Source organism: Bacillus cereus group sp. N6, from assembly GCF_016483705.1.
Classification (GTDB): domain Bacteria; phylum Bacillota; class Bacilli; order Bacillales; family Bacillaceae_G; genus Bacillus_A; species Bacillus_A wiedmannii.
In genome coordinates this window covers 1-50,201 of record NZ_JAEHBI010000040.1, presented here as the reverse complement: position 1 = coordinate 50,201, position 50,201 = coordinate 1, and the positions used below count along the sequence as shown (strand labels likewise).

Here is a 50,201-nt window from a genome sequence, read left to right as displayed (position 1 = left end):
CGTCGGCAGCGTCAGATGTGTATAAGAGACAGTTTTAAATCAATATTTATTTCATAATAAATTGGTGAAATTATAGATATAGGTAAATACAGAAGAATATGGGATTATTACTTATTAATCAGCATTTAAATCGGAATATAATTTACTATATTCCGATAAATTTATAGTAGTAATGAAATATAATTTTCCAATCAATCTTAAACTAGAAAAGTGTACTTTTTAAACGGTTGTTAGTTTTCAAGGAACTTATTATAGTTATTCTTTTAATCATTTATAGAAAGATATTTTTAAGCATATATTTTATATAATAATGAAGATACCATGGATGAAATGTTACTAAGAGTATTTTTGAACTGTATAAGTGGACAGGCTCTGCTAAAAGTAATGAAATAAGATTGCAAAAAGAAGAGAGTTATAAAATTAAATAAAAATTTTATATTTGCCCTACTTTTTATTTAATTAATTTTCTCTATGCTATATATGTGTTGGAATTGATATAACAACTTTCTGTTAACGAAGGATTTGTACTTAACTAAACATTAAATAAAAAAGTGATGATGAAAGGTAAATGTATAATGAAGAAAATCAAAATATTAATCTTTCCAATTAGTTTTAGTGTATTACTAATTGGATGTAGTAATAAAGAATTGAATGGGAATTGGAGATTAGCGGATAATGACAATAATTGTCCGGTTTCTTACCAGTTTGATAAGAAAATCGAAGTTAATCTAGAAACCAAAAAAAGAAAACTATATGGTTAATAGAGATGCATACTCAAAAAATATCAAAAGAATATAAAAATTCAGGGACATACATTTGGCTTGATAATGAGTGGATAAACATTGATTATGGAAACAATTTTAATCAAAAACAAAAAATGGTACAAGATAAAGACAAATTAACGGCTTATTTTCCAGTGGTAGAAAAAGTATGCACTTATAAAAGATAAAATTAAGGTAGCCTGGTGCAACGTACATATCCATTCAAAAAATACTAAAAGAATTTGTCTCTTTAGGGGAATAAAAGGAATTTAAACTATCTCCAAAAAGAATGAATTACACATTAGTACTTTTACAGATGGCATAAATACAGCAATCATGTTTTAAATTGGAGCATATGAAAGTGAAAGGAGATGAGGAATAAAATGAATCCGATTCCAGTTTTAATAGCTGATGATGAAGTGGAAATTACTGAGTTAATTGGGATACATTTAAAAAAAGAAGGATACCAGGTTGTGAAAGCAACTGATGGAGAAGAGGCAATTCGAATTATTCAATCGCAGCCAATCGATTTAGTCGTGTTAGACATCATGATGCCGAAAATGGATGGTTATGAGGTGACGCGTCAAATCCGTGCCAAACATCATATACCGATCATTTTCTTAAGCGCAAAAACATCTGATTTTGATAAAGTGACAGGTCTTGTAATAGGTGCAGATGATTATATGACGAAACATTTTACGCCAATTGAATTAGTTGCACGTGTGAATGCCCAACTTCGCCGATTTCTTACGTTAAATCAATCGAAAGTAGAAGAGGAGAATAAATCTGTTTTAGAGGTAGGCGGCGTTGTTATTGATTTTGAGAAACGAACGGTACATGTATATGGAGAGCAAATAGAATTAACTCCAAAAGAGTTCGATATTTTATATTTATTGGCGAGTCATCCAAAGAAAGTATATAGTCTTGAAAATATTTTTCAGCAAGTATGGACAAATGACTATTATGATGATAACAATAATACAGTTACGGTACATATTCGTACTTTACGAAAGAAACTTGGAGAAGATAGAAGAAAGAACAAGTTAATAAAAACGATATGGGGAGTAGGTTATACTTTCAATGGCTAAAATAATGAAAAGTTTTCGATCTAAAATGATTACTTTGTTTGCGCTAAGTATGGTATTAGCAGGTGGCGCTACATATATACTTGTTAAAATAGTAGGTTTCTGTTTAAGAATGATGTTTAGTCATGAAGAGTATGGAAGAATTTTGTATCTGGTTGGAGGAGGTAATTATCTTTCTTTTATTTCCGCCACCGCCACCCTACTAGCTACTTTGTTTTTTTTCTTTTTGACAAAACCATACTTAAAGTATTTTGATGAAATTTCCAATGGTATTCATCATCTTGCAAAAGGAGATTTTACAAATAAAGTCCATATCTCATCAAATGATGAATTTAGCGATATTGCACGCGAAATTAATATTGCGAGTGAAAAATTAAAAGAGGCGGTTGAAAGAGGAGACTTTGCTGAAAGTAGTAAAGATCAGCTTATTGTTAACCTAGCTCATGATTTAAGAACACCATTAACATCTGTACTAGGTTATTTAGATTTAATTCTCAAAGAGGAGAATTTAACGAAGGAACAGATTAACTATTTTTCTACAATTGCATTTGCAAAATCAAAGCGACTTGAGAGTTTAATTGATGAGTTGTTTGAAATTACACGAATGAATTATGGTGTACAAAAATTGGATAAAAAATCCATTAATATAAGTGAATTGCTCATACAGCTAGATGAGCAATTATACCCATTGCTGGAGAAAAATCAATTAGAAGTGAGATTAAATCTTAAACCTCATTTATATATTAACGGTGATGGGAATTTGTTAGCTCGAGTATTTGAAAATCTTGTAACAAATGCGGTTCGATACGGAAATAAAGGACAATTTGTTGATATGAACGGATACAGTGAAGATGGAGACGTTGTTGTACAGATTGTTAATTATGGAGATAGCATTCCAGAAGAAGAGTTGCCCTATCTTTTCGATATGTTTTATACAGGTGATAAAGCAAGAACAGTGCAGAAAAACAGTACAGGTCTTGGATTATTTATTGCTAAAAATATTGTTGAGCAACATAATGGGAAGATTTCTGCTGAAAGTAATGTAATGAGAACAATATTTGAAGTGAGATTGCCAAAAGAAGAGAATTCAAAAGTTTAATAAATATTTAATTTTCACCCCACTTTTTATTTAATTAATTTCTTCTATCCTATACATAGGTTAGGTCAAGGAGGAATTAGAAATAAAAAGTGGTTTTTTTATTGCGCACAGCATGCGCCGGGTTTTTATAACACGATGATTTTAAAAACTTCTTAAGCTAAATCAGCCGAAAGTAGAGGAGAATAAATCCGTTTTAGAGGCAAGCCGCGTTGTGATTGATTTTGAGAGGCGAACGGTACATGTATACGGAGAGCAAATGGAATTAACTCCAAAAGAGTTCGATATTTTATATTTATTGGCGAGTCATCCAAAGCAAGTATATAGTCTTGAAAATATTTTTCAGCAAGTATGGACAAATGATTATTATAACTATAATACAGTTGCGGTACATATTCGCACTTTACGAAAGAAACTTGGAGAAGATAAAAGAAAGAACAAGTTAATAAAAACGATATGGGGAGTAGGTTATACTTTCAATGATTAAAATAATGAGAAGTTTTCGATTGAAAATGATTGCCTTGTTTGTGCTAAGCGTGGTACTAGCAGCTGTCGTCACATATATGATGTATAAAGGGGTATTTTATTTTAAAACAATGGTACTTCATGAAAATCTTTTAGAACAATTTAGGAAAACTGGAATGGCATTTGGAGAATTTACGTTATTTTATTTTTTAATTCCCTTTATTTTATTATGTGTTTTGTTTTTTTTCTTTTTAACAAAACCATACTTAAAGTATTTTGATGAAATTTCTAATGGTATTCATCATCTCTCTAAAGGTGATTTTACAAATAAAGTTTATATTCCATCAAATGATGAATTTGGCGATATTGCACGCGAAATTAATATCGCGAGTGAGAAATTAAAAGAGGCGGTTGAAAGAGGAGAATTTGCTGAAAATAGTAAAAATCAGCTTGTTGTAAACTTAGCACATGATTTAAGAACGCCATTGACATCTGTACTTGGTTATTTAGATTTAATTCTCAAAGAGGAGAATTTAACGAAGGAACAGATTAACTATTATTCTACAATTGCATTTGCAAAATCACAGCGACTTGAGAGTTTAATTGATGAGTTGTTTGAAATTACACGAATGAATTATGGCGTGCAAAAATTAGATAAAAAATCCATTAATGTAAGTGAATTGTTCATACAGCTAGATGAGGAATTATACCCATTATTTGAGAAGAATCAATTAGAAACTAGATTACATGTTGAGCCTCATTTAACTATCAACGGTGACGGGAATTTGTTAGCTCGAGTATTTGAAAATCTTGTAACAAATGCCGTTCGATACGGAAATAAAGGACAATTTGTTGATATGAATGGATACAGTGAAGATGGAGACGTTGTTGTACAGATTGTTAATTATGGAGATAGCATTCCAGAAGAAGAGTTGCCCTATCTTTTCGATATGTTTTATACAGGTGATAAAGCAAGAACAGTACAGAAAAACAGTACGGGTCTTGGATTATTTATTGCTAAAAATATTGTTGAGCAACATAATGGGAAGATTTCTGCACAAAGTGATGAAATCAGAACAATATTTGAAGTGCGATTGCCAAAAGAAGAGAATTCAAACATTTAATAAATATTTAATATTTACCCCACTTTTTATTTAATAAATTTCTTCTATCCTATACATAGGTTAGGTCAAGAAGAAATTAGAAATAAAAAGTGTTTTTTTGTAACACGATGATTTTAGAAAGGAGATGTTTATAATTTTAAGTTTAATTTATATTGTAAAATAATAAAATTTTCATTTTGGGTGCAATTCAAAATGTTAGCTTGATGGGTATGTATGGTGCCCCCTATTAGATGGTCATATAGAAATTGATAACAACAGAGGTATACGTCTAACGCTTAAATCCAGATGCTCCTCATTATTTTTCATCTACATTTCTCCTTTTAGTAGCTTAATTATACAACTACTGAAAATTGATTCTTACCTTTTACTAGCTATCTAGCTCTGTGTATAATATTGTAAGTAATTCTTTGTATTAAAATATATTAAACATAAAAAAGTAGGTGAAAAATCAATAAATGAATATTACAACCACAAGTTCTACAAATAGCAAAAGTAGTGAGGTGTTATATGATACATATTAATAAAGAAAAATGGTCTGTGCTCCAAATTTTATTTTCATTTAGTCTACTTTTAAGTACCGTCTTTACACCAATGCTTTTTTACATTGTATATGGATTGCAACTAGCAAATGGATTTGAAGGGTATTGGCCATCTATCTTGTACTACACTACATATATGACAGGAGTTTTTATTTGGATACCTATAGTTAGTAAGATCGGTATTCAACGCTCTTTATATTGGTCTGTTTTTATTACGATTGTATCGATAATTAGTGTTGCTTTTGGGGGAGGTTATTCCTCATGGCTTGCAGGAAGCGCCTTAGTTTCTGGATTTTCAATTAGTGCGATTCCTTCAATGACAACCACTTTATTATTTCGATTTTCAGAACGTAGCGGGAAAGGATCCAACAAAAATCCTCAAGCAATAATTATTTTTATTGTTTTTATCTTGCTAATTGCAACTCTTTTGGCAATTCGCTTCGTAAACTTGCCACTACTAACTTTTATATACGGAGTTTGCTTAATTTGCATACTTTTTACTTTAAAAAAAATGCCCGCAATTGAGAAAGTCAAAGAAATGTCTTTCATTCCAATCATGTGGGCAGTCGGAAGATTTCTCTTATTTTCTTTGTTCGTTATCTTGCTACGAACAAGTCGTGATATAAATAATGAACAAATTATATTCTTTATCTTTCTTATAGTTATAGCACTTATTTGTTTTATGCTTTTGAGTCTGTTAAGAGGTAACTTTTTTCACAAACTTTCATCATCTTTACCAATTAAACTAAAAGCACTATCGTTTTTACTTGGATTAGGAAATGGTTATTTATTTCTGATAGGAATATTCTATAGTTTTACATTTTATAACATTTTGACTGTTATTTTCATTCTGGTTGGTCCTTATTTATTAGGGATTTTAATGTCTCCATTATTAAACAATAATAAAATTACTAAGAAGCTAAATCCAGTATATATTTTTATATTAAGCACATTTTTAATGTTATTCGGATTCTATTCGCCAATATTTATTATCCTTAGTGTAACAATTGGTAGCGCTACAATTAATTTGCTTTCTTCTCAAAGTAATTTGAAAGCATATACCCTTAGTCCTTCACACAGAGAGCTTTCCTTACTCTTTTACACAACATGGAAAAACATTGGGAATATATGCATGCAATTCTTTGTATTGGTTGTAATTGTGATGGTTGGAATTTACTACAATGTCGAGTGGTCTCAACTTTTCCAAACAATTGTTGGGAAGCATAAGTTGCAGATTCCGGAGCTATCAGTACCATCATTAATGTTTATTTTAGCATTTAGTTGTTGGCTGGGAATGGTAAGCTTAGCGGTTTGGGTTAGTAAAGGAACTAAGCCGAAGTATGATTAGAATAATGTAAAATGATACAAATATATCATTAGAGGCAATGTCCAGTGAAGTGTCGGTTTCAAATGAAACTTTACGACAAGCTTGGGCTGAGGGAGCCTATGTTCTTTCTCTGTCTAAACAAGACCCTTTACCTATGATCACAGTTAGTGAACAAATTTTAAAATTACTTACTAAAAATGATTAACAGAGAAATAGGAGTAATTTTATGACACAAATAAAAAAAGATAAGTAGCCAAAATAAGTTAATACTTATGATTTTAGTGTTAGGAAACTTTATATGTTTAATTAGTGAGACGGTCATGAATGTGGCTTTACCAAGTATTATTTCAGAATTTGGCGTGAACGCAAGTACAGCTCAATGGTTAACTTCCGGTATATGCTTGTCAAGAGTGATGAACCATTCCCTTTGATTCCATTGGTGCCGTGCTGAACTTTATCACAGGGGCGTTAATGTACTCACTGAATAACCCATTTAAAATCTTTCTTCATTACATTCAACACCCGAACAGATTGCAAATCTTGCGGTCAACTTCGTGTTAAATAGTCTTCAAACAAAAAATAATAAAGAAGGTAATCGCAATGAAAGCAGCAAAATTTTATGGCATAAAAGATATTCGAGTAGAGGAAGCACAATTGCCAGCATTAGAGCAAGGAATGGTGAAAGTGAAAGTAGCTTTTACAGGTATATGTGGCAGTGATTTACATGAGTATGTTGGAGGTGCTTATGCGTTCCGTACACACCCTGTATTAGGACATGAATTTGCCGGAGTGGTTGTGGAAGTCGCAGAAGGTGTAACACATAGAAAAGTAGGAGATCGTGTTGTAATTGAGCCACCAGTTACTTGTGGCAAATGTGATAACTGTAATCGCGGCTATTCAAACTTATGTAAACGCAAGCAATCTTATGGTTATACGATTTCAGGGGGATTTGCTGAATACGCAGTGGTGCGAGAAGATAATATCTACCAACTTCCTGATCAAATGAGTTTAGAGCTAGGAGCACTTGTCGAACCGACAGCTGTAGCGGTCCACGCTGTTCGTCAGAGTCAATTGAAGCTTGGTGATACAGCTGCCATTTTTGGAGCAGGTCCAATTGGCTTATTAGTCCTGCAAGCTGTGAAAGCTGCAGGGGCAAGTGAAATCTTTGTAGTGGAGGTTTCCGATGAACGGCGCCAAAAAGCGCTTGAATTGGGCGCAACGTATGTCATCAATCCAATGGACACAGACGCTGTAGCATTTATTCATGAAAAAACAAATGGTGGGGTTGATGTTGCTTATGATGCAGCAGGTGTTCAAGCAACCTTTACAAGTGGCGTAAGTGCTGTTCATCCAGGCGGTGAATTTAAAATCGTTAGCGTATGGGAAAGACCAGTTGAATTCAACCCAAATGCGGTGGTTTCTCCTGAAGTGAAAATTAGTGGATCATTCGCTTATGTAAACATTTTCCCTGAAGTGATTCGATTACTTGCACGTGGTGTGATTGATGGACAAGCCGTCATTACAAGTCAAATTGCTTTAGAAGATATCGTAGAAAAAGGCTTTGAAGCATTAACGAAAGATCGAAGTCAATGTAAAATTCTTGTCAATATGAGTCTATAATTCCTATCCATAACGCATCCAAACACGATTAACTCAAGTTGGAGTGTGTCTAAAATTTTGACGTAGATTCAATAAAGTATAATATAGGAGGTACAGAGAAGATGAATCAGACAAAAATAAATTTAACTTGGCGCCCTAGAGGTTACCTTCAGTGGCTGCTTACAATTCTGTCTGTGATAGTATGTATTTTTTCCATTATACTGGCATACTATCTTTTTAATCCAAGTAATGTTGATAAAATAATGAGTCAACTTGCAATGTTGAGTTCGATACGTCCGTTGTTCAATCCTACAAATATTCTAGTAGATACAACATTAATAATAATAGTTTTATTAGCCCTTTCTTTTTGGAAGCGTGCCTTAATTGCTCGTACGATTTTAATTCCTATTCTTGTATTACAAATTTTTTTAATAGTGCAGCCCATTAGTAGTATGAAAAACTATGCTAAAAACGAGAATGTACCAGTTTCTCTTAGTTCTCATTTTTTCTATAAGAAAAATATATCAACAAAGCCTAGTGTAGATGTAGTGTATGGGAAAACTAAGGATGGCTTAGAATTAAAGCTTGATGTGTGGCCAGCAAAGACAAAATCAGATGATGTTTTAACACCTGCCATTGTTCAAATACATGGGGGTGGTTGGGTAGGAGGAGATAAAGGTCAGGTTATAGACTGGAATCAGTGGATGAATGATCAAGGGTACACTGTTTTTGATGTCCGATATCGTATGCCTCCTGAAGCAAATTGGAAAGATGAAGTAGGTGATGTGAAATCAGCAATAGGATGGGTAGTAGAACATGCGGATACTTACAAAATCGATCCTAAAAAAATAAATTTAATGGGTCAATCAGCAGGTGGAAATCTAGCTATGCTTGCCGCGTATAGTATGGGAGATAAACATTTGCCACCAACAACGAATGTTCCTGATGTACCAATTAATGGAGTAATTAATCTCTATGGACCATCAGATATGACAAAGATTTATCAGAATAACCCTAGTCCAGGCTATGTCCAAGAGGTTATGAAAGAGTATAAAGGGGGGACACCTTCTGAATATCCTGAGCGTTATAAGACACTTTCACCAATAAGCCATATCCAGGAAAAAACGCCACCAACTATTACGTTTTTAGGATCGGGGGATCGTATTGTTCCTGTAGAGCAAGCTACTATATTGGACGAGAAACTGGCTAAGAGCGGTGTAGAGCATGAATTTTATCTTTTTCCAAAAATCGATCACGGCTATGATGCAAATCCAGGTAGTTTGAGTGTTCAGTTTGCCAAGGAGAAAGTAAAAGCATTTCTTCAAAAGTACAATTAAATAATCATTACGCGTAGCTCCTGAAATGGAAATAGAAAAGCGTTTGAAGGCATTAACCCTTCAAACGCTTTTTTAATGTGCGCCCGGCATGTGTATGAACTATAGGGTGCAAGGGTGTCTGTGGCGACGCGGAATCTGAAGGAAGCTGGAGGTAAAACACCGGTCCGAGGAACACGAATCTCATATAAGGCTAGGTATGAAAGGAGAAAGTAAAAGTATTTCTTCAAAAGTATAATACATGACAAGAACAATTCAATAGGGAATGTCCTAATTATTCCTAAAAACAAATCTCGAATCTGTCATGCGACTCATTTCTCCTTTACTATAAATTTTTAAAAAGCAATCAATTTAAATTTGATTGCTTTTTTCTTTTATAAAGGATGTATTTCTTCCTTTTATGTCCTTCAACTTCTACTATGTTTAAAATGAGGGAACTCTTGTTACGTAAGAAACAGAAAGAACTAAGTGAATATAAAGTGATATACATGATTAAAGATTATTTCTTACTTTTTCATCAAGCATTACATAAGAACAGCTAAGAATTATCAAAGATTTTCCTTCGTCTGTTTAACCTTCTACAGTGCAACGGACGAAAATCTCGCAGATATGAGAAAAAAACGGTCTTTGATATTTTGAGTGTCGTTTATGAGTATATAACTTCTATTGATCAGGTAGCATAGTTATAGTGAAAAAATTGAAACCCAATTGGGGTTATTTGATATGCCTACTTTGATGATATATATATAATAATAAAAAAACTACATGGAAATATCAGTCTTTGTATAAACATATGTTTTAAGTTGTTGGATGTATGGCGTTACCCCGTTAAGGCTACAAAGATTTTATCATTGCCATACTTTCGGGATACTCAGATTGGTGTTTTTTTACTGTAATTGAAGAATAATGTACTATATTAATCATATATTTTACATGCTATAAAATTGTATTCACCTCGATTTGAGGATTAGCATAAACAGTATGTAAAGAAAACCTCATTGAAAAGAAAAACCTCTTTACAATATCAAAAGAGGTTATATTGCTATTTATGCATTGAACGTTCTTTTGTATCGATGCATTTATGCGGTAAATGCGATTCATGTAGATAGTCTCCACTTAAAATAATGAACTAAGAGCAAGGTTTGAAATAAGATTGCAAAATGGAAGGAGATTAAAAAATTAATAAAAATTTAATATTTTCCCTACTTTTTATTTAATTACTTATCTATATCCTATATATAAGTATTGAATCAAGGGAGAATAGAAATGAAAACAGTATTAGAAGCAAAAAAGATAAAAAAAGTATACGACACAGGTGGAAATAAATTTGAGGCTTTAAAAGGGATTAACTTACAAGTGCAAGAAGGTGATTTCGTTGGCATTATGGGACCTTCTGGATCCGGTAAGACGACGCTACTAAACGTTCTTTCAACAATTGATAATGTGACGAATGGTGAGATTTTCATTGATGGAGAAGACATCGGGAAGATGAATGATGATAAGCTGGCGTTATTTCGCCGGAATCATTTAGGTTTCATTTTCCAAGATTTTAATTTATTAGATACGCTAACGGTGAAAGAGAATATTGCGCTTCCACTTGCGCTATCAAAAGTGGAAGCGAGAGAAATTGATCCACGCGTTTTGGAAATTGCGAAGAAGTTTGGGATTGATCATATTTTAAATCAATTCCCATACCAAGTATCTGGAGGACAGAAGCAGCGTTGCGCAGCATCTCGTGCAATGATTACAAATCCAGGTATGATTTTTGGAGACGAGCCAACAGGAGCACTTGATTCTAAGTCAGCAACAGATTTATTAGAAAGTATGAAGTCATTAAATGAACAGGATAACTCAACCATTTTAATGGTAACGCATGACTCGTTTGCGGCAAGTTACTGTAAACGAGTGGTTTTCATTAAAGATGGTGAGTTGTGTAAAGAGTTACATCGCGGGGAATTAACACGTAAACAGTTCTTCCAACAAGTAGTTGACGTAATGTCCGTCATTTCTGGAGGTGCAATTGATGACGTTATTTGATATCATTCAACGGAATATACGACGTAATCTTAAAGAGTATATACTCTATTTTGCATCCCTAACTGCAAGTATAGTTATCTATTTTATGTTTGCATCACTTCGCTATAATACACAATTAAATGCAGCATTGACTAATAGCGTGGAGACTAAGAACCTTCTTCAATCTGCAAAAGTAGTTCTTATTGTTTTTATTGCCATATTTATTATTTACTCTACCAATTTCTTTATAAAGAAGCGTAAAAAAGAAGTAGGGTTATACTCTTTACTAGGTATAACTAAAAAACAAATCGGTACAATGTTATTTTGTGAAACCATAATAATGGGGAGCGTAGCTTTAGTAATTGGAGTAATAATTGGCAGTTGGAGTTCAAAGTTAGCTTTTGAAATACTAATGAGTTTAATGAAATTAAAGGTGCCCGTTCATTTTGAGTTTTCTATAAAGGCGCTGATAGACACATCCGTAGTCTTTTTAGCTATTTTATTATATACGGCTTGGAAAAACTCTCGCGTAATTTATCAATTTTCTTTAATTGAGATGTTTCAAGCTAATCATCAAGGGGAAAGTATGCCAAAAGTATCTAGGATCATTGCATACATGAGCATTATTTTAATAGGATTAGGTTATTTGTCTGCCTTTTTTATTCATGAAATCATAAAATTTTTACAGATCCCTACGTATCAGAAACCTATGTATATCCCGGCTATTATTTTGATTGCAATTGTTCTTGGGACATATTTATTATTCACGTCTTATACAGTTGTTATATTAAAGAAAATGAGAAGTAAAAGGACAATGTTTTATAATGGTATGAGCATACTGAACATTTCACAGTCATTATATCGAGTAAAAGGAAATGCAAAGTTACTTGCGACAATTGCTATATTAAGTGCCGTAGCTTTAACAGCAATTGGGACTGTTACATCGGCATATTTTTATGGACAAGCTGAAGCAAAAAACAAGGCACCGTACAGTTTTTCATATGAAAAACAAGATGATGCAATTGAAAAGCGCATACAGGGTGTTTTCGAAGAGAACAAGAAAACAAATTCAATTATCCGTGATTTTGAAGTTGAAATGGTATCAGTTAAGGGAGGGGCTTTTGAGGAAGAAGGAAATACAAGTCTACCCAACCCTCCTTATAAAATAGCATATGATTTTCAGCTTATGTCCCAATCTATTTTGAATAAGAATGCTAAAAATTTAGGAGTGAAGAAGGTCAAATTAAATCCAGGAGAAGTAGTTATATATAATCTACAGCCTGATAAGAATTTTGAAAAGGGAAATAGACTTCAATTACCCCTTGAAGTTGAGCCGAAAATATCTGTCATTCAGGGTATGGAAATGCGTAAACTAACAAATTTAGGAGATTTGGTTGTCATTGTACCTGATCAGCTCTATGAAAGGGTTAAGCTAACACATCAGACCTATATTGTGAAAAATATTGATGTAACGCAACAAAAGGAAAGTAAAGAGTTGACAGAAGGTTTATTAAAGATAGTACCTGCTGATGATGATATTAAAATCAATACTTTCTATAAAACAAATTTAGATGTTATGGAGACGTATGGGACTATGTTATTTATTGGAGGTTTTTTAGGGGTTGTATTTGTACTGGCAACAGGTTCTATTATCTATTACAAACAATTATCTGAAGCGCATGCTAATCAGAGATATTATGAGACTCTTCGTAAGATTGGTGTTACGAAAAAAGAGGTAAGAAAGTCAATTTCAAAACAAGTTCGTTTTAGTTTTATTTTACCCGTGATAATCGGACTTGTTCATAGCTTATTTGCTTTACCAGTAATAAGCAACATGCCTATATTTAATATCATAATTCCTATTTTAATTAGTAGCGGTGTATATTGCATAATTTATTTCGGATATTATGTGTTAACTGTTTATTCGTATTTTAGAATTGTTTATAAATAATAAATTTTTTGATATTAAGTCAATAAAATAGGAACTAAAACCTACTAATTTTTTAAATAGTAAATAATAGTTATTTTCAACTTTTATATTAACTAAGTTTAATATTTAATAAATAAATAATTAATCTAGTGAAATAAAAACCTAACATATATAAGGGGGAGTTTTACTTGAGAACGATGCGACAATTATTACAAAAAAGAGCAATGCAATCACCAAATTTGGAAGCACTTGTAGGAGGAGGGAAAAGGTATAGGTTTCAGCAATATAATGAACGAGTAAATCAGCTTGCACATTATTTGTTACATAATGGTGTGCAAAGAGGCGATCGTATAGGAATACTATGCAAAAATAATCACCCGTTTCCAAGCATTATAATAGCAAGCTTAAAAATTGGAGCGGTATTCATTCCGCTAAACCATCAGCTTACTATTTACGAATTGGAAACGATTGTAAAAGATGCGAAATTAAAAATATTAGTTATTGATGAAGAATTTAGTGAAGTTGTATTAAAGATTGATGCAGTTAAAGAAATTCCCTATGTAATTGAAACGACAAAAGAAGGCTTTGGTTCAGTTGAATTAAAATTACAAGAACAGCCAATTGTAGAACCAAACGTAGAAATTCATGAAGATGATGATGCCATTTACTTATTTACTTCAGGAACGACTGGGCAGGCAAAAGCATGTGTGATTGGACATAAAAACTTACATCATTATTTTACTGAGGTTGCGGGGAAAGAAGAAATTCCAGCAGGTGAACGCTTTTTATCGGTGCACCCATTGTTTCATATGAGTGGTGTGCTTGCTATTTTAAATTGTATTTATTATGGTGTTACGATGATCTTTTTAGCTGATTCGAATCCTACTCTTATTTGGGATAAGATTGAAGAAGAGAACATTACTACGATGCTTGCGTTCCCAACTGTTTATAGTTACATGCTTGATGAATTAGATAAAAAAGAGCGCAATATTTCAACCTTTAAAGTAGCGCAAAGTGGTGGTACAAAAGTGCCAGAAACACTTATTCAAAAATATATGGAAAAAGGAATATACATGGTGCAAGGTTATGGTAGTACAGAAGGCTGGGTAGTAACTTTTTGGCATCCAATGATGGGGAAAGAAAAAATGTCTTCTGTAGGGAAAACTTTGAAGCATGTAGAGTTGAAAATTGTTCATCCAGAAACAGGTGATGAACTAACAACAAATGAAGTTGGAGAGATTCATGTAAGCAGTCCATACATGTTTAAAGGATATTGGAATAATGAAATGGCGACAAAAAAGGTAGTAAAAGATAATTGGTTTAACATGGGTGATGCCGGCATGATAGATGAGGATGGATTCCTACATATTATGGGAAGATATAAAGACGTTATAGTACGCGGTGGTGACAACGTATATCCAGATCAAGTGGAGGATGTTATTCATGAAATAGATGGGATTTTAGAAGTAGCAGTAGTTGGAATTTTGGATGATTTTTGGGGAGAGATTCCAAGAGCGTATATTGTGAAGGATATTAAAACAACATTAACAGAAGAAAGTATTGTGCAATATTGTAAGGGGAAATTAGCAAGTTACAAAATACCTGAAGTTGTATTCATAGAAGAGTTACCGAAAAATGCTTTAGGAAAAGTGTTGAAGAGAGAATTACGGGATGTAGTTCTTGTGAAGTAAAAAGGTTACTGAGCGGTGAAGAACCCAGTTATGTATAAGGTATGACTGGGTTTTTGTGTATCAAACACATAATAATTTACTAGGTTTATAGTGGGAGCATCCACATCCATCACCTTAAGGATCTGGACTATTTTTGAAGCTAAAAGCACGTTACTATTCTCTGATGTTAATGAGAAAGGGTGACAGACTTTAATACCTTTATTCGCTCAGAAAGTAATTGTATTACTTCTGATCTTACTTCAACTTTATTATTTAATATTTTAGGGGTAGCGGCTCAAATAATCGTGGTGATACGTATTGAATTTAGGAAATAAAGGGAGAAAATCTATGTAGTAAAGAAGAAGCTTTGCTACATAGAAAAAGGGCTAATCCCTTTTATTCGTACTAAATCAAGTTAAATAATATTTAGGGATGAGGAAAGTAGTGTAATTGTATAGAAAAGGTTTCTGGGTTGAGAATTTGTTTTTCTCGTTAATGAAGCTAAGAAAAGCAATTAACACAAAAACGAAAAGTCTGTATTTTTTATATCCCTGCATTCTCGATTTGTAATAATATTACCGCAACAATCGTAATTATTATTCCGAAAATTAAAGATATAATTCTGATTCTAAGGGTATTTCGGGTTGTTTAATTGAAATTTGAGAAAAAGTATAAATACTTTTCAATAAATATAAAACGAAAATTAGGTATCTTTATGCATGGTAAATTAGCGTAAATAAGAATAGACAGGGAGTTTCAACTCGTTTGAGTTTAAAGTGTTTTTAACTCCGAAGAAACATTAATAATTTTAATTATTGGCAAAATTATAATGTAAGATTCAGGCGGAAGGGGTAATGTGAAAGAAACAATTAGTAGCTATGAAGATTTATTAGATATGTTAGACTCATTAATTAAGTCCGTTAAAATATGAGTAACCCTGAGTTTTCCTCCTCTTATCTAAAGGAGGAACTATTTTGGGATATGGTGGTAGTTACGGTAAAGGCTGTGGTTTTGCAGGAGGATTTGCTTTATTAGTTATATTATTTATTCTATTAATCATTATCGGATGCAGTTGCTTCTGCTAAAAAACTATTAGAAAAGGTACCTATATATGGGTACCTTTTCTTTATCTGTATTATTCAATATCTGGTTACAGACTTTTATCACGATTGGAATCGGGTTTACCATTTTTAGAATTTGCCATGCCTCAAATATGAATTGATTTGAGACATGAGTTTTTAACTTAAAGACTTCTGAACCATTTTTTTATAAGAGAAATACCTATCACTCTTGTTGGTAAAGTGCACAGCATTATATGCGATGTTTCTATAAATGCGAAAAGTTAACAAAACGATATTTTTGATGAGTGGCAAATGTTTGTATAATTTTTTTGTTTTTTATACCATCTTTTTAGGAACTTGGGGTACTGCCGAGATATATGTAATTTCGAGTTATAGACTTACTTTTATTTTAAATCCGACTTAAAATTGCGGTTTGCTCAATTATTTTTGAATTGTATAAGTGAACAATCTCTGTTGAAAGTAATGAACTAAGATCTAGATTTGAAATAAGATTGCAACAAAGAAAATTTAATAAAAATTTTATATATGCCCTACATTTTATTTAATTAATTTTCTCTATCCTATATATGTGTTGGATTAAGGAGGGGATAGAGATGTAGAAACGTGAAACTGTATAGCCTGGCGCAACACATAGCATTCAAAAAATACTAAAATAATTTGTCTTCTCAAAGGAATAATAGGAATTTAAACTATCTCCCAAAAGAATGAATTCGACTTTAGTACTTTTACAGGTGGCATAAATAGAGTAATTAAGTTTTAAATTGTATGAAAGTGAAAGGTGATGGAGAATAAAATGAAACCCATTACAATTTTAATAGCTGATGATGAAGTGGAAATTACGGAGTTAATTGGGATACATTTAGAAAAAGAAGGTTATCATGTTGTGAAAGCTACTGATGGGGAAGAAGCAATTCGTATTGTGCAATCAAAGCCTATCGATTTAATTATATTAGATATTATGATGCCCAAAATAGATGGTTACGGAGTAGTACGAAAAGTCCGTGAAAAGTATAATGTACCTATTATCTTTTTAAGTGCAAAAACATCTGATTTTGATAAAGTAACAGGTCTGGTACTAGGCGCAGATGATTATATGACTAAGCCTTTTACACCAACTGAATTAGTTGCACGTGTCAATGCACAACTTCGAAGATTTTACACGTTAAATCAACCAATAGTAGAGAATAATAATCCTGTTTTAGAAGTAAGTGGTGTTGTTATTGATTTCGAGCGACGAACGGTACATGTATACGGAGAGCAAATTGAATTAACTCCAAAAGAATTTGATATTTTATATTTATTAGTGAGTCAACCGAAGAAAGTATTTAGTGTTGAAAATATATTTCAGCAAGTATGGGCAGATGATTATTACGATGGAGGAACTACAGTTACGGTGCATATTCGTACTTTACGAAAAAAAATGGGGGAAGATAAAAGAAAGAACAAGTTAATAAAAACGGTATGGGGAGTAGGCTATACTTTCAATGGCTAAAATAATGAATAGTTTTCGATTTAAAATGATTGCTTTGTTTGCGCTAAGCATGGTACTAGCAGCTGGCGCTACATATATGCTTGTAAAAATAGTAGGTTTCTGTTTAAGAATGATGTTTAGTCGTGAAGATTATATACACATTTTACTTCTGGTTAGAGGAGATATTTATCTTTCTTTTATTTCCGTCGCCCTACTATCTACTTTGTTTTTTTTCTTTTTAACAAAACAATATTTAAAGTATTTTGATAAAATTTCTAATGGCATTCATCATCTAGCTAAAGGAGATTTTACAAATAAGGTTTCTATTTCATCAAATGATGAATTTGGCGATATTGCACGTGAAATTAATATCGCGAGTGAGAAATTAAAAAAGGCGGTTGAAAGAGGAGAATTTGCTGAAAATAGTAAAAATCAGCTTGTTGTAAACTTAGCACATGATTTAAGAACGCCATTGACATCTGTGCTTGGTTATTTAGATTTAATTCTCAAAGAGGAGAATTTAACGAAGGAACAGATTAACTATTATTCTACAATTGCATTTGCAAAATCACAGCGACTTGAGAGTTTAATTGATGAGTTGTTTGAAATTACACGAATGAATTATGGCGTGCAAAAATTAGATGAAAAATCCATTAATGTAAGTGAATTGTTCATACAGCTAGATGAGGAATTATACCCATTATTTGAGAAGAATCAATTAGAAACTAGATTACATGTTGAGCCTCATTTAACTATCAACGGTGACGGGAATTTGTTAGCTCGAGTATTTGAAAATCTTGTAACAAATGCCGTTCGATACGGAAATAAAGGACAATTTGTTGATATGAATGGATACAGTGAAGAGGGAGACGTTGTTGTACAAATTGTTAATTACGGAGATATGATCCCTGAAGAAGCGTTACCCTATCTTTTCGATATGTTTTATACAGGTGATAAAGCGAGAACAGTGCAGAAAAACAGTACGGGTCTTGGGTTATTTATTGCAAAAAATATTGTAGAACAACATAATGGGAAGATTTCTGCACAAAGTGATGAAATCAGAACAATATTTGAAGTGAGATTGCCAAAAGACGAGAATTCAAACATTTAATAAATATTTAATTTTTACCCCACTTTTTATTTAATTAATTTCTTCTATCCTATACATAGGTTAGGGCAAGGAGAAATTAGAAATAAAAAGTGTTTTTTTGTAACACGATGATTTTAAAAAAGGAGATGTTTATATTTTTAAATTTAATTTATATAGAATTCCCCAAAAAATTAACTAATTACCCAAAAAGAAATAATGGTTTCCAAAAATAAAATATAGGAAAAAGTGAGGATAATATGAAGAAAGTAACTAAAGTAGTCATCGTTGGTGTGGTAACAATTGGTATAGGATTTGGAGCGTATATGACGTTTGCTGGGGGATCTGAACCGGTTATATCCTCTAAAGTATATCAAGTAACAGAAAAACAAATAGAGAATCAGCAAAAATTTGCTGGTGAAGTGATTCCAAATGGAATGGAAACCATTCCATTTGATCCAACAAAAGGTACGTATGAATTAGCTGTTCAAAAAGGGGCTGAAGTAAAGAAAGGGCAGCTTCTGTTTAAATACAGTGATCCAACTGTTAAACAAGGCGTAACAGAAGCAGAAATGCAAAAGAGAATTGCACAAAAAGAGGTAACATTACAACAAAAACAAATTGATGTAGCAAAACAAAAACTACAAAAAGATAAAAATGCTGGTCTTCCTGCGGAAGCAGTAAAAGCATCACAAATTGAAATTCAACAATTAGAATCACAACTTGAAATGAAGAAGTTTGAAGTAGAAAAAGCTGATGAAATGATTAAAGTAGCAAAAGAGAAGTTAAACACACTTTCTGTAACGAGCCCTGCCGATGGTGTCATTGATGATATTGTTACAACTTCAAATGAAAAAAACGGTATGAGCGGTATTACACTCTGTCACGATGGCCTGTTTAAAGTGAAAGGTCAACTAACTGAATACGAGCTTGCTAGCGTGAAAGTGGGACAAGAAGTAACGGTTTCCTCAAAAACTGTTGCTGGCAAGACTTGGACAGGAAAAGTAACAGAAATCGGTTCTACCCCACTAAAAAGTATGGATGAAAACAAGACAGTTTCTAACTATCCATTCACTGTTATATTAGATAATAATGAAGAATTACAAAACGGATTCCATGTATATGTAATGCGTAAATCTGGTGAAGCAACTGGTACAATTGTTCCGAAAAGCAGTATCTTGAAAAAAGGGGATAAAAATGTTGTCTTTGTTGTAAAAGACGGAAAAGCAAAAGAACAAGCTGTTAAGGTTGAATTCGAAACAAATAGCGAAGCAAAAGTTTCTGGAGTGAAAAAAGGGGAACAGATTATCTCTAATCCTCCTGTAGATCTAAAAGATGGTATGGAGGTTGCCACGCAATGATTAACTTACAAGGAATTACCAAATCTTTTCAAAATGGTACAGAATCTATTCAAATTTTACATGGAATTGATGTGACTCTGAATCAAGGAGATTTTACCTCTATCATGGGACCGTCTGGTTCTGGTAAATCTACATTAATGAATATCATCGGTTGCTTGGATAAGCCCACGACGGGTACGTATGAATTAGCTGGTCAAAACATTTCAAACATGTCTGAAACAGAACTCGCACATGTTCGCAATAAAGAGATTGGATTCGTATTCCAAAACTTCATGTTATTACCGAGACTTACAGCACTTCAAAACGTTGAATTACCGCTTATTTACGCTGGAGTTGATAAAAAAGAAAGGCAAGAGCGTTCATTTGCGGCTTTAACGAAAGTTGGTTTAGCTAATCACGCTACCCACATGCCAAATGAATTGTCAGGTGGTCAAAAACAGCGTGTTGCAGTCGCACGAGCAATTGTAAATAACCCGAAATTTATTTTGGCAGATGAACCAACAGGTGCACTAGATACGAAAACAGGTGAACAAATTGTAAATCTATTTTACGAATTAAACAAACAGGGCTCAACAATTATTATGATTACCCACGATCGTGAAATCGGGGAAGCCGCAGCACGTCGAATTGTTATTCGTGACGGAAACATTGTTCAGGATTGGAGAGAATAAATTTGAATATACATGAAAATATACGTATGGCTATATCTTCTATCTTTGCACATAAAATGCGATCCATTTTAACGATGCTGGGACTTATTGTTGGAATCGTTGCGATTATTACGATTCTTGCAATGGGTGATGGGCAAACTGCAAAGATGAAAAAAGAGTTTGAGAAGAACAACCATATGGATGAAATTAATATAGAGTATAACAATCCGGATTTCCCATTAGAGAAGGCGAAAATTACATCAGATATGGTAAAGCAATTACAAGTGATCCCAGGTGTAAGGGATGTGTATCCATTTGTGAGCATGAACGTAAAAGCATATACGGGGTCACAAGATGTTACTTTTAATTTGTTTGCGGGAACAGGTAACTTTATGCAGGATAGTAAAATAAAAATGGTACATGGACGTGAGTTAACAGAGGATGAGCTAAAAAAAACAATTCCTATTGTAATTATCCATGAAGATTTATTTACAAAGGTATTTGATACTTGGAAAGATGATTTATATATAGACATAAAAGGGAAACCATATAAAATTGTCGGGGTTTACAAACATGAGGATGGTTTGAACCGGAAATTTAAATCGTATGCAGGATATACACCTATTGATAATGTCCCGCTGATTTCAGGGGTTGAGGAGTATGATACAGTGAAAATTAAGTTATCTTCTCCTAGTGAGAGAGAAACTGTAGAGAAACAAGCTGTATCTGTATTAAATGATTTGAAATCACCGGAATTCGAGCATCCATTTACAGCGGTGGATACGGGAGCAAATAGTCAAGGGCAAGAAAAAGCAGACCGAGAGTTGAAAATGGTGTTCGCTTGTATCGCTGGGATGTCTTTAATGGTAGGTGGTGCTGGTGTGATGAATATCATGCTTATATCCGTTACAGAGCGTACGCGTGAAATTGGTGTTCGAAAAGCACTTGGTGCAACAAGAGGGGAAATATTAATGCAATTTCTCATTGAAGCTTGTATTTTAACAGCATTGGGCGGAGCGATTGGTATTGGATTAGGTATTATCTTTTCCTGGATAGCTGCACTAATAGGTAGCTGGCCACTTATTATTTCTGTAAAACTCGGTCTACTATCTGTTGGAATATCAATATCAATTGGGATTGCCGCTGGTATACTTCCGGCTAATAAAGCATCTAAATTGGATCCAGTTGATTGCCTACGATATGAATAAGAATAGTTAAATGGATAAGTTTGATGGGAAGATATTTTCGCAAAATATAGAAGGGGAGAGGAATATAGAGATGAAAAGAGTATTAGAAGTGAAAAATATAAAAAAAGTATATGCCACAGGTGGAAATGAATGTGAAGCTTTAAAAGAGATTAACTTACTAGTGCAAGAAGGTGAGTTCATTGGAAGTATGGGACCTTCTGGGTCTGGTAAGAAGGTGCTATTAAACGTCTTTTCTACAATTTATAATGTGACTAATGCCGAGATTTTAATTACTGGAGAAGACATCGTGCAGATGAATGATGATAAGTTAGCTTTATTCCGCCGTATTCATTTAGGTTTCATTTTCCAAGATTATAATCTATTAGATACGCGAAATTTGGAAATGTGAGACAATAAAATGGTGATTATATGAAATTTAAATCATATTTCATAGCTTTATCATAAATAAAAAGGGGAGGAATTCTTATGTATGTGAGGGTACGAGAACGTCTTACAGCAGAAGAACGAAAGCATTATATGCAAATCCCCTCTGATATTAGCAAATGGAGAATAGGCACATACTTTACCTTCAGTCAGCATGACAAAAAATCATTAATCGCCATCGAAGGAACTATAACCAACTGGGTTTTGCTATGCAATTAAGCGTTTTAAGATATTTAGATTGGACTTTATCAGATATTGAGCACATTCCTAACGAATTTTTAGAATTTGTAGCGAGATAAATTGGTACAGGTACAAAAGAATGGAGACTTTATGCCCAGCTGGAAGCTACAAGGTATGAACATGTAGAAGAAATTCGAAAAGAATATGGTTTGCAAAATTTCACAACTATAGATTATCTAAATTTCTTCAATCTCATGCATTAAATAATGGGAATACTACATATCTCATTGCGGCAGCATGGCAAGAATTACGCACTTAGCAAGTTATACTTCCTTCAATGGCAGTCATAGAAATAGCAATATACACGTGAAAGAGCTGAAGTAACCGTATTTAAAACGCTTACAAATTCTTTATCTCTTGTACAAAAAGAAAAAATAAGTAGTTTACTTCAACTTATGCCTAACTCTTCAAAAACATATTTAACTTGGTTAAAAGAAATATCTGGCTAATTTTCACCAGAATCCTTTTTAAAGGTAATTGAGCGTTTAGAGTATATAAAAGGTTTATAGTTAAATATTGATACAAAAGGTATACATCCAAATTGTTTACGACAATTATCTCGGATTGGGGCACGCTATGAAGCTTATTCATTTCGAAGGTTTAAAGATGTATACCAAATAGTTACTAATTACGTTATATAGAATTTCCTTATTTGAGGGGAATTAATTTTGAGCAAAATAATCTTTTTGTATACCTAGAAAATTTATAAGAAGAGTGCTAGTAATTATGATGATAAGTGGAATTTATTGAGCACTTTAGGAGAGTTTCATGAATAAAATAATAGAATTATTAAGGAATTTAGATAAAAAACTACTTTCGATTTTATGCATGTTTTGTATTATTAGTATCACTGCAATTTATAGTAGTCAACAAACTGGTCAGTATGGAAGCACAAACTTTGCATTGCAGCAAGGTAGGAACTATATAATTGGTTTTGTACTGTTAATAATTGTTGCAAGTATTGATTGGGATCAATGGCAAAAGTTATCTTGGCCACTGTATATTGTTGGTTTTGCATCAATTGTTATATTAAAAATATTACCGGAATCAACGTTTACTCCCGTTAAATTAGGTGCAAAAAGATGGTTTCAATTTCCTGTCATCGGTCAAATTCAACCATCGGAGTTTTTCAAAATTGCACTAATTATATTTATCGCAAATTTAGTAGTAAAGCATAACGCCCAATATATGATTCGGACATTTAAAACTGATGTATTATTGGTAGGGAAAATTATGTTAGTTTCAATCCCTCCTATTGTTCTAGTATATAAACAGCCAGATACAGGTATGGTGTTCTTATATGCAGCAGCTATTGCAAGTATTTTATTTATGTCAGGGATTCAAAAGAAATTAATTGCAGTTCTTGCAGCCATTCCGGTAACTATATTATCTACGTTAATATTTATATACGTAAAATATCCAGATTTTTTCTTTAAAGAATTAGTTACTAAGTTAAAAGATCACCAACAATCACGTATTATAGGTTGGCTAAATCCAGCTGAAAATGTAGACCAAGGGTACCAAACGCAACAATCTCTTTTAGCGGTTGGAAGTGGTGAATTACATGGAAAAGGATTCGGCCAAGGAAGTGTATATATTCCTGAAAAGCATACTGATTTTATTTTTGCTACTATCGCTGAAGAGGGCGGATTTATAATTGCATCTCTCGTTATATTGGTCTTGTTACTTCTTATATATCGAATAACTATAATTGCTCATTCAGCAGAGAGTCTGTTTGGTACATTATTATGTGCTGGGGCAATTAGTGTTTTAACACTACAAATCTTCCAAAATATTGGTATGATTGTTGGGATGATGCCGGTAAAAGGAATTGCACTTCCTTTTTTATCATATGGAGGGAGTTCACTATTTTCAAATATGATAATGATGGGACTTATCTTATCGGTGCATAAAAGTTATAAAAAATATATGTTTCAAGTTAATTAAAAGTTAAGAATGTATTTAGGGGTATTTTGGTAAACATTAATATCTAAAAACGAAAAGAAATGAGATATAGTCCAACTAGAAAACTAGAGGATACCAATTCATTAAGGGGTAGCGCCACACATCCATCAACTTAAGGTATGTGTTTATACAAAGGCGGATCTTCCCATGTAGTTTCTCATTATTTTTTATAGACATCCTAAAAGTAGGCATATCAAATAACCCCTGACGGGTTACAATTTTTTCACTATAATACTACTTCACGGTCCGATGGTTTTGTATATAAGAAATGTAGTTTATTTATAAACAACTAGGAGAACAAAACATGAAAATAGTAATCAAATTATGTATGGTAGGAATCGTCTTTATGTCGTTATTAGGGGCATGTTCTTTTGGTAAGACCCAAGACCCAAGGAATGGGGCTATAATTATTGGAGAAGAACAAAGATTAAAAGAGATAGTAAATCAACATAAAAGTGAAATTAAATCAAATGATTTGTATATGGTAAAAAGAGCAGAAAGCGACGGGAAGCAAGTATTAATTATAGATCAAAAAACAGCAGAAGGTGTTATGAAGAAAGGGGTATTAAGAAAGACTGATCATCGAGGGGTTACTAGTGACAGCCCAATCACCTCTTTACCAGCCATTCCAAAAGGGAAAGTTTTGATGTTTACCACCAATAAAGATAAAGAGATAAAAGAAATTAAAGTAAATGATAAAAAAATCAAAGTACAATACGAGGATGATATCTCATTAGGACGTGTACGTATTCCAACTTATGAAGAAATAATTTTGATTGTAGACGCTACAACATTTAAGGATTTACCGGGAACAGAAACTTATATGGTAGTATTACACTTCAATAAGTCTTATGGAGAAAATACAGAGTTTAATTCAGATAATCTAGAAGAATTACAAATATGGTATGAATGGAAAAATTTAACTAAAGATATGAGGGAACAAGTAAATACATTCAATACAGTTTCAATCATAGAAAAGTAGCAGCTATCATGTAATCCTGTTTTTTTCATCTTTGTCTAAACGTACAAAGTTTTAGGCAAGCGCTTAAAAGGGTTCTGGTGCAAAAACTTCAAGGTAATTACAAGAAATCTCTAAAACTTGGACATACTGATACTATTACTCTAAAAAGGTGTGTGATCGGTATGGAAAAGAAAAATTAGTTCAAATGGAAGCACTATCAGCCTGATATTATTTTATTAACGGTACAACCTAAGTTTTCTTGATTTAGTGGAAATGATGGAGGAACGTGGTTTATCCATTTCTCATACAACGATTATGCGTTAGGTTCATCAGTATGGTCCTGAATTCGACAAACGGATCCGACGTTACCTCAAACAAATAAATGACTCTTGAAGAGTCGATGAAACATATATCAAAGTAAAAGGTCAATGGATGTACCTGTATCGTGCTGTTGATTCGAACGGAAACACAATCGATTTTTGCCTAAGTAAAACAAGAGATCATAAGGCTGCAAGGCGCTTTTTCAAGAAAGCTTTGCGGTCTTTTCATGTTTCAAAGCCACGTGTGATAACAGTCGATAAGAATCCAGCTTATCCCATAGCAATTGAACAGTTAAAAAAAGAAAAAAGCATACCTAGCGGTATGCGACTTAGACAACAAAAGTACTTGAATAACATAGTAGAACAAGATCGTCGCTTTATAAAGAAGCGAATCCGTTCTATGCTAGGTCTTAAATCTCTTGACACAGCCACATCCATTCTTTCTGGAGTAGAAGCCATGCATATGATTAAAAAAGAACAGATTACTTTACGGAACCAGTCTGTCCAAAATCAAAAAGAATTCATCCATTAATTGTTTGGACTTGCAATATAAGATACGATTCCGTTAGGAATATATGTGCTTTATTCTCTTTTGTTTTATTTTTGCACCAGAACCGGAAATCTCACGTAAAATACTGTTCTTTCCAAACTATACAAAAAAACACCAAAGGGCTATCAAAGGTGTTACTTCGCCTGTTCAATCACCTACACTTGCCCTTTAGAAAAAAGAAACAATCTCGCCTAAAATTGACTTTGCATAAGCTTAGCTTAATAGCGATGTTGCGGTACCCAATACCTATCAATTTTAGAAATCAATGGTTTCTAAAAACAAAAAATAATCTAAATTCTCATGAATAATTGTTGCAGTGATATAAAATTTTTGTTTTAGAAATATCTCAAATATTAGCTTGATGGGAATGGGTACGAACCTTCCTTAACAATATTTGATGAATTTTAATTGAATTTGTCAGTTATATTTTTGAGAATTATAGAGTTTATGCAATTAAATGGTTTACAAATTCAAATTAAATATTGACAACAGAATAAATGAAGTGCTGAAGCATGCGGAGAAATTAGCTTTGCAGTATGGAATGTTAACAGAAGAAGATGATTATTCCATTTTAGACAGTGATACATGTAGAGAGTTTTTTGCAAAATACTCAATTGCGGTAGGTTCTACAGGTAATTTAGGACTAAGCATTGGGATTATGAGTGCAAAACTAGGTTTTAACGTAACTGTTCATATGTCAGCAGACGCAAAAGAATGGAAAAAAGATTTATTAAGAAGTAAAGGTGTAAACGTTATTGAATATGAAGCTGATTATAGTAAAGCAGTAGAAGAGGGGCGTCAGCAAGCGGATGCAGATCCTAGCTGTTATTTTGTAGATGATGAAAACTCACATGATTTATTTTTAGGATACGCAGTAGCAGCATCGCGATTACAAAAGCAATTAGAAGAGTTAGAGATTGTAGTAGATGAAGAGCACCCTTTATTCGTTTACCTTCCTTGCGGAGTAGGTGGCGGACCTGGCGGAGTCGCATTTGGTTTAAAGTTATTGTATAAAGACAACGTACACTGTTTCTTTGGGGAGCCAACGCACTCTCCATGTATGTTACTCGGTTTAATGACAGGACTTCATGATAAAATTGCCGTTCAAGATATCGGGATTGATAATGTAACAGACGCGGACGGACTAGCGGTAGGAAGACCGTCTGGATTTGTCGGTAAAACGATGGAACCATTTTTGAGTGGAAATTACACAGTAAGTGATGAAGAGTTATATAGATTGTTAAAAGAACTAGCTGATACGGAAAATATTTATTTAGAGCCTTCTGCGCTAGCGGGAATGATAGGGCCAGTGAAAGTATGCAAAGAAGATGAGTATTTACAAAAACAACAGTTAACAGAGAAGATGAAGAAAGGTACTCATATTGTGTGGGGAACTGGCGGTAGTATGGTTCCAGAAGATGTGATGAGTGGATATTATAAAACAGGTGAGTCATTAATAATATTAGAAAAATGAGGCTAATTGTGGCCTCATTTTTTATTTATATGACATATGTATTATTATAAATTCTTTGTTATTTTCGCATTAGTTCATTATAGTATAGATATAAAGAACGAATAGCAAATAAACATAACAAAAAAGCTTTATTTTACATAATAAGAGGATGTGTATACGATGTCATTACAGACTAAATATATAGCGGGTATTTCGCTTGGGGTTATGGGAGTAGGTTTTGCGGCTTCTATCCCTTTTCAAGGAACGGTAGCTGGAGAGATTATACAAGGGGGATTTGAAGCTGGATTAGTTGGTGGACTTGCGGATTGGTTCGCAGTTACAGCATTATTCCGTCATCCGATGGGAATTCCAATTCCTCATACAGCGTTATTACCTAAAAATCGTAAACGAGTAACGAAAGGGCTCATTCATACGTTAGAAAATGAGTGGCTGACGAAAGAAAGTATTACGAATAAAGTAAAAGAAATGCAGCTAGCGCAAATGGTACTGCAAATCGCTGAGAGAGAAATGCAGTCTGACGCTGTGAAAAAGGGAATTGTAAAAATTGCTGAGAAGGCGATTGTTACAATAGATACGGAAAAGTTAGCAGTTATTATTGAAAAAGAATTAAAAACGTATTTGCATACAATTAATACAAGTAACATATTACAAGTGCTTGTTGATCAATTGGTAGTGCAAGAGTACGATGAAAAGACACTGGATTACATATTAGTAAAAGTGAAAGATTGGACAGCGCAAGATGAAGCACGTTACCAGCTCGGAAGCTTAGGTATGAAGGCGATGGAAAACATAAAAGTAGATGGATTTTTACAGTTTACTTTGAAATCGTTTATGAATATTGTAGATGAAGATAAAATTGGCGGCATTTTGCAGAAATTTATTATTAGCAATATTAACAGCTTACAAGATGCAGATAATAGTACGAGACAACTTATATTATCGAAAATCCGTCAAGAAATTATAAATGTAAAAGAAAATGAAGCTTTACTACAAGAATTAGAAAATTGGAAAGGAAAATGGATTGCCAATTGGAATGCTACTGACAAAATTAAAGAGATGCTGGAGCAAGTGCAACAAAGGGCAATTACTTTTGTGAAAAACGAAGAGTTTACGGATAAATATGTTATTCCATTTTTACAAACACAAATGAATAAAATAAAAGAAGATGAACAGACTGTTCAAAAAATAGAAGATTGGTTACAAAAACAAGTTGTCACACTTGTGGAAAAGAATCATTCGAAAATCGGAAAACTTGTACAAGAAAACCTTGATAAGTTAGATGATAAAACGTTAATTGAAATGATTGAAAATAACGTCGGTAAAGATTTACAGTGGATCCGAGTAAACGGGGCTGTTTGCGGATTTATGATTGGATTAGTGTTAGAAGGAATTAAAGCGATTATATGAGAAAAACCTTCCACAATTGTGGAAGGTTTTTATTTTTCAATGATACTCATATTGATATTATAAGCTTTTTCAATATTTAACTTGTACGTCCCATTGCCTGTTTTAATCGAATTTTTATACCAATGTTCTTGTTCGTTGAATTCTTTATTTTCTTCTGAAGTATTCTCTTCTTTTTTCGTTAAATCTTCAACTTGTTCCCAAGGTGTGTTTCCGTGGGATTCTTTTTTGTTTGTTATGGCGATTAAAGATACATCGCTTTCTTTTGCTAAATGAACAGATACATGTGAACTTTCTTGTACAAACCAATTATTTTGTAATTGACCAGGATAAAGGGATAGTTCGTTATTTGAAGCACGAACTTCTACATTTTTATTTTGCGGAAGAACGAGTGTTGGTTTTACCTGTGGTGCTGAATTCCATAACGTATGTTGAACTGGTAATGATTTTAAAGTGATATACATCGTTTCCCCAGCCGTTTGAACTGAAAGGAAATCTTCTTGTTTTAAATTAAGTTTTTCATTAGCTTTCGTTGTCATTTCATATGTTCCAAGAAGGTGAATTTGATTTGTATCATTACCCTCTATTGTTAGAGGGTGCTGTCCTGCATCCACTACAATTTTTTTGATAGATTCAGGTATATCAAGTTGTCCACTTGGAATATTACTCGTTTGGCGAGTGGTATGAATAGAATGACGAACTTCATCTAGTAATCCAGTTGATAATAAACAGTAAAAAGCAATTCCAACGCTTCCTAAAATACCGATAAAGAAAATACTAAAAATATCATATTTAATAAAGGATTGTTCTTTCTTATAAAATAGAAGGTATAGTAAAATTTCCACGCCAAGAATAATAAGTAAAACAGGCCACCAAGCTGTTAAGGAATCTAATACCTCAGTACCTTTTATAACTGAAAATAGTAAGAAGCAACCTAATGAAATAATAGAAAGCCCCATTGAAAATGTTCCAACGCGCCATGTTCTCATTCTTTTGTACCACCTTTGTTTTCTTTATTCCCAAGTAACAATTTAAAGCCGCCACCAATTAAGAGGAGTGCAACGATAGATGTTTGGAAATAGCGATAATATAGCTCGCTAAGATGAATGTTAAATATAGTTGCAAAGTAATCATTCAAAATAGGAAGGAGTGTTTGATCTAATAAATAATAACCACCGAGTGTAATTAACCCAATACCGATCCATCTTTGATGATTGATAAAATAATCAATGATAGGTTCGTCATGTACACGTTCTTTTCCATACTTTGCAGTTTGCTGTAAAGCGTCAAAGAAGCTATAGAACCAAATGATTGGAACTAAAAATAAAAACGCAGAAAGTCTTAATAAGTCAAGTAAATAGATGGAAAGTAAAAAGGCTGCCATAAGCTGAAGGCCGCGGCGTTGTAAGCCTAAATACATATGTCCTGCCCCGGGGAACATCGCTAAAATAGAAGCGAATGTTTTACTTTTCTTTCCTTGTTCACGGTGTTCTTCAAACTCTTCGAAAATAGTACGATCATCTAGTTGCTCGCCACGTTCTTTTTTCTGGAGTTGCTGAACAACATCGAAGAAATTGTAAATCCATAAAACAGGTAATGTTATAAGGAAGATAAGGAAACTTTCTTGTGATGTTAAAAGTGCAACGAAAATAATCATACTTCCGATCCCTGTGCAAGCTACTAAAAATGTAAGTCCACGTTGCATAAGCCCTAATTGGAAATGACCAAGTCCAGGGATGATGGATAGGAGAATGATATAAAATCGTTCGCTTTCTTTAGAGGACTCTGTAAATTCTCCGGCTGCTTGTTTTTTCGATTGGTTAATAATAGTGATAACTAAATCTAATAAATTGATTGCCCATAAGACGACTAGTAAAAATAGAGAAAGAAAAGCAATATCACGCGCACCTAATGCTATTGTACAAAATGCTGCAAAGATAAATAGAAATACAGCCCCTCCACTATATAAAATAAACCGTCCAAATTTCTTTAAATATAAATGTCCAAGCCCGGGAATTAGCCCTAATACAAGTGCTAAAAAGGGATTTTTATTCATGTTTTGAACCTCCGTCCTTTTTTGATGTGTCGACCGATTTGTTTACAATTTGTTGTGAGATAGAAGACTCGTTATGTTTTGAAGATTTCTCGAAATTTGATGTCGCTGTGAAAATATACTGGAATAAACCACTTACCATAAAAATAATTGTAGCCGCAGTCGCAATTATGTAGTGAATAATGGTGCGCTTTAGTGAGTTTGTTTTTATATTTTCATTAGGTTGTAGCGTTTCAAAATTAATTTGCGTCATAACTTCGTTCGTAAATGAAACATCATTTATCATTGGAAGGTTTTCATGTTGTTCATCGATACTTTCCATATAAAGTGCTAAACAATGATCACATTCATAAAGGTGTTCTTCCATAGATTCACGTTCATTGCTTTCTATAAAATCTAAAGTATAATTGCGCCAATCCTCTTTTGAATAATGCATCATAGAAACTCTTCCTCCTTCCAATGTTTTTTAATCCATTTTCTTGCCCGGTACAGTTTCATTTCGACTGTTTTCACTTCGATGTTTTCCTGTAAAGAAATTTCTTGATAACTTTTTTCTTCTAAGTAATGTGCGAGAACGACGTCACGGTAATTCTCGGGAAGTTCTCTCAGTTTTTGAGCAATGAGTAATTTTTGCTCTTTCGTCAATAATAAATCCTCAACGTTATGAGAGGATTTTATATTTTCCTCAGTTTCTTTACATAAGGAGAGTTCTTCATTTTCTCTAGCTTTTTTCCTCTTATAATCAATAGCGTGATTGGTGGCAATACGCGCCATCCAAGTTTTTAATCCGCGAAATTGATAATTAGGGAGAGAGGCGTGAATTTTTACGAATACTTCTTGTGTAACATCTTTCGCATCTTCTTCATGTCTTAAAATAGAAAAGATAACTTGAAAAATATAATGACGATATGTTTGCACAAGGATACGAAAAGCGTGTTCGCTTCCTTGCTGTGCTTTTTCAATTAATTGTTTTTCCTCAATGGGTCTCTCCCTCCTTTTTGACGCATTCTATTATATAGACGTAAGAAATGATCGGTCACCCTACACATGTTGTAAAAAAAGAATAATATATTTTTAGGAAGGAAGCTATACGAAAAAAGGTGTGAAAAAATGGTAAAGAGAAGTATATAATGAGCAAGTAGGAAATGTTACGTGAAGAAAGGATGTGAATATTAGTAGGGGAAGGTCCATACTAACAAACATGAAAATTAAAATATTAATAGCAGATGATAATTCTTTTATTAGAGAAGGCATGAAAATTATTTTAAATACATATGAAGAGTTCGAAGTTGTAGATACAGTAAATGATGGGAAAGAAGCAGTGGAATATTGCAAAAAGAACGACGTTGATATCGCTCTTTTAGATGTTCGCATGCCAAATATGAACGGGGTAGAGGCAACGAAATTCATTTGTGAAGGGACGAAAACGAAACCGCTAATTTTAACGACGTTCGATGATGATGAATATATTTTGGACGCAGTAAAAAACGGGGCGAAAGGTTATTTATTAAAAAATAATGATCCAGAGCGTATTCGTGATGCAATAAAAGGAGTATATAACGGTCAAACTGTTATGCAAGATGTAGTGCTTGATAAAATTAAGTGCAATTTAATGGAAAGCAAAGAGGACGAATGTAAAATAGATACAAGTCTTTTTACAGAAAGAGAACTTAGTATTATCGCATTAATTGCGAAAGGTTTCTCGAATAAAGAAATTTCAAAGCAACTTTTCATATCAGAAGGAACGATTGCAAATTATATTACATCAGTTTTAGGGAAAACTGGACTTGAACATCGCACACAAATTGCGATTTATTATTTAACAGGGAAAGTAGATTAAAGATATGGAATTTTGGTTAATTGTAAGTAAATTAATTGTCTTTATTTATATTGTGTTTAGTTACATTTATTTAAATGTTGTGAACTTACCGTGGATTATACTTACTTTGCTTTTATATCTTTCTGTAAATGTGCTGATCTCTATATTTAAACAAGATACGTACAAAAACATATTATCTAGTCTGTCAATTGGCATAGTTATGTTATTTACATGGAAGGTTCATCCGTTTTTTATTTTATTTTTACCATTGAACTTATATGAAGTTATATTTCGTTATATAGAGAAGAAATGGCAGCTCTTTATCATTATGATGATTCCTATTATCTTTACAGAAGAAAGTATTCGAATGACATATGGATTAATTGTTACATTTTCTTTCATCGTATTAGCTATGGCAGAACGGTATATATCGCGTGTATTAAAGCTTGAATCACAAAATGATAAGATGCGAAAAGATATGCAGCGGCTGACGAAAAGCTTAAATGAAAATAAAGAGTACATAAAGCAATCAGAGTACACATTTAAGTTAGAAGAGAGAAATCGGTTGTCACAAGAAATTCATGATAAAATTGGCCACTCGATGACAGGGGCGCTAATTCAAATGGAAGCAGCAAAGAGATTAATGGGGATAGATAAAGAAAAATCTGCCGAGTTATTACAAAATGCAATTCATATATCGAAAGATGGAATTGAAAGTATTCGAGTTACATTAAAAAATATGAAGCCACCAACGGAGCAAATTGGCATTCATCGTATGAAATTATTCATAGAGGAATTTGCCGGTAAGCATGATATAAATATTCCTTTCGTATATAAAGGGAATTTAGATATGATCTCACCGATTCAGTGGAAGATTATCGGTGAGAATGTTACGGAGGCACTAACGAACGCGATGAAATATGCTGATGCGACAGTCATTTCAATCGATATTCATGTACTTAACAAGATGGTGAAAGTACAAGTGAAGGATAACGGAAAAGGTGCAGCTCTCGTTAAGAAAGGTCTCGGGATTATGGGGATGGAGGAGCGAACAGCATCAGTAAACGGAAAAATTATTGTAGATGGAACAAGTGGCTTTTCAGTAACAATGCTGTTGCCGATATAAGAAAATGGGACGAAGATGAATCATCTCATATGAAAAAGGTGAATAATCTCATGTGAAAAGAATGAACTTCTGCACTGAGCAGGTTCATTTTTTTTGTTTATAATGAATAGCAGAGAAACCGAAATAGGGGTGAAATGATGAATACATTAGAAATTAAAAATTTAACGAAAAAGTTTGGTGATTTCATCGCGGTAGATAATATGTCTTTATCTATTAAAGAAGGAGAGATATTTGGCTTTTTAGGATCAAATGGTGCTGGTAAGAGTACAACGATAAATATGATTGCTGGGTTGTTAAGAAGTAATGAAGGTGAAATTAGCATATTAGGAAAAAATATAAAGAAACATAATCGATTTGCGAAGATGAATATCGGTATCGTTCCGCAAGATATTGCGATTTATGAAGAGTTAACTGCCTATGAAAATGTGAAATTCTTTGCTGGACTGTACGGGTTAAGAGGAGCTGAACTAAAAGCGAGAGTAGAGGAAGCACTTCAATTTGTGGGACTTAGTGATAAACATAAAAGTTACCCGAAAAACTTTTCAGGCGGGATGAAACGAAGACTGAATATTGCTTGTGCGATTGCTCATAGACCGAAGTTAATTATTATGGATGAGCCGACAGTTGGAATTGATCCACAGTCAAGAAACTATATTCTCCAGTCGGTTCGAAAATTAAATGAAATGGGCAGCACTATTATTTACACGAGCCACTATATGGAAGAAGTAGAAGAGATTTGTACGAAAATAGCAATTGTAGATCACGGTAAAGTGATTGCAGAAGGAACGAAAGAACAGTTAAAAGCGATTATTACTGATACGAAAGACATTTGGGTTGAAGTGAAGTCAGTAGAAAATTTAGATGTAGAAAAGTTAAAAGAGATAAACGGTGTGAAAGCTGTTCAAGTTGAAGAGAACGTAATCAAGGTAAACTCGGATGCAGGAGTAAATAATTTAAATAAAATTATTCAGCATTTCATTAATCATGACATTGAAATTCGTTCATTAGAGGAGCAGGCCCCGAACTTAGAAACAGTATTCCTTACGTTGACTGGAAGAAACTTACGAGATAAATAAAAGGTAAATGAAGAAAAGGTAAAGGGAGGTTCATCAATTGAACATCTTCAATATTGCAGTTATGCATATTAAAAGAGATTTCAGAGACGTAAGAACTTTAGTTTTTATGTTAGCATTTCCGATTGTACTAATGCTTGTGTTAGGAACAGCGTTAACGAATGCATTTGATAGCGATAGTCAAGCGATTAAAGATATACAAGTGCTCTACAAAGATGAAGCGAGTAGCACATTTTCTCAAACGTTCGAAGCATTTACGAAAGAAGTCGATAAATCGGGTATTCATTTTAAAAAAGCTTCAGGCAGTATAGATGGGAAAGAAGAAGTGAAGCAAAATAAATATGCTGCTTATGTAGAATTAAATAAAGATGGTGCGAAATTTTCCGGAAGTGACAAAAGTAGTATTGAGGGAAGTATTGTGGAAGGCATGCTTACAACATTTATTGATAAGTACAATGTAGCGGCCGAAGTTGCAAAAGTTGATCCTAGTAAGGTGAGCGCGGTTATTTCAAGTGGAAATCATAATGATTATATAAAAGAAACATCTTTACAAGCTGCGAAAAAGCCAGGTTCTATGGATTACTATGCGGTTGTAATGACGACGATGATTGCACTATATGCTGGGATGGGAGCGAGTTCTTTAATTCGTGGAGAACGAATACGTAAAACAGGAGATCGCCTCATTGCTGCGCCTATAAGTAAGGCTGAAATATTCATTGGAAAAGTACTTGGTAGCCTAGTAGCAAATGCTCTTTGCGTATTACTTGTCATGTTATTTAGTAAATTTGTCTTTCAAGCAAATTGGGGCGAACATCTTGGAATCATATTTATTATTTTATTAACACAAATCTTTCTAGCAATTAGCTTCGGTTTAGGGATTGGATATATTACGAAAACAGCTGAATCATCGAGAGCGATTATTCTTGTAGTTGTGCAATTAGCCTCTATTTTTGGTGGTGCATATTTCGTAATAGAAGAAAATTTCGTTACGAATTTATCACCATTAACGTGGGCAAACACAGCTGTTATGAAAATTATTTATGCAAATGATGTAGGAGCAGCGCTGCCAGTAATATGTTTGAATCTTGGCATTTCGGCACTCTTTTTATTAATTGCAATTATTGCATTACGTAGACGGGAGGGGCTATAGTATGAAAGATATTTTATGGCTCATACAAAAAACGTTATCTGTACTTTTGAAAAATAAAAAAGGGTTATTCATTATTATTAGTTTGCCGATAATTGGAACATTAATCTCCTTCTCAATGTATGGGAATGTCGGGCAAGGGACGTTAAATATCGGGGTTATAAATAAAGAAAATCAATCTATAGCAAATGATACGGTGAAATTTTTAGAAGGATTAAATCATGTAAAGGTAAGTAAAATTAAAGAATCTGAAGTAGAAGATAAACTCACTTCCAAAAAACTTGATGGAGTTATTACATTAGATTCTGGTTTTTCAAAAAGTGTTCAAGAAGGGAAACCAAATCATATTGAAATTTCATCGATTAAAGGTGATCAAGTAACAGGATTTATAAAATCATATTTATACAATTATATTGATAATATAGCAGCTATTAGTAAAGTAGCAGGAACAGATCAAAGTGCATTTGATAGTATGTACGCAGGATATCAAAAAGGTTCATTTAAAATGAAAACTGAGACGCTAGAAGATACTTCGAAAAATAAAGATATGACAAACCAAACGATGGGTTATCTTATTATGTTTATGCTATTTTCAGCAGCGAACTTATCAGGTTATATTTTAAAAGAAAAAGAAAATAGAACGTATTTTAGACTCTTATCAACGCCAATAGATGGGAAGAAATTCATATTATCTAATGTCGGGGTAAATATGATGATATTAACAGTACAAATTCTGATTACAATCCTATTCCTAACGAATGTTTTTCATACGAATATCAATATGCCTTTCATAGTGATGCTTGGCGTACTCATGCTATTTGCTTTAATAGCGATTGGAATATCGTTAGTGCTTGTCGCTTTTTCGAAAAACTCAGCATCGGCAAACGCACTGCAAAATATGATCATTGTACCGACATGTTTACTCGCTGGATGCTATTTTCCGTATGATATTATGCCGAAAGCAGTGCAAAAAGTAGCTGATTTTCTTCCGCAAAGATGGCTATTAGATACGGTATCAAAACTACAACAAGGAATTCCGATTTCAGATTTGTATTTAAATATATTAATCTTAATTGCCTTTGCGGTAGCATTCTTCTTAATTGCTATTTATAAGTTTGGAAGAAATAATGATGCGAGAAACTTTGTTTAATATGAAAAGGGTGTGACGTTAAGTCACATCCTTTTTTGTATGAAGCATGAAATCTAAATTGGAATGACAAAATAGAAGGGTAGAAAGAAAATGAGCGGAAGGAAATCAAAATGATTAAAAAAATATTGCGAGTTACTTCTATTATTATTGCTATTGTTGTTTTTATTTTAATTTGGATGCATATCGATGTTACTTTAGGTAGGAAAATGGAAGCCGGGAAAAACATGCCGACAGAGTATGCACCTCATTATAGTGATTTTCAATTATTTGTAGAAGGAAAGTCATTTTATAAACAGTTATTTACTGATATAAGGGAAGCGAAGCAATCTATTTACACGTACTTTTTTATTTTGTCGGATGATAAAAGTAGCCATACTTTTTTAAACTTATTAAAAGAGAAGGCAAAAGAAGGAGTAAACGTCTATTTATCCGTTGATCGCATTAATGATTTATCATTTGAAAGCAAGATGATAAGTGAATTGCGGGAAAGTGGTGTACATTTTACATATAGTAGAAAACCTGAATTGCCATTCGGATTTTATTCACTTCACCATCGTAATCATCGCCGTATTACGACGATAGATGGGGAGATTGGCTATACAGGTGGTTTTAATATAGGAGATGAGTATTTAGGGAAAGATAAGCATTTTGGATATTGGCGTGATTATCATGTGCGGCTTAGAGGAGAAGGAGCAAAAGATTTAGAAGAGCAATTCGCTTCAGATTGGAAACGAGATACGAAAGAAAATATAAAAAGAAGTACGAATAAAGCTAGTAAAGGGAATACATTACATACGATGACTAGCTACAATGGACATTACGTCGCTGAAAAGTATATCGAATTAATAAAACAAGCGAAGCATTCAATCGTAATTACAACACCTTATTTTATAGCGAAAAATAAAGAATTTATGAATGCTTTAATTGAAGCGCAAAAACGTGGTGTTACAGTGAAAATACTTTGGTCATATAAACCAGATATTCCTCTCATTAAAGAGGCAGCGTATCCTTATATTCGTCAAGCTGTTAATAATGGAATTAAAGTATATGGTTATAAAAAAGGAATGTTTCATGGGAAGTTAATGTTAATTGATAATGAACTAACTGTTATCGGTACAACGAACATGACTGCACGTAGCTTTTATATGAATGATGAGATGAATTTGTATATTCACGGTGGGACTATCATATCAGAAGTGAATGAGGCATTAACAAAAGATTTTCGTGATTCGAAAGAGATGACGAAACAATTTTTTGAGAAGTTATCGTTTTGGGAGCGTTGTAAGGAGAAAGTGGCAGGATTAGTGGATTTTTATTTATAAAGGTTAATGAAAAAGGATGTCTTTTATAGACACCCTTTTTTAATGAGAGATAATTAGTTTTCATGCACAAGCAATGAAGCATCATCATTAATCAATGTCCCCACATGCTCCCCTAAGCAAATTCTTTTCATTACACCAGGCTCATCAAAGTTAAAGACGTGTGCTGGTAAATTGTAATCACGAGCAAGTAATAAAGCGGCTTGATCCATGACTTGAATGTTTTGCCTAACAACATCGTTATAGTTTAGTTTTCTGTACATTTTTGCTGATTTATTATGTTTTGGATCACTAGTAAAGACGCCATCTACTCCTTGTTTTGCGACTAATATTGCGTCACTATTCATTTCAATGGCTCTTTGAACACTTGGATAATCTGTCGTAACGAACGGCTGCCCGTTACCGCCGCCAAAAATGACAACATAACCGTTATCTAAATGATGTACTGCTCTGAGGCGAATATAAGGCTCTGCTACTGCATTAAACGGGATGGAAGTCATAACGCGTACTTCTTTATTTGTTTTACTTGTTAAGACGCCGCGAAGCATTAAGCTGTTAATGATTGTACCTAACGTACCGATATTATCAGCTTCTACTCGATCAATGCCCCATTCTTCAGCTAGATGACCTCTGAAAATGTTACCGCCGCCGATGACAATGGATACTTCGATACCTAAGTCAATAATGGATATAATTTCGTTTGCGATATGTTCTAATCTTTTGGAGTTAAAGCTATTTCCGGATTGATCAGCAAGTGCGCCGCCGCTTAATTTAATTAAGACTCTTTTATATGGCTTCATAACAATTCCCCCTATATAGATCGCAATAAAAAAGGAACAAAGGCAAATGCCTTTGTTCCTTTTTAAGAAAATGAAAAAGAAAAGAAGAAGATAGGACGAATTTTTGTACATAATTTTTCATACCATCCACTCCTTTTCATTTCGATTTATTGTAAGTGTATATCTTTTTGATTATACGAAACAATCTGATTACTTATCAAGTATATTGTATCTCTTTTTAATAAAAAGGTGTCAATGAAAAAGAAAAGAAAAATTTTCGAATTTTTTGTGACGAACTTGTAGGTTTTTGTATGATTTTGTAGGTTCGCTTATAAGATGTGTGAGTAGCTTTTATAAATTCAAATTGAAAGCGTTCGCATGAAGGGGATGAACATAAATGAAAAAATTCGGATTGGCAACACAAATTTTTGTCGCGCTTGTTTTAGGGATTGTAGTAGGGGCAGTCTTTTATGGCAATAAAACGGCGATTTCTTATATTACACCAATTGGGGATATATTTATTCACTTAATTAAAATGATTGTAGTACCGATTGTTATTTCAGCATTAATTGTTGCAGTAGCTGGTGTAGGAGATATGAAGAAGCTTGGGAAACTGGGTGGTAAGACAATTCTTTATTTCGAAATTATTACGACGATTGCTATTTTAATGGGATTACTTGCGGCGAATATATTCCAACCAGGTACTGGCGTTGATATGAGTAATTTACAGCAAAGTGATATTTCTTCTTATAAACAAACGGCAGATGCTACAGAGAAGAAAGGATTCGCTGAGACGATTGTTCATATTGTACCGAAAAACGTATTTGAATCGATTTCACAAGGTGACTTATTACCGATTATTTTCTTCTCCGTATTATTCGGTTTAGGAGTTGCGGCAATTGGGGAAAAAGGGAAGCCTGTCTTTAACTTCTTTGAAGGTGTACTCGAAGCGATGTTTTGGGTTACAAATCAAGTTATGAAATTTGCACCATTTGGTGTATTCGCATTAATTGCGGTTACGGTTGCAAAATTTGGTGTAGCAACACTACTTCCTTTAGGAAAACTAGTGCTAGCTGTATACGTAACTGTTATACTATTCGTTGTGATTGTATTAGGTATTAATGCACGAATGGTTGGCGTAAACATTTTTACATTAATGAAAATTTTAAAAGAAGAACTCATTCTTTCATTTACGACAGCAAGTTCAGAAGCTGTTTTACCTAATATAATGAGAAAAATGGAAGAATTCGGTTGTCCAAAGGCAGTTGCCTCTTTCGTAATTCCGACAGGTTATACATTTAACTTGACTGGATCGGCTATTTATCAAGCGTTAGCGGCATTGTTTGTTGCACAAATGTACGGTGTGCACATGTCACTGACAGAGCAAATAACGTTATTATTCGTTCTCATGTTAACATCCAAGGGTATGGCGGGAGTTCCAGGTGCATCGTTCGTTGTTGTATTAGCAACGTTAGGTTCAATGGGGTTACCACTAGAAGGTATCGCGTTAATTGCGGGAATTGACCGCATTTTAGATATGATTCGCTCATCTGTCAATGTATTAGGAAATGCATTAGCGGCCATTGTTATGTCGAAGTGGGAAGGCGAATTCGATGATGAGAAAGCAAAACAATATGTAGAAACAGTCAAAGAAACAAAAGCAGCATAAGAAATCGTTAAGGAGTGAATAATCATGGCAACATTAACTGAAGTTAAAAATGGTGTTCGAATTGAAAAAGATTTTTTAGGTGAAAAAGAAGTACCGAATTATGCATACTACGGCGTACAAACAATGCGTGCAGTTGAAAACTTCCCAATTACAGGATATAAAATCCATGAAGGTTTAATTAGAGCGTTCGCAATTGTAAAAAAAGCTGCAGCGCTTGCTAATACAGATGTAGGAAGATTGGAATTGAGCAAGGGCGGCGCGATCGCAGAAGCTGCTCAAGAAATTCTTGATGGAAAATGGCATGATCATTTCATCGTAGATCCAATCCAAGGCGGAGCAGGTACTTCAATGAATATGAACGCAAATGAAGTCATGGCCAATCGTGCTCTTGAATTATTAGGAATGGAAAAGGGAGACTATCATTATATTAGTCCAAATAGTCATGTAAACATGGCGCAATCAACAAACGATGCATTCCCAACGGCGATTCATATCGCAACATTAAACGCATTAGAAGGTTTATTACAAACGATGGGGTATATGCATGATGTATTTGAATTAAAAGCAGAGCAGTTCGATCATGTTATTAAAATGGGTCGTACACATTTACAAGACGCTGTGCCAATTCGTCTTGGACAAGAATTTAAAGCGTATTCCCGCGTACTTGAACGTGATATGAAACGTATCAAGCAATCACGTCAACATCTATATGAAGTAAATATGGGAGCAACTGCAGTTGGTACAGGCTTAAATGCAGATCCAGAATATATTGAAGCAGTTGTAAAACATTTAGCTGCAATCAGTGAATTACCACTTGTTGGTGCAGAAGACTTAGTAGATGCAACGCAAAATACGGATGCATACACAGAAGTATCAGCAGCACTTAAAGTATGTATGATGAATATGTCTAAAATTGCGAATGACCTTCGTCTAATGGCATCAGGTCCGCGTGTTGGTTTAGCAGAAATTATGTTACCAGCTCGTCAACCAGGTTCTTCTATTATGCCAGGGAAAGTGAACCCTGTTATGCCAGAAGTAATTAATCAAATTGCGTTCCAAGTAATTGGTAACGACCATACAATTTGCCTTGCTTCAGAAGCAGGACAATTAGAATTAAACGTTATGGAACCAGTACTTGTTTTCAACTTACTTCAATCTATTAGCATTATGAATAACGGTTTCCGTGCCTTTACAGATAATTGCTTAAAAGGAATTGAAGCGAATGAAGATCGCTTAAAAGAGTATGTTGAGAAGAGTGTAGGGATTATTACAGCCGTGAACCCTCATATCGGTTATGAAGCAGCAGCTCGCGTTGCGAAAGAAGCAATTGCAACAGGTCAATCCGTTCGAGAACTTTGTGTGAAAAACGGTGTACTGTCACAAGAAGACTTAGAGTTAATTCTAGATCCATTCGAAATGACACACCCAGGGATTGCAGGAGCAACTCTTTTAAAGAAAAATTAAAAGAAGAGGGGGGACAATCCCCTCTTTTTTGTTTACAATATAGAAATGCTATATATGAATAGAGGTAGGGATGTTATGAGTAAGTTTACAGTAGCTTCTAATGGTTCATTAGAAACGACATTAAGAGGAGTAGAAGTATTATCAACACCACTTTTAAATAAAGGGGTCGCTTTCACGCAAGAAGAGAGAGAAGAATTAGGTTTAAAAGGGTTATTACCGCCAGCGGTTTTAACATTAGAAGAACAAGCACGCCGAGCGTATGAACAATTTTGTTCTCAGCCGGACGATTTATTAAAGAATGTATACTTAACAGCGTTACATGATCGAAACGAAGTGTTATTTTATCGTATATTAACAAATCATTTACGTGAAATGTTACCAATCGTATATACACCAACTGTTGGTGTAGCGATTCAAAGATATAGTCATGAATATCGTAAACCGCGTGGTGTATATTTATCAATTAACGATCCGTCGGGTATTGAAGAAGCATTTGCGAATATCGGTGCAACAGCTGAAAACATTGATTTAGTCGTTGTAACAGATGGAGAAGGCATACTTGGAATTGGTGACTGGGGTGTTGGTGGTATAAACATCGCAATCGGGAAATTAGCTGTTTATACGGCCGCAGTTGGTATCGATCCTAGCCGTGTATTACCGGTAATTTTAGATGTGGGTACAAATCGTGAGGAACTATTAAACAATCCATTTTATATTGGAAATCGTCACCCTCGTATAACTGGTGAAGCTTACGATGAATTTATTGATACATTTGTACAAGCAGTGAATAAACAATTCCCGAAAGCACTTTTACATTGGGAAGACTTTAGCTCTCGAAATGCACGAAAAATTTTAGATAAATATCGTCATGATATTTGTACATTTAATGATGATATTCAAGGGACAGGTGCAGTTTCACTTGCTGCTGTGTTATCGGCAGTGAAAGTTTCGGGTGTACCTTTAAGTGAACACCGCGTTGTTGTGTTTGGTGCTGGTACGGCTGGAATCGGTATCGCAGATCAAGTTAGAGATGCAATGGTCCGCGTTGGCGTATCAGAAGAAGAATCATATAAGCGTTTCTGGTGTATTGATCGTAACGGGTTAGTTACAGATAATATGGAAGATCTTCTTGATTTCCAAATTCCATATGCAAGAAAAGAAGCGGAAGTAAGTGAGTGGAAACAAAATGATGTGATCGGACTTGCTGAAGTTGTGAAGCATGTAAAACCGACAATTTTAATCGGTACATCAACTGTTGCAGGAGCATTCAAAGAAGAGATTATTAAAGAAATGGCTTCTCACGTAGAAAGACCAATTATTTTACCGATGTCGAATCCGACGCCACTTGCTGAAGCAAAACCAGCTGATTTAATCGAGTGGACAGAAGGAAGAGCATTAGTTGCAACAGGAAGTCCATTTGAACCAGTTACATACAACGGTGTAACGTATGTGATTGGACAATCAAATAACGCACTTATTTTCCCAGGTCTTGGTCTTGGAACAATTGTTGTACGTGCAAGCGTCATGACGGATGGAATGTTCGCAGCAGCTGCTGAAGCAGTTGCAAGCATGGTAGACACAAGTCAGCCAGGAGCACCTATTTTGCCAGAGGTTGAAGAGTTACGTAATATCTCGGAAATGGTTGCAATTGAAGTAGCGAAAGTTGCCGTTGCAGAAGGTGTTGCTAGAGAGAACTTAAGTGATAACGATATTAAGATTGCAGTGAAAGAAGCAATCTGGGAACCAGAGTATCGCCAAATAAAAGCGGTAGAAAAGGTTAGAATATAGAAATAAAGCCCGTTTATAAAAATAAGCGGGCTTTCACTTTTATTACCGAAAAAAGTATAGGAAGTGGCACCTTTGAATTGGAATCAATTATGGAAGAAAGATATATCCCTTTTAATTATATTAATGGTTGTTGTTCCGATTGCTGGAGAGCTTAATTTTCATCCTTTTAACGATACGTTTCGCGTTAGCTTTGGGACACCGCTTTTCTTCTTTTTATTATTATTTTTAAGAAGAATACCAGCAGCGGCTGCAGGTATTCTTGTCGGTATATGTGTCGTTTTATTCCGTGTATGCCTTGATTGGATCATGCAAGGTTCATTTCATATGACAGAATCATTTTATTTGCGCTATCCTGTGTTCTTTTATTATTTTATTTATGGAAGTCTTTTTTCACTTTGTAGGGTGAATAAGTTTCATCAGAAACCAATCGTTATTGGGTGCCTTGGAATTACAATTGAAATTATCGCAAGTATGTCAGAACTTGCGATTTATCATATGGTAGTACTCGGTACAACAATAACAGTTTCTGAAGTGAATAAATTAATTATTATTGCTATTTTTCGTAGTTTCTTTGCACTTGGCTTTTTAAATATGATGATTTTATATGAAACGAAATTAAAAGAGTCACAAGTCCGAAAAGAAAATGAAAAAATGTTCATGCACCTTTCAAATTTATATGTAGAATCTGTTCACTTGAAAAAAACGTTACAAAATGCAGAATTGATTACACAAGAAGCATATCAACTATATCGAAATTTACAGACAGACGATGATTCCAGTAGTAAAACAGCATTGAAAATAGCAGGAGAAGTGCACGAAATAAAAAAGGATAATCAAAGGATTTTTGCAGGATTATCTAAACTGTTATTAGATAAAAATGTGACTGAGTATGTAGAAGGACATGAGCTTACAGAAATGATCGTAAGAATAAATGAGAAATATGCTGAAATGCTAGGGAAAGATATACGTTTTTCAAAACATATAGAAGGTGAACACGCTGCATATCACGTGTATACAGTGCTATCAATCTTTAATAACTTAGTTGCCAATGCAGTGGAAGCAATTGAAGATAGAGGTCTCATTCGTATTAAGTTATATAAACGAGAGCAACATGTAATCTTTGAAGTAATTGACGATGGCCCTGGTATTGCACAAAAGTATAAGAAATTAGTATTTAAGCCAGGGTTTACTTCCAAGTATGATCAAACAGGAACACCGTCAACAGGTATTGGACTTTCTTACATACACGAAATGGTAACAGAGCTCGGCGGAGAAGTAAGGTTAGAAGACAATGAAACTGAAAAAGGGTGTAAGTTTATCGTTTGTTTACCGGAGTGCAGTTTAAAGCGGGAAGGGGAATAGGTTTGTTTTATTATATTGTAGATGATGATGAAGTTTTCCGTTCAATGCTTTCGCAAATTATTGAGGATGGCGATCTTGGGGAAGTAATTGGAGAATCGGAAGATGGAGCGTTTATTGAAGCAGAACAGCTAAATTATAAAAAAGTAGATATTTTATTTATTGATTTACTAATGCCGATGAGAGACGGCATTGAAACAGTTCGTCATATAGCGTCTTCATTTACTGGGAAAATTATTATGATTTCCCAAGTTGAATCGAAACAGCTCATTGGTGAGGCGTATACACTTGGTGTGGAATATTATATTACAAAACCACTAAATAAAATAGAAGTAGTATCTGTTGTACGAAAAGTGATGGAGCGTATTCGTTTGGAACGTTCTATACATGACATTCAAAAATCATTAAATAATGTGTTTCAGTGGGAAAAGCCGCCAATGCGTAGTGAAACAGTACAAGAAGGAAAAAAGATATCAGATTCAGGACGCTTCTTACTAGCAGAGCTTGGTATTGCGGGAGAGAACGGAAGTAAAGATTTACTTAGTATGCTGGAATATTTATACGGACAAGAAAAGGCGCAAACATTTGAATTTGGCTTTCCTGCGTTAAAAGATATTTTTCACTATATTACGATAAAAAAATTAGGGGATGAAGCTTTACATACGGATATTGATAAAGAGAAAAAAGCATCTGAACAAAGAGTGCGCAGAGCAATTTATCAATCATTGAATCATTTAGCCTCCCTCGGACTAACAGACTTTTCAAATCCAAAATTTGAAAGCTATGCTCCGAAGTTTTTTGATTTCACTGTAGTTAGAAAACGGATGACAGAAATGACAAAGGATGAAGTAGCAACTTCTGGCCATATACGAATTAATACGAAAAAATTTATTCAAGTGTTATATTTTGAGGCGAAACGGTTGATGGAGATAGAGTGAAGAAGGTGCTTATAAATAAGCATCTTTTTTTGTTCAATCAATATTTTATATTTTCTCGTAGAGCATGTAAAATGTTAAGTAAGAGAAAATGGTTTTACATTAAATAAATCGATTATAAAAGAAGTATGCGGAGAGACCTCATATAAAAGAGGCGAAGCTTATTATAAAGCAAATAAAGTAATCGTGAATCATTATGATGAAACGAAAGAAATTTGTGAGGCGACGGTAAAAGGGAATGAGGATTTTCATGTTACAGTAGAAAAAGCTAAAAAAGGTGATGTAGTTGCGAGATGTAGTTGTCCTTCATTAGCGTCTTTTCAAACGTATTGTCAACATGTTGCAGCCGTACTAATACAAATAAATTATAACCAGCAAACGGGCGGCATGTCCGAAAATATGAGCGGAAATGATCAATTAACGAGCGGGATGTTTCAGTTGTTTGCAGACAAACCACTTAGGCCAAAAAGTAAACAACACCGTTTTGATACACGTGAAATATTAGATGTGGCTTTTATATGTTCACCAGTGGATACGAAAAGTGGTGGGGCCCTTCTTGGAATTCAGTTAAAACTTGCGCAAACATATTTTATAAAGCATATTAGAGAATTTCTTTCTAAAGTGGAGAAAAGAGAGACTTTTCATTGTTCTAATGAATTTACATACACACCAGATGTACATAGCTTCAGGCGAGAAACAGATGCGGTTATTCAGAAGCTTATTAAAATGTATCATAATGAAAAAATGTATGAAGATGCGTTAGAAGTACATGCGAAACAAGATGAAAGTATGATATTCATACCGCCAGCTTCGTGGAAAGATATGCTCTCTTCACTTTCTAAAGTTGAGTATGTACAGCTGAAACAAAATGAACAACAGTTTCAGGGCTTACAAATTTCAAACGGTTTATTGCCATTACATTTTGAGTTTACGAAAGGAAATAATGGTGGATTCACACTTCATATAGACGGCCTAAATCGTGTTCAAGTGATGGAAATGTATAACAACGCTCTTTACGATGGGAAATTATATCATTTACCTATGGAAGATTGTATGCGACTTATTGAATTGCAAAAGATGATGAGTCGCTCAAATAGCAATCAGTTTTATATTCCTGAAAGTAAGATGGAACATTTTGTAGCGAAAGTTGTGCCAGGATTAATGAAACTGGGAACCGTACGCATTGATGAAGTAATATCAGATCGTGTTGAAACGCCGTCGCTAAAAGCAAAACTGTATTTAGATCGAGTGAAAAATCGTTTGTTAGCAGGTCTTGAATTTCATTATGGAAACGTCATGATCAATCCGTTAGAAGAAGACGGACAGCCGTCTGTTTTTAATCGTGATGAGAAAAAGGAAAAAGAGATTTTAGACATTATGAGTGAAAGTGCCTTCGCGAAAACAGAAGGTGGTTACTTTATGCATAATGAAGAGGCTGAGTATAACTTTTTATATCACGTCGTTCCGTCGTTAAAAGGCTTAGTTGATATTTATGCGACGACAGCAATTAAATTACGTATTCATAAAGGGGATACAGCACCACTTATTAGAGTGAGAAGAAAAGAAAGAATTGATTGGTTATCATTTCGTTTTGATATAAAAGGAATACCGGAAGCAGAAATTAAAGGTGTATTAGTGGCTCTTGAAGAGAAACGCAAATATTACCGATTAGCGAATGGTTCTTTATTATCACTAGAGAGCAAAGAATTTAATGAAATTAATCAGTTTGTAAAAGAATCGGGTATTCGGAAAGAGTTTTTACACGGAGAAGAAGTGAACGTTCCGCTTATCCGGAGTGTAAAATGGATGAACGGATTTCACGAAGGTAATGTTTTAAGTTTAGATGAGTCTGTTCAAGATTTAGTAGAAAGCATTCAAAATCCGAAAAAATTAAAGTTTACAGTGCCGCAAACTTTAAATGCTGTAATGAGAGAGTATCAAGTATACGGATTTGAGTGGATGAAAACACTCGCCTATTACCGTTTTGGTGGTATTTTAGCAGATGATATGGGACTTGGAAAAACGCTGCAAAGTATTGCTTACATAGATTCTGTGTTGCCTGAAATTCGAGAAAAGAAACTACCTATATTAGTCGTTTCACCGTCCTCTCTCGTTTACAATTGGTTTAGTGAATTGAAAAAATTCGCCCCGCATATTAGAGCGGTTATTGCAGATGGAAATCAAACAGAGCGGCGAAAAATATTAAAAGACATAGTGGAATTTGATGTCGTAATTACGTCATATCCATTACTGAGAAGAGATATAAGATCGTATGCGAGGCCGTTTCATACACTGTTTCTTGATGAAGCACAGGCGTTTAAAAATCCTACAACCCAAACTGCAAAAGCAGTGAAAACAATTCAAGCTGAATTTCGTTTCGGGCTAACGGGAACGCCTGTAGAAAATTCATTAGAAGAGCTATGGTCTATCTTCCATGTTGTATTTCCGGAATTATTACCAGGAAGAAAAGAATTCGGTGATTTAAGGCGCGAAGATATAGCGAAGCGCGTAAAACCTTTCGTATTAAGACGATTAAAAGAAGACGTATTACAGGAGCTTCCAGATAAAATAGAGCACTTACAGTCATCGGAGTTATTACCAGATCAAAAGAGACTTTATGCTGCTTATTTAGCGAAATTAAGGGAAGAAACGTTAAAACATTTAGATAAAGATACGTTACGTAAAAATAAAATTAGAATTTTAGCTGGCTTAACGAGATTGCGACAAATTTGTAATCATCCGGCTTTATTCGTTGATGATTATAAGGGTAGTTCAGCTAAATTTGAACAACTATTAGAGATACTAGAGGAATGCAGAAGTACTGGTAAGAGAATTTTAATCTTTTCTCAATTTACGAAGATGCTGTCTATTATTGGTCGTGAGTTAAATCGTCAAGCGATTCCATACTTTTATTTAGACGGGAGTACACCATCACAAGAACGTGTAGAGCTATGTAATCGGTTTAACGAGGGGGAAGGGGATCTATTTCTCATTTCTTTAAAAGCTGGTGGTACGGGTCTTAACTTAACGGGTGCCGATACGGTTATATTATACGATTTATGGTGGAATCCAGCTGTTGAACAACAAGCAGCTGATAGAGCATATCGAATGGGACAAAAAAATACAGTACAAGTTATAAAATTAGTAGCACACGGAACAATTGAGGAAAAAATGCATGAACTGCAAGAGAGCAAGAAAAATTTAATAGCCGAAGTGATTGAGCCAGGTGAAGAGAAATTATCATCAATCACGGAGGAAGAAATAAGAGATATTTTAATGATTTAATATAAAAAGCTATGCCTTTGAACTGCACCCCAATTGTTAGACACAGTCTAACAATTGGAGGTGCAGTTTTTTGTATGACAAAATTTACGAAGG

General features: G+C 34.0%; 35 protein-coding genes and 6 pseudogenes. 36 read left to right on the top strand and 5 right to left on the bottom strand.

Features of this window, described 5'->3' with window-relative positions; translation table 11 throughout:
• Positions 1-1,144: 1,144 nt before the first annotated feature.
• From JDS99_RS22935 to JDS99_RS22820, 24 genes and pseudogenes are all read left to right on the top strand, one after another.
• Complete coding sequence (locus tag JDS99_RS22935; protein ID WP_199695786.1) at positions 1,145-1,849, top strand: response regulator transcription factor; 705 nt, start codon at positions 1,145-1,147, stop codon at positions 1,847-1,849.
• Positions 1,842-2,945: a sensor histidine kinase gene (locus JDS99_RS22930; protein ID WP_199695785.1), complete on the top strand. Its 1,104-nt coding sequence runs from the start codon at positions 1,842-1,844 to the stop codon at positions 2,943-2,945. Before JDS99_RS22935 ends, JDS99_RS22930 begins: the two co-directional genes overlap by 8 nt.
• A gap of 145 nt (positions 2,946-3,090) precedes the next feature.
• Positions 3,091-3,429, top strand: a pseudogene (locus JDS99_RS22925) (winged helix-turn-helix domain-containing protein); the annotation flags it as partial.
• Positions 3,422-4,531 carry a sensor histidine kinase gene (locus JDS99_RS22920; RefSeq protein WP_199695784.1) on the top strand — a complete coding sequence of 370 codons (1,110 nt, stop codon included), beginning with the start codon at positions 3,422-3,424 and terminating at the stop codon, positions 4,529-4,531. The pseudogene JDS99_RS22925 and the gene JDS99_RS22920, both read left to right, overlap by 8 nt.
• 591 nt (positions 4,532-5,122) lie before the next feature.
• A complete protein-coding gene (locus JDS99_RS22915; RefSeq protein ID WP_199695788.1) occupies positions 5,123-6,418 on the top strand; it encodes a hypothetical protein in 1,296 nt (431 codons plus the stop codon).
• A gap of 579 nt (positions 6,419-6,997) precedes the next feature.
• Complete coding sequence (locus JDS99_RS22910) at positions 6,998-8,017, top strand: 2,3-butanediol dehydrogenase (RefSeq protein ID WP_199695783.1); 1,020 nt, start codon at positions 6,998-7,000, stop codon at positions 8,015-8,017.
• Positions 8,018-8,118: 101 nt separating this feature from the next.
• Positions 8,119-9,333 (top strand): alpha/beta hydrolase, encoded by a 1,215-nt coding sequence (locus JDS99_RS22905; RefSeq protein ID WP_199695782.1) that lies wholly within the window; start codon positions 8,119-8,121, stop codon positions 9,331-9,333.
• 392 nt (positions 9,334-9,725) lie between these two features.
• A pseudogene (locus tag JDS99_RS22900) lies at positions 9,726-10,013 on the top strand (IS4 family transposase); the annotation flags it as partial.
• A 583-nt stretch (positions 10,014-10,596) separates the two neighbouring features.
• A complete protein-coding gene (locus JDS99_RS22895) occupies positions 10,597-11,367 on the top strand; it encodes an ABC transporter ATP-binding protein (RefSeq protein ID WP_199695781.1) in 771 nt (256 codons plus the stop codon).
• The gene (locus tag JDS99_RS22890) at positions 11,354-13,297 is read left to right on the top strand and encodes an ABC transporter permease (RefSeq protein WP_199695780.1); all 1,944 of its coding nucleotides are present in this window, start codon (positions 11,354-11,356) and stop codon (positions 13,295-13,297) included. The genes JDS99_RS22895 and JDS99_RS22890 overlap by 14 nt, the downstream gene beginning before the upstream one ends.
• Before the next feature lie 167 nt (positions 13,298-13,464).
• Entirely contained in the window at positions 13,465-14,967 is a 1,503-nt protein-coding gene (locus JDS99_RS22885; RefSeq protein ID WP_199695779.1) for a class I adenylate-forming enzyme family protein, read from the top strand.
• A gap of 953 nt (positions 14,968-15,920) precedes the next feature.
• Positions 15,921-16,031 carry a YjcZ family sporulation protein gene (locus JDS99_RS22880; RefSeq protein WP_199695778.1) on the top strand — a complete coding sequence of 37 codons (111 nt, stop codon included), beginning with the start codon at positions 15,921-15,923 and terminating at the stop codon, positions 16,029-16,031.
• Positions 16,032-16,821: 790 nt separating this feature from the next.
• Positions 16,822-17,520 (top strand): response regulator transcription factor, encoded by a 699-nt coding sequence (locus tag JDS99_RS22875; protein WP_199695777.1) that lies wholly within the window; start codon positions 16,822-16,824, stop codon positions 17,518-17,520.
• Positions 17,513-18,610, top strand: coding sequence for a HAMP domain-containing sensor histidine kinase (locus tag JDS99_RS22870; protein ID WP_199695776.1), 1,098 nt, complete (start codon positions 17,513-17,515; stop codon positions 18,608-18,610). Before JDS99_RS22875 ends, JDS99_RS22870 begins: the two co-directional genes overlap by 8 nt.
• A gap of 236 nt (positions 18,611-18,846) precedes the next feature.
• A complete protein-coding gene (locus JDS99_RS22865) occupies positions 18,847-19,947 on the top strand; it encodes an efflux RND transporter periplasmic adaptor subunit (protein WP_199695775.1) in 1,101 nt (366 codons plus the stop codon).
• Entirely contained in the window at positions 19,944-20,618 is a 675-nt protein-coding gene (locus JDS99_RS22860; protein WP_199695774.1) for an ABC transporter ATP-binding protein, read from the top strand. The genes JDS99_RS22865 and JDS99_RS22860 overlap by 4 nt, the downstream gene beginning before the upstream one ends.
• Positions 20,619-20,620: 2 nt before the next feature.
• The gene (locus tag JDS99_RS22855; RefSeq protein WP_199695773.1) at positions 20,621-21,805 is read left to right on the top strand and encodes an ABC transporter permease; all 1,185 of its coding nucleotides are present in this window, start codon (positions 20,621-20,623) and stop codon (positions 21,803-21,805) included.
• Positions 21,806-21,875: 70 nt separating this feature from the next.
• A pseudogene (locus JDS99_RS22850) lies at positions 21,876-22,175 on the top strand (ATP-binding cassette domain-containing protein); the annotation flags it as partial.
• Positions 22,176-22,270: 95 nt separating this feature from the next.
• A pseudogene (locus JDS99_RS32600) lies at positions 22,271-23,106 on the top strand (DUF4158 domain-containing protein); the annotation flags it as partial.
• Between the two features lie 130 nt (positions 23,107-23,236).
• Complete coding sequence (locus JDS99_RS22840; protein ID WP_199695771.1) at positions 23,237-24,415, top strand: FtsW/RodA/SpoVE family cell cycle protein; 1,179 nt, start codon at positions 23,237-23,239, stop codon at positions 24,413-24,415.
• A gap of 322 nt (positions 24,416-24,737) precedes the next feature.
• Positions 24,738-25,415 (top strand): lipoprotein BA_5634 family protein, encoded by a 678-nt coding sequence (locus tag JDS99_RS22835; protein ID WP_199695770.1) that lies wholly within the window; start codon positions 24,738-24,740, stop codon positions 25,413-25,415.
• 206 nt (positions 25,416-25,621) lie between these two features.
• Positions 25,622-26,246, top strand: a pseudogene (locus JDS99_RS22830) (IS6 family transposase).
• A 511-nt stretch (positions 26,247-26,757) separates the two neighbouring features.
• Positions 26,758-27,738 (top strand): annotated as a pseudogene (locus JDS99_RS22825) (D-serine ammonia-lyase); the annotation flags it as partial.
• Between the two features lie 159 nt (positions 27,739-27,897).
• Positions 27,898-29,145 (top strand): DUF445 domain-containing protein, encoded by a 1,248-nt coding sequence (locus JDS99_RS22820; protein ID WP_199695769.1) that lies wholly within the window; start codon positions 27,898-27,900, stop codon positions 29,143-29,145.
• A 29-nt stretch (positions 29,146-29,174) separates the two neighbouring features.
• Here JDS99_RS22820 and exsE read toward each other — a convergent pair whose 3' ends face one another.
• Genes exsE through JDS99_RS22800 form a run of 4 tightly spaced genes read right to left on the bottom strand, consistent with a single transcriptional unit; the run spans position 29,175 to position 32,113 of the window.
• Positions 29,175-30,131, bottom strand: a complete 957-nt coding sequence (gene exsE / locus JDS99_RS22815) for an exosporium protein ExsE (protein ID WP_199695768.1) — start codon at positions 30,129-30,131, stop codon at positions 29,175-29,177.
• Positions 30,128-31,198: a hypothetical protein gene (locus JDS99_RS22810; RefSeq protein WP_199695767.1), complete on the bottom strand. Its 1,071-nt coding sequence runs from the start codon at positions 31,196-31,198 to the stop codon at positions 30,128-30,130. The genes exsE and JDS99_RS22810 overlap by 4 nt, the downstream gene beginning before the upstream one ends.
• Positions 31,191-31,634 (bottom strand): hypothetical protein, encoded by a 444-nt coding sequence (locus JDS99_RS22805; protein WP_199695766.1) that lies wholly within the window; start codon positions 31,632-31,634, stop codon positions 31,191-31,193. Before JDS99_RS22805 ends, JDS99_RS22810 begins: the two co-directional genes overlap by 8 nt.
• Positions 31,631-32,113 (bottom strand): RNA polymerase sigma factor, encoded by a 483-nt coding sequence (locus JDS99_RS22800; protein WP_240586988.1) that lies wholly within the window; start codon positions 32,111-32,113, stop codon positions 31,631-31,633. The genes JDS99_RS22805 and JDS99_RS22800 overlap by 4 nt, the downstream gene beginning before the upstream one ends.
• 283 nt (positions 32,114-32,396) lie before the next feature.
• Between JDS99_RS22800 and JDS99_RS22795 the strand changes: the two genes are divergently transcribed.
• The 6 genes from JDS99_RS22795 to cls all read left to right on the top strand — a co-directional run bounded on the left by JDS99_RS22795 (position 32,397) and on the right by cls (position 38,832).
• Positions 32,397-33,035, top strand: coding sequence for a response regulator transcription factor (locus JDS99_RS22795; RefSeq protein ID WP_060489832.1), 639 nt, complete (start codon positions 32,397-32,399; stop codon positions 33,033-33,035).
• 4 nt (positions 33,036-33,039) lie between these two features.
• Positions 33,040-34,140, top strand: a complete 1,101-nt coding sequence (locus JDS99_RS22790) for a sensor histidine kinase (RefSeq protein WP_060489834.1) — start codon at positions 33,040-33,042, stop codon at positions 34,138-34,140.
• A gap of 137 nt (positions 34,141-34,277) precedes the next feature.
• On the top strand, positions 34,278-35,216 hold the full coding sequence (locus tag JDS99_RS22785; RefSeq protein ID WP_001093813.1) for an ABC transporter ATP-binding protein: 939 nt from the start codon (positions 34,278-34,280) through the stop codon (positions 35,214-35,216).
• Between the two features lie 37 nt (positions 35,217-35,253).
• Complete coding sequence (locus JDS99_RS22780; protein ID WP_199695765.1) at positions 35,254-36,363, top strand: ABC transporter permease; 1,110 nt, start codon at positions 35,254-35,256, stop codon at positions 36,361-36,363.
• Between the two features lies 1 nt (position 36,364).
• A complete protein-coding gene (locus JDS99_RS22775) occupies positions 36,365-37,510 on the top strand; it encodes an ABC transporter permease (RefSeq protein ID WP_199695764.1) in 1,146 nt (381 codons plus the stop codon).
• Positions 37,511-37,620: 110 nt separating this feature from the next.
• Positions 37,621-38,832: a cardiolipin synthase gene (gene cls, locus JDS99_RS22770; protein WP_199695763.1), complete on the top strand. Its 1,212-nt coding sequence runs from the start codon at positions 37,621-37,623 to the stop codon at positions 38,830-38,832.
• 53 nt (positions 38,833-38,885) lie between these two features.
• On the opposite strand, the gene pyrH is transcribed toward cls, so the two are convergent.
• Entirely contained in the window at positions 38,886-39,629 is a 744-nt protein-coding gene (pyrH, locus tag JDS99_RS22765) for a UMP kinase (RefSeq protein WP_048543321.1), read from the bottom strand.
• 376 nt (positions 39,630-40,005) lie between these two features.
• Here pyrH and JDS99_RS22760 point away from each other — a divergent pair, with 376 nt between their 5' ends.
• The 6 genes from JDS99_RS22760 to JDS99_RS22735 all read left to right on the top strand — a co-directional run bounded on the left by JDS99_RS22760 (position 40,006) and on the right by JDS99_RS22735 (position 50,108).
• Positions 40,006-41,277: a cation:dicarboxylate symporter family transporter gene (locus JDS99_RS22760; RefSeq protein WP_048543320.1), complete on the top strand. Its 1,272-nt coding sequence runs from the start codon at positions 40,006-40,008 to the stop codon at positions 41,275-41,277.
• A gap of 24 nt (positions 41,278-41,301) precedes the next feature.
• The gene (gene aspA, locus JDS99_RS22755; protein WP_048543319.1) at positions 41,302-42,741 is read left to right on the top strand and encodes an aspartate ammonia-lyase; all 1,440 of its coding nucleotides are present in this window, start codon (positions 41,302-41,304) and stop codon (positions 42,739-42,741) included.
• A gap of 75 nt (positions 42,742-42,816) precedes the next feature.
• Positions 42,817-44,529, top strand: coding sequence for an oxaloacetate-decarboxylating malate dehydrogenase (gene malS / locus JDS99_RS22750; protein WP_002096733.1), 1,713 nt, complete (start codon positions 42,817-42,819; stop codon positions 44,527-44,529).
• A gap of 63 nt (positions 44,530-44,592) precedes the next feature.
• Complete coding sequence (locus JDS99_RS22745; protein WP_079998372.1) at positions 44,593-45,891, top strand: sensor histidine kinase; 1,299 nt, start codon at positions 44,593-44,595, stop codon at positions 45,889-45,891.
• A 2-nt stretch (positions 45,892-45,893) separates the two neighbouring features.
• Complete coding sequence (locus JDS99_RS22740) at positions 45,894-46,826, top strand: response regulator (RefSeq protein WP_048543316.1); 933 nt, start codon at positions 45,894-45,896, stop codon at positions 46,824-46,826.
• Positions 46,827-46,937: 111 nt separating this feature from the next.
• Positions 46,938-50,108, top strand: coding sequence for an SNF2 helicase associated domain-containing protein (locus JDS99_RS22735; protein ID WP_199695787.1), 3,171 nt, complete (start codon positions 46,938-46,940; stop codon positions 50,106-50,108).
• Positions 50,109-50,201 lie beyond the last annotated feature (93 nt).

Bases quoted from the DNA above. Each gene is read 5' to 3' on its own strand.
- JDS99_RS22935 (WP_199695786.1), top strand. From the start codon at position 1,145: ATGAATCCGATTCCAGTTTTAATAGCTGATGATGAAGTGGAAATTACT.
- JDS99_RS22930 (WP_199695785.1), top strand. From the start codon at position 1,842: ATGGCTAAAATAATGAAAAGTTTTCGATCTAAAATGATTACTTTGTTT.
- JDS99_RS22920 (WP_199695784.1), top strand. From the start codon at position 3,422: ATGATTAAAATAATGAGAAGTTTTCGATTGAAAATGATTGCCTTGTTT.
- JDS99_RS22915 (WP_199695788.1), top strand. From the start codon at position 5,123: ATGCTTTTTTACATTGTATATGGATTGCAACTAGCAAATGGATTTGAA.
- JDS99_RS22910 (WP_199695783.1), top strand. From the start codon at position 6,998: ATGAAAGCAGCAAAATTTTATGGCATAAAAGATATTCGAGTAGAGGAA.
- JDS99_RS22905 (WP_199695782.1), top strand. From the start codon at position 8,119: ATGAATCAGACAAAAATAAATTTAACTTGGCGCCCTAGAGGTTACCTT.
- JDS99_RS22895 (WP_199695781.1), top strand. From the start codon at position 10,597: ATGAAAACAGTATTAGAAGCAAAAAAGATAAAAAAAGTATACGACACA.
- JDS99_RS22890 (WP_199695780.1), top strand. From the start codon at position 11,354: ATGACGTTATTTGATATCATTCAACGGAATATACGACGTAATCTTAAA.
- JDS99_RS22875 (WP_199695777.1), top strand. From the start codon at position 16,822: ATGAAACCCATTACAATTTTAATAGCTGATGATGAAGTGGAAATTACG.
- JDS99_RS22870 (WP_199695776.1), top strand. From the start codon at position 17,513: ATGGCTAAAATAATGAATAGTTTTCGATTTAAAATGATTGCTTTGTTT.
- JDS99_RS22865 (WP_199695775.1), top strand. From the start codon at position 18,847: ATGAAGAAAGTAACTAAAGTAGTCATCGTTGGTGTGGTAACAATTGGT.
- JDS99_RS22860 (WP_199695774.1), top strand. From the start codon at position 19,944: ATGATTAACTTACAAGGAATTACCAAATCTTTTCAAAATGGTACAGAA.
- JDS99_RS22840 (WP_199695771.1), top strand. From the start codon at position 23,237: ATGAATAAAATAATAGAATTATTAAGGAATTTAGATAAAAAACTACTT.
- JDS99_RS22835 (WP_199695770.1), top strand. From the start codon at position 24,738: ATGAAAATAGTAATCAAATTATGTATGGTAGGAATCGTCTTTATGTCG.
- JDS99_RS22820 (WP_199695769.1), top strand. From the start codon at position 27,898: ATGTCATTACAGACTAAATATATAGCGGGTATTTCGCTTGGGGTTATG.
- exsE (WP_199695768.1), bottom strand. From the start codon at position 30,131: ATGAGAACATGGCGCGTTGGAACATTTTCAATGGGGCTTTCTATTATT.
- JDS99_RS22810 (WP_199695767.1), bottom strand. From the start codon at position 31,198: ATGAATAAAAATCCCTTTTTAGCACTTGTATTAGGGCTAATTCCCGGG.
- JDS99_RS22805 (WP_199695766.1), bottom strand. From the start codon at position 31,634: ATGATGCATTATTCAAAAGAGGATTGGCGCAATTATACTTTAGATTTT.
- JDS99_RS22795 (WP_060489832.1), top strand. From the start codon at position 32,397: ATGAAAATTAAAATATTAATAGCAGATGATAATTCTTTTATTAGAGAA.
- JDS99_RS22790 (WP_060489834.1), top strand. From the start codon at position 33,040: ATGGAATTTTGGTTAATTGTAAGTAAATTAATTGTCTTTATTTATATT.
- JDS99_RS22785 (WP_001093813.1), top strand. From the start codon at position 34,278: ATGAATACATTAGAAATTAAAAATTTAACGAAAAAGTTTGGTGATTTC.
- JDS99_RS22775 (WP_199695764.1), top strand. From the start codon at position 36,365: ATGAAAGATATTTTATGGCTCATACAAAAAACGTTATCTGTACTTTTG.
- cls (WP_199695763.1), top strand. From the start codon at position 37,621: ATGATTAAAAAAATATTGCGAGTTACTTCTATTATTATTGCTATTGTT.
- pyrH (WP_048543321.1), bottom strand. From the start codon at position 39,629: ATGAAGCCATATAAAAGAGTCTTAATTAAATTAAGCGGCGGCGCACTT.
- JDS99_RS22760 (WP_048543320.1), top strand. From the start codon at position 40,006: ATGAAAAAATTCGGATTGGCAACACAAATTTTTGTCGCGCTTGTTTTA.
- aspA (WP_048543319.1), top strand. From the start codon at position 41,302: ATGGCAACATTAACTGAAGTTAAAAATGGTGTTCGAATTGAAAAAGAT.
- malS (WP_002096733.1), top strand. From the start codon at position 42,817: ATGAGTAAGTTTACAGTAGCTTCTAATGGTTCATTAGAAACGACATTA.